The sequence below is a fragment of the Lacticaseibacillus parakribbianus genome (assembly GCF_025490915.1).
In the GTDB taxonomy this organism is placed as follows: domain Bacteria; phylum Bacillota; class Bacilli; order Lactobacillales; family Lactobacillaceae; genus Lacticaseibacillus; species Lacticaseibacillus parakribbianus.
The window spans coordinates 113,948-169,955 of record NZ_JANQBA010000005.1 but is presented as its reverse complement, the minus strand read 5'-3'; the positions used below and the strand labels follow the sequence as shown (position 1 = coordinate 169,955).

Annotated in this window: 54 protein-coding genes, 1 other RNA gene, 1 pseudogene and 1 other annotated feature (2 of these 57 cut by a window edge); of the genes and pseudogenes, 14 read left to right on the top strand and 42 right to left on the bottom strand. The window is 63.3% G+C overall.

The annotated features are described in order from the left end of the window. The 12 genes from NUH19_RS06390 to ffs form a co-directional block, all read right to left on the bottom strand. Positions 1 to 280: the beginning of a hypothetical protein gene (locus NUH19_RS06390; RefSeq protein ID WP_262315718.1), read on the bottom strand. 497 nt of this gene lie to the left of the window's left edge; the window shows 280 of its 777 coding nt (coding positions 1-280); it begins with the start codon at positions 278 to 280; the stop codon falls past the left edge of the window. Between the two features lie 225 nt (positions 281 to 505). Then, a complete protein-coding gene (locus NUH19_RS06385) occupies positions 506 to 1,228 on the bottom strand; it encodes an acyl-[acyl-carrier-protein] thioesterase (protein WP_262315717.1) in 723 nt (240 codons plus the stop codon). After that, positions 1,225 to 2,088, bottom strand: coding sequence for a 16S rRNA (cytidine(1402)-2'-O)-methyltransferase (rsmI, locus tag NUH19_RS06380; protein WP_262315743.1), 864 nt, complete (start codon positions 2,086 to 2,088; stop codon positions 1,225 to 1,227). The genes NUH19_RS06385 and rsmI overlap by 4 nt, the downstream gene beginning before the upstream one ends. Positions 2,089 to 2,093: 5 nt before the next feature. After that, complete coding sequence (locus NUH19_RS06375) at positions 2,094 to 2,432, bottom strand: DNA replication initiation control protein YabA (protein WP_262315716.1); 339 nt, start codon at positions 2,430 to 2,432, stop codon at positions 2,094 to 2,096. Between the two features lie 198 nt (positions 2,433 to 2,630). Then, positions 2,631 to 3,608, bottom strand: coding sequence for a DNA polymerase III subunit delta' (holB, locus tag NUH19_RS06370; RefSeq protein ID WP_262315715.1), 978 nt, complete (start codon positions 3,606 to 3,608; stop codon positions 2,631 to 2,633). Further along, positions 3,608 to 3,937 carry a cyclic-di-AMP receptor gene (locus NUH19_RS06365; RefSeq protein ID WP_262315714.1) on the bottom strand — a complete coding sequence of 110 codons (330 nt, stop codon included), beginning with the start codon at positions 3,935 to 3,937 and terminating at the stop codon, positions 3,608 to 3,610. The genes holB and NUH19_RS06365 overlap by 1 nt, the downstream gene beginning before the upstream one ends. Positions 3,938 to 3,960: 23 nt before the next feature. Beyond that, positions 3,961 to 4,608 (bottom strand): dTMP kinase, encoded by a 648-nt coding sequence (gene tmk, locus NUH19_RS06360; RefSeq protein ID WP_262315713.1) that lies wholly within the window; start codon positions 4,606 to 4,608, stop codon positions 3,961 to 3,963. A gap of 440 nt (positions 4,609 to 5,048) precedes the next feature. Beyond that, positions 5,049 to 5,330, bottom strand: coding sequence for a YaaL family protein (locus tag NUH19_RS06355; protein WP_262315712.1), 282 nt, complete (start codon positions 5,328 to 5,330; stop codon positions 5,049 to 5,051). 15 nt (positions 5,331 to 5,345) lie between these two features. Further along, the gene (recR, locus tag NUH19_RS06350) at positions 5,346 to 5,945 is read right to left on the bottom strand and encodes a recombination mediator RecR (protein ID WP_262315711.1); all 600 of its coding nucleotides are present in this window, start codon (positions 5,943 to 5,945) and stop codon (positions 5,346 to 5,348) included. A gap of 75 nt (positions 5,946 to 6,020) precedes the next feature. Then, positions 6,021 to 6,329 (bottom strand): YbaB/EbfC family nucleoid-associated protein, encoded by a 309-nt coding sequence (locus NUH19_RS06345; RefSeq protein ID WP_262315710.1) that lies wholly within the window; start codon positions 6,327 to 6,329, stop codon positions 6,021 to 6,023. A gap of 18 nt (positions 6,330 to 6,347) precedes the next feature. Then, positions 6,348 to 8,030 (bottom strand): DNA polymerase III subunit gamma/tau, encoded by a 1,683-nt coding sequence (dnaX, locus tag NUH19_RS06340; protein ID WP_262315742.1) that lies wholly within the window; start codon positions 8,028 to 8,030, stop codon positions 6,348 to 6,350. Positions 8,031 to 8,339: 309 nt separating this feature from the next. Next, positions 8,340 to 8,436: signal recognition particle sRNA small type (ffs, locus tag NUH19_RS06335), an RNA gene on the bottom strand. A gap of 82 nt (positions 8,437 to 8,518) precedes the next feature. On the opposite strand from ffs, the gene NUH19_RS06330 reads away from it, so the two are divergent. After that, positions 8,519 to 9,052: a GNAT family N-acetyltransferase gene (locus tag NUH19_RS06330; protein ID WP_262315709.1), complete on the top strand. Its 534-nt coding sequence runs from the start codon at positions 8,519 to 8,521 to the stop codon at positions 9,050 to 9,052. A gap of 134 nt (positions 9,053 to 9,186) precedes the next feature. Here the strand turns inward: NUH19_RS06330 and tadA are convergent, their stop codons facing one another. After that, on the bottom strand, positions 9,187 to 9,687 hold the full coding sequence (gene tadA, locus NUH19_RS06325; protein WP_262315708.1) for a tRNA adenosine(34) deaminase TadA: 501 nt from the start codon (positions 9,685 to 9,687) through the stop codon (positions 9,187 to 9,189). A 62-nt stretch (positions 9,688 to 9,749) separates the two neighbouring features. Here tadA and NUH19_RS06320 point away from each other — a divergent pair, with 62 nt between their 5' ends. Then, a complete protein-coding gene (locus tag NUH19_RS06320; RefSeq protein ID WP_262315707.1) occupies positions 9,750 to 10,577 on the top strand; it encodes a helix-turn-helix domain-containing protein in 828 nt (275 codons plus the stop codon). A gap of 100 nt (positions 10,578 to 10,677) precedes the next feature. Here the strand turns inward: NUH19_RS06320 and NUH19_RS06315 are convergent, their stop codons facing one another. From NUH19_RS06315 to NUH19_RS06305, 3 genes are all read right to left on the bottom strand, one after another. Next, a complete protein-coding gene (locus NUH19_RS06315) occupies positions 10,678 to 11,280 on the bottom strand; it encodes a class I SAM-dependent methyltransferase (protein WP_262315706.1) in 603 nt (200 codons plus the stop codon). Between the two features lie 7 nt (positions 11,281 to 11,287). Continuing rightward, entirely contained in the window at positions 11,288 to 13,900 is a 2,613-nt protein-coding gene (mprF, locus tag NUH19_RS06310; protein WP_262315705.1) for a bifunctional lysylphosphatidylglycerol flippase/synthetase MprF, read from the bottom strand. Positions 13,901 to 14,189: 289 nt separating this feature from the next. Further along, positions 14,190 to 15,128, bottom strand: coding sequence for a helix-turn-helix domain-containing protein (locus NUH19_RS06305; protein WP_262315704.1), 939 nt, complete (start codon positions 15,126 to 15,128; stop codon positions 14,190 to 14,192). A 204-nt stretch (positions 15,129 to 15,332) separates the two neighbouring features. On the opposite strand from NUH19_RS06305, the gene NUH19_RS06300 reads away from it, so the two are divergent. Continuing rightward, entirely contained in the window at positions 15,333 to 16,565 is a 1,233-nt protein-coding gene (locus tag NUH19_RS06300) for an ABC transporter permease subunit (RefSeq protein ID WP_262315703.1), read from the top strand. Positions 16,566 to 16,582: 17 nt separating this feature from the next. Continuing rightward, positions 16,583 to 17,854 (top strand): hypothetical protein, encoded by a 1,272-nt coding sequence (locus tag NUH19_RS06295; RefSeq protein ID WP_262315702.1) that lies wholly within the window; start codon positions 16,583 to 16,585, stop codon positions 17,852 to 17,854. Positions 17,855 to 18,072: 218 nt separating this feature from the next. Here NUH19_RS06295 and rplL read toward each other — a convergent pair whose 3' ends face one another. The 5 genes from rplL to NUH19_RS06270 form a co-directional block, all read right to left on the bottom strand. After that, a complete protein-coding gene (gene rplL / locus NUH19_RS06290; RefSeq protein ID WP_262315701.1) occupies positions 18,073 to 18,441 on the bottom strand; it encodes a 50S ribosomal protein L7/L12 in 369 nt (122 codons plus the stop codon). Between the two features lie 55 nt (positions 18,442 to 18,496). Then, complete coding sequence (gene rplJ / locus NUH19_RS06285) at positions 18,497 to 19,003, bottom strand: 50S ribosomal protein L10 (protein WP_262315700.1); 507 nt, start codon at positions 19,001 to 19,003, stop codon at positions 18,497 to 18,499. A 31-nt stretch (positions 19,004 to 19,034) separates the two neighbouring features. Continuing rightward, positions 19,035 to 19,155 (bottom strand) — a sequence feature (ribosomal protein L10 leader region). Between the two features lie 109 nt (positions 19,156 to 19,264). Continuing rightward, positions 19,265 to 20,752 (bottom strand): hypothetical protein, encoded by a 1,488-nt coding sequence (locus NUH19_RS06280; RefSeq protein ID WP_262315699.1) that lies wholly within the window; start codon positions 20,750 to 20,752, stop codon positions 19,265 to 19,267. Then, positions 20,749 to 22,194 (bottom strand): hypothetical protein, encoded by a 1,446-nt coding sequence (locus tag NUH19_RS06275; protein ID WP_262315698.1) that lies wholly within the window; start codon positions 22,192 to 22,194, stop codon positions 20,749 to 20,751. Before NUH19_RS06275 ends, NUH19_RS06280 begins: the two co-directional genes overlap by 4 nt. Before the next feature lie 193 nt (positions 22,195 to 22,387). Then, positions 22,388 to 22,639, bottom strand: coding sequence for a hypothetical protein (locus tag NUH19_RS06270; RefSeq protein WP_262315697.1), 252 nt, complete (start codon positions 22,637 to 22,639; stop codon positions 22,388 to 22,390). Positions 22,640 to 22,749: 110 nt separating this feature from the next. Between NUH19_RS06270 and NUH19_RS06265 the strand changes: the two genes are divergently transcribed. Further along, the gene (locus tag NUH19_RS06265) at positions 22,750 to 23,418 is read left to right on the top strand and encodes a GNAT family N-acetyltransferase (protein ID WP_262315696.1); all 669 of its coding nucleotides are present in this window, start codon (positions 22,750 to 22,752) and stop codon (positions 23,416 to 23,418) included. 84 nt (positions 23,419 to 23,502) lie between these two features. On the opposite strand, the gene NUH19_RS06260 is transcribed toward NUH19_RS06265, so the two are convergent. From NUH19_RS06260 to pplA, 11 genes are all read right to left on the bottom strand, one after another. Further along, a complete protein-coding gene (locus NUH19_RS06260; protein WP_262315695.1) occupies positions 23,503 to 24,345 on the bottom strand; it encodes a helix-turn-helix domain-containing protein in 843 nt (280 codons plus the stop codon). A 236-nt stretch (positions 24,346 to 24,581) separates the two neighbouring features. Further along, positions 24,582 to 26,534, bottom strand: a complete 1,953-nt coding sequence (locus NUH19_RS06255) for a helix-turn-helix domain-containing protein (RefSeq protein ID WP_262315694.1) — start codon at positions 26,532 to 26,534, stop codon at positions 24,582 to 24,584. Positions 26,535 to 27,211: 677 nt separating this feature from the next. Continuing rightward, positions 27,212 to 27,901, bottom strand: coding sequence for a 50S ribosomal protein L1 (gene rplA, locus NUH19_RS06250; RefSeq protein ID WP_262315693.1), 690 nt, complete (start codon positions 27,899 to 27,901; stop codon positions 27,212 to 27,214). A gap of 83 nt (positions 27,902 to 27,984) precedes the next feature. Beyond that, positions 27,985 to 28,413, bottom strand: a complete 429-nt coding sequence (gene rplK, locus NUH19_RS06245) for a 50S ribosomal protein L11 (RefSeq protein ID WP_225048110.1) — start codon at positions 28,411 to 28,413, stop codon at positions 27,985 to 27,987. Between the two features lie 650 nt (positions 28,414 to 29,063). Continuing rightward, a complete protein-coding gene (gene nusG / locus NUH19_RS06240) occupies positions 29,064 to 29,609 on the bottom strand; it encodes a transcription termination/antitermination protein NusG (protein WP_262315692.1) in 546 nt (181 codons plus the stop codon). Between the two features lie 100 nt (positions 29,610 to 29,709). Further along, a complete protein-coding gene (gene secE, locus NUH19_RS06235; protein ID WP_262315691.1) occupies positions 29,710 to 29,880 on the bottom strand; it encodes a preprotein translocase subunit SecE in 171 nt (56 codons plus the stop codon). Between the two features lie 15 nt (positions 29,881 to 29,895). Then, positions 29,896 to 30,045 carry a 50S ribosomal protein L33 gene (gene rpmG / locus NUH19_RS06230; RefSeq protein ID WP_125705175.1) on the bottom strand — a complete coding sequence of 50 codons (150 nt, stop codon included), beginning with the start codon at positions 30,043 to 30,045 and terminating at the stop codon, positions 29,896 to 29,898. Between the two features lie 27 nt (positions 30,046 to 30,072). Further along, positions 30,073 to 31,050 (bottom strand): UbiA family prenyltransferase, encoded by a 978-nt coding sequence (locus NUH19_RS06225; protein ID WP_262315690.1) that lies wholly within the window; start codon positions 31,048 to 31,050, stop codon positions 30,073 to 30,075. A 4-nt stretch (positions 31,051 to 31,054) separates the two neighbouring features. Next, positions 31,055 to 32,002: a 1,4-dihydroxy-2-naphthoate polyprenyltransferase gene (locus NUH19_RS06220; protein ID WP_262315689.1), complete on the bottom strand. Its 948-nt coding sequence runs from the start codon at positions 32,000 to 32,002 to the stop codon at positions 31,055 to 31,057. 360 nt (positions 32,003 to 32,362) lie between these two features. Continuing rightward, a complete protein-coding gene (locus NUH19_RS06215) occupies positions 32,363 to 33,454 on the bottom strand; it encodes an FAD:protein FMN transferase (RefSeq protein ID WP_262315688.1) in 1,092 nt (363 codons plus the stop codon). Positions 33,455 to 33,575: 121 nt separating this feature from the next. After that, the gene (pplA, locus tag NUH19_RS06210) at positions 33,576 to 34,514 is read right to left on the bottom strand and encodes an extracellular electron transfer flavoprotein PplA (protein ID WP_262315687.1); all 939 of its coding nucleotides are present in this window, start codon (positions 34,512 to 34,514) and stop codon (positions 33,576 to 33,578) included. 296 nt (positions 34,515 to 34,810) lie between these two features. Between pplA and NUH19_RS06205 the strand changes: the two genes are divergently transcribed. From NUH19_RS06205 to NUH19_RS06190, 4 genes and pseudogenes are all read left to right on the top strand, one after another. Next, positions 34,811 to 36,709, top strand: a complete 1,899-nt coding sequence (locus tag NUH19_RS06205; protein ID WP_262315686.1) for an NAD(P)/FAD-dependent oxidoreductase — start codon at positions 34,811 to 34,813, stop codon at positions 36,707 to 36,709. A gap of 581 nt (positions 36,710 to 37,290) precedes the next feature. Beyond that, positions 37,291 to 37,716, top strand: a complete 426-nt coding sequence (locus NUH19_RS06200) for a NusG domain II-containing protein (protein WP_262315685.1) — start codon at positions 37,291 to 37,293, stop codon at positions 37,714 to 37,716. After that, positions 37,713 to 38,322 (top strand): annotated as a pseudogene (locus NUH19_RS06195) (Gx transporter family protein). The gene NUH19_RS06200 and the pseudogene NUH19_RS06195 overlap by 4 nt, the downstream one beginning before the upstream one ends. Continuing rightward, positions 38,276 to 39,253: a polyprenyl synthetase family protein gene (locus NUH19_RS06190; RefSeq protein ID WP_262315683.1), complete on the top strand. Its 978-nt coding sequence runs from the start codon at positions 38,276 to 38,278 to the stop codon at positions 39,251 to 39,253. The pseudogene NUH19_RS06195 and the gene NUH19_RS06190 overlap by 47 nt, the downstream one beginning before the upstream one ends. Positions 39,254 to 39,434: 181 nt before the next feature. On the opposite strand, the gene NUH19_RS06185 is transcribed toward NUH19_RS06190, so the two are convergent. Further along, a complete protein-coding gene (locus NUH19_RS06185; RefSeq protein WP_262315682.1) occupies positions 39,435 to 39,998 on the bottom strand; it encodes a sigma-70 family RNA polymerase sigma factor in 564 nt (187 codons plus the stop codon). A 387-nt stretch (positions 39,999 to 40,385) separates the two neighbouring features. Here NUH19_RS06185 and NUH19_RS06180 point away from each other — a divergent pair, with 387 nt between their 5' ends. The 5 genes from NUH19_RS06180 (at position 40,386) to NUH19_RS06160 (ending at position 45,752) form a co-directional block, all read left to right on the top strand. Then, positions 40,386 to 41,195, top strand: coding sequence for an ABC transporter permease subunit (locus NUH19_RS06180; RefSeq protein WP_262315681.1), 810 nt, complete (start codon positions 40,386 to 40,388; stop codon positions 41,193 to 41,195). Next, complete coding sequence (locus NUH19_RS06175) at positions 41,192 to 41,905, top strand: ABC transporter ATP-binding protein (protein WP_262315680.1); 714 nt, start codon at positions 41,192 to 41,194, stop codon at positions 41,903 to 41,905. The genes NUH19_RS06180 and NUH19_RS06175 overlap by 4 nt, the downstream gene beginning before the upstream one ends. Positions 41,906 to 42,064: 159 nt before the next feature. Further along, entirely contained in the window at positions 42,065 to 43,276 is a 1,212-nt protein-coding gene (locus tag NUH19_RS06170) for an acyltransferase (RefSeq protein ID WP_262315679.1), read from the top strand. Then, positions 43,273 to 44,796 (top strand): AMP-binding protein, encoded by a 1,524-nt coding sequence (locus NUH19_RS06165; protein WP_262315678.1) that lies wholly within the window; start codon positions 43,273 to 43,275, stop codon positions 44,794 to 44,796. Before NUH19_RS06170 ends, NUH19_RS06165 begins: the two co-directional genes overlap by 4 nt. Next, entirely contained in the window at positions 44,793 to 45,752 is a 960-nt protein-coding gene (locus NUH19_RS06160) for an aliphatic sulfonate ABC transporter substrate-binding protein (protein WP_262315677.1), read from the top strand. The genes NUH19_RS06165 and NUH19_RS06160 overlap by 4 nt, the downstream gene beginning before the upstream one ends. 308 nt (positions 45,753 to 46,060) lie before the next feature. Here the strand turns inward: NUH19_RS06160 and NUH19_RS06155 are convergent, their stop codons facing one another. The 9 genes from NUH19_RS06155 to NUH19_RS06115 all read right to left on the bottom strand — a co-directional run. After that, positions 46,061 to 47,578 (bottom strand): AMP-binding protein, encoded by a 1,518-nt coding sequence (locus NUH19_RS06155; RefSeq protein ID WP_262315676.1) that lies wholly within the window; start codon positions 47,576 to 47,578, stop codon positions 46,061 to 46,063. Positions 47,579 to 47,791: 213 nt separating this feature from the next. Beyond that, positions 47,792 to 49,150 (bottom strand): aldehyde dehydrogenase family protein, encoded by a 1,359-nt coding sequence (locus NUH19_RS06150; RefSeq protein ID WP_262315675.1) that lies wholly within the window; start codon positions 49,148 to 49,150, stop codon positions 47,792 to 47,794. 81 nt (positions 49,151 to 49,231) lie between these two features. Further along, complete coding sequence (locus NUH19_RS06145) at positions 49,232 to 50,503, bottom strand: glucose-6-phosphate isomerase (protein WP_262315674.1); 1,272 nt, start codon at positions 50,501 to 50,503, stop codon at positions 49,232 to 49,234. 18 nt (positions 50,504 to 50,521) lie between these two features. Further along, complete coding sequence (locus tag NUH19_RS06140; RefSeq protein WP_262315673.1) at positions 50,522 to 51,310, bottom strand: ABC transporter ATP-binding protein; 789 nt, start codon at positions 51,308 to 51,310, stop codon at positions 50,522 to 50,524. Then, on the bottom strand, positions 51,295 to 52,287 hold the full coding sequence (locus tag NUH19_RS06135) for an ABC transporter permease (RefSeq protein ID WP_262315672.1): 993 nt from the start codon (positions 52,285 to 52,287) through the stop codon (positions 51,295 to 51,297). The genes NUH19_RS06140 and NUH19_RS06135 overlap by 16 nt, the downstream gene beginning before the upstream one ends. Before the next feature lie 27 nt (positions 52,288 to 52,314). Next, positions 52,315 to 53,247 carry a 1-phosphofructokinase family hexose kinase gene (locus NUH19_RS06130; RefSeq protein ID WP_262315671.1) on the bottom strand — a complete coding sequence of 311 codons (933 nt, stop codon included), beginning with the start codon at positions 53,245 to 53,247 and terminating at the stop codon, positions 52,315 to 52,317. 4 nt (positions 53,248 to 53,251) lie between these two features. After that, positions 53,252 to 54,397: an N-acetylglucosamine-6-phosphate deacetylase gene (gene nagA / locus NUH19_RS06125; RefSeq protein WP_262315670.1), complete on the bottom strand. Its 1,146-nt coding sequence runs from the start codon at positions 54,395 to 54,397 to the stop codon at positions 53,252 to 53,254. Beyond that, the gene (locus NUH19_RS06120; RefSeq protein ID WP_262315669.1) at positions 54,394 to 55,182 is read right to left on the bottom strand and encodes a sugar phosphate isomerase family; all 789 of its coding nucleotides are present in this window, start codon (positions 55,180 to 55,182) and stop codon (positions 54,394 to 54,396) included. The genes nagA and NUH19_RS06120 overlap by 4 nt, the downstream gene beginning before the upstream one ends. A gap of 9 nt (positions 55,183 to 55,191) precedes the next feature. Further along, positions 55,192 to 56,008, bottom strand: the 3' portion of a protein-coding gene (locus tag NUH19_RS06115; protein WP_262315668.1) for an ABC transporter substrate-binding protein. The gene runs 194 nt beyond the window's last position; 817 of the gene's 1,011 nt are visible here — the last part of the coding sequence; its start codon lies beyond the right edge, outside the window — the gene reads right to left on this strand; the stop codon is at positions 55,192 to 55,194.

Below are 56,008 nucleotides of genomic sequence, written 5' to 3'. Positions count from 1 at the left end.
TGGTGTGGACGGTCACGCCGTCGCCGAAGGGGTTGACGGTCGGCACCTTGACGCCCGGCAGCTGCGCCTCAAGCGTGGCCTTCAGGGCGGCCAAGTCGCTGGTCGCCTGCCGGGCCGCCACCCGGGTCGCCTGGCCGGCTCGCACCGTCTTACCAACGTGCCGGGCCACCACTACGGTGTGCTCGGCCTCGGCCTGCGGCGCCGCGCCGGCACGGCTGGCGACGTAACCCGCGCCGCTCAGCAAGAGGATCGCCGGAATCAACAATAGTCGCTTATTCATCTGCTCCCCACCCTTCTCTCATTTCATTCTACGCCAGATTGTGGCGGCTGGCCAGCGCTTTGTGAAGCCGATTTCAGATTTTTCAGGCCTTACCACGCCTATTTTTCGCCATCGCAAGCGCCATAATGAAAGCGACCATTGAAAATTTCATTACGTGAAAACCATGAGAAAATTCCAATCAATCGGTGAGAAAAAGGCGGCACCCAATGATGGGTGCCGCCTGCTTCAGATTGTCTCCCAGGTCATCGTCGCCGTCGCGTTATCCGCCCCGGCTACCGAAATCTGGTGGTGCGAGGCCGTGCCGTCGATGGTGTAGGCCGACTCGACCGTGCTGCCGTACGTGACCTCACGCGCGAACTTGATGTCGACGCCGGTCAGCCGGTGGTGCGTCAGAAAATCCGCCCCTAGCGCGTCTTCCATCCACTCCATGTAATGGGTGTTGTTCACGTGGCCGTTGCCGTCGATGTCGAAGTACCGCACGGTGTAAGGCTGGCGATGCGCGAAGTCCGTGAGCTTGGGCAGCCGCGGGTAGCGCCGCACCTTGGTCGTTTTGGGTGCCTCGACCTTGGCCGCGAAGCTCTCGATGATGGGAATTAGCTTGCGGGTCGTCAGGTCCATCATCACCCACGCGCCGCTCATCGTCGCCAGCGTGTTGCCGGCGGGGTCTTTGACCCAGTACTCGCGGTAGGTCATCAGCTTGTTGTAGCCGGACGCCTCCGTGCCGACCACCAGTGGCTCCTCGACCTTGGGCATCCGGGTGATTGCGATGTGGTACTGCGTGATCACCCAACCGGCGCCGTGCTTGGCCAGCGCCGCGATGCCGGCGTCCAGCCGGTCCAGCTGGTGCTCGGACGTCAGGAGCATGATGTTGGTCAGGGTGGCCAGGCTCAGGTTGCCGGTCTTGGTGCCGAGGAAAAAAGGCACGGTGACCGCTTCTTCGTAGATCATTGCGGCGCCTCCAATTCGTGATAGGCAGCATAGACCGCCTGCTTCTTCAGACCGTTTTGCTTGGCCACGGTCTTGATCGCGTCGTTGGGGCGGGCCCCGGCCGCCACCAGCGCCTCGACCTGCTCACGCAGCGGCACGGTGCTTGGCGTCGGGGCGACGACCGGCGCCGGGCCGACCATCACGACGAACTCGCCACGCGCGTTGTCGACCGCCCAGTCGGCCAGTTCAAGCAGGCTGCCTCGGGCGAACTCCTCGAATTTCTTGGTCAGCTCCCGGGCCAGCACCGCCGGCCGGTCGCCGAACACCGCGGCGATGCTCGTCAGCGTTTTGGCCAGGCGGTACGGCGACTCGTAGAAAATCACGGTCTGCGGCTGCGTCGCCAGCGCCTCAAGCGCCGCCTTCTGCTCGCTAGCCTTGCGCGGCAGGAAGCCGTAGAACATGAACGGCTGCGGCGGCAGTCCCGAGGCGATCAGTGCCGTGGTCGCGGCGTTGGCGCCGGGCAGCGGCACCACGGGAATCCCGGCCTCAATCGCCGCGGCGACCAGCTCCTTGCCGGGATCGGAGATCGACGGCATCCCCGCATCCGAGACCTGCGCGATGCTGTCGCCATTTTGCAGCCGGGCCAGCAGCTCGGGAATCCGGGCTTGGGTGTTGTGCTCGTGGAAGCTGATCTGCTTGGTCGCGATGTCGAAGTGGTTCAAGAGCTTCTGCGTGTTGCGCGTGTCCTCGGCGGCGATCACCGCGACCTGCTGCAGGACGTGAACGGCGCGAACCGTCATGTCCTCGAGGTTGCCAATCGGCGTCGGCACCAGGTACAAGGTGCCGACGTCGTGTTCGGCGAAGCTTTTTTGCTGTTTCACGCCCATCAGTGTTCACCGTAGATGATGTCGACGCAAAAGGCGCAGGGCTCATCGTTGACCCGGCGCTGGCCGTACATGTACGGGCAGACGTGGAAGCCTTCCTCGTACAGGTTCTCCAGGTTTAGCTTGGACTTGGACAGCTCCACGGCGCCGGTCGACTTGTGGTCGCTGCTTTTTTGCAGTTCCTCCAAGTGCTCGCGCAGGTGGCGGTTCTCGATTTCAAGCTCCGCGTTCTTCTCCAGCACCGTCGCCATGTCCGTTTTCAGGGCCGCCAGCTGCGCCAGGATGGCCGAAGTCTCGTGTTCTAACTGCAAAAAGCCGTCATAGAGATCTTTCTTCTCCACGGGCTCACCTCCACTACTCGTGACTCATGTGATTAATTCAGGTGCAATCGCTCGGGAACCAGACCAGCCGCGCCGACCGCACCAAACGCGGCGATTTCGCGCCGCCAATCGGACCCGCCAACTTCGCGCCAACTTCGCGCCACCAACCGAACCTGCCTGTTAGGCGGCCCCAATGGCAGCCGGGGGCCTCGGTGTCGCCTACCCCGCCGCCCCCAGCGCAATCACCAGCGCCTCGGTGGCCGATTGGAAGGTCACGTTCTGACGCAGGCGAATCTGGGCCTGCAGGATGGCGGCGAGACCGTCACTCAGGCGCCGGCCGCTGGTGCCGGCCAGCCGTGCCACGCGCGGCTCCTCGCCGAACGCCGCGACGCCGGCCACACCGTAGTGCTGGTTCAGCGCATCGGCGTAGGCCTGGGCCAAAAGCGCCAGCACCTGCTCTTGATCCGGCGGGGTTTTGGCCAGCGGCACCAGGTCGGTTTGCACCGCGACGAAGGCGGCGGGGTCGCCGGCGGCCAGCTGGTCGACCAAGGCCAGCACCCGCTCGATGCGCTGGGCGAACTGCGGATCGGCGGCCATCGCGGTGCCGGCCTCGATCGAGGCGCTCAGGTGAGCGGCGACCCGGGCCAGCGCCGGCGTCACGCCGGCGGCCTCCAGCTGCTCGATCACTTGGCTGCGAGCCGGCGCCGGGAAGTTGATCACCTGAGCCCGTGACAGAATGGTCGGCAGCAGCTGGTTTTTGGCCGTGGTGGTCAAAATGATCAGCATCCCCGGCACCGGCTCCTCGTAGAACTTCAGCAGGCTGTTGGCCGCGCCGGGCGTCAGCCGCTCGGCGCCTTCGATCACGAACACGCGCTGGTTGCCTTCCACCCCGCTTTTGCTCATTTCTTGCTTCAGGCCACGCACGTCGTCAACCTTGATGCTTTTGGCGTCGCTGCGCAGCCAGACCACGTCCGGGTGGTTCTCCGACAGAATCCGCGAACACTCCGGGCACTTGCCGCAGGGTTGGCCGTCTTGCAGATTCTGACAAAATAGGCGCATCGCCAACCACTGAGCGAACTGCGCCTTTCCCGTCCCTTTTTGGCCGTTGAAAATGTAGGCCTGGCTCAGCTGCCCCTCCGCGATGACCTGGCCGAACTGCCGCACCAAGGTCGGCTGCAGCGCCTCGATGTCTGGCATCAGAAGCGGTGGAACGCGTCGACCGGCAGCACGAAGACGGTGGCGCCGCCGACTTGGACCTCGATCGGGTAGGCCATGGTCGAATCGGAGGTCGCGTCCAGGTTGACCGGCGGCGTCATGAACTGTTCGCGCGTCTGGGCGGATTCCTTGATGATCTGAAGCACCTCTTGAACGCGTTCGTCGTCGATCCCGATGATGAACGTGGTGTTGCCGGACTTGAGGAAGCCGCCGGTGGTCGAAAGCTTCGTTGCCCGAATATTGGCATCGATGAATTCACTCGACAGCAGGTTGGCGTCCTTATCTTGAACGATGGCTAGAATCAACTTCATGGGCTTACTTCCTTTCTGCGCCGCTAAGCCAGCCAGCTCGCGGACAAAACCGTGTGCAACGTACCCAGACAATCCGAGACGACTTGAGCCAGTGGCTTGGTGGCATCGATGGTCACAATGCGCTCGGGCTCGCGTTCAGCCAGGCGCAGGTAGGCCCCACGCACCCGCTGGTGAAAGGCAATGGATTCGCGGTCCAGTCGGTCGTACTGGCGATCTTGCCGATGCGCCTCGATGCGAGCTAGGCCGACCTGGCTGGGCACGTCCAGGTACAACGTGCGAACCGGCGTCAGTCCTTCGGTGGCGAACTGGTTCATCGCCAAAACCGCGTCTTCGCCGATCTGCCGCCCGGCGCCTTGGTAGGCCACCGAGCTGTCGACGAAGCGATCGCAGATCACGACTTCTCCGGCCTCAAGCGCCGGGCGAATCACCTCGGCCAGGTGCTGGCGGCGCGACGCCGCGTAGAGCAAGGCCTCGGTTCGCGCATCCATCTCGGTGTTGGCCGGGTCCAAAATCAGCTCCCGGATGGCCTCGGAGAGCTTGGCGCCGCCGGGTTCGCGGGTGAGGCGAACCGGCTTAGCCAAATGCGCCTGAAGCTTGGGCATCAGCGCCGCCAAGACGCTGGTTTTACCCGCACCGTCGGGTCCCTCGAACGTGATGAATGTGCCTGCCAATACACTGCCTTCTTTCTCGTCAATATCTATAGTGTACTTGAATTCAGCGCCGATTGCACCAAATACCAGGGCGAAGGCCGGCGGGCTAGCGGGACGCATAGCCCAGCCGTGGCGCGTGAGGCCCGAACTTGGCCTCGGGTGACGCGGCGTAGCTATGCGCTCCCGCGTTGCCGGCCGCAGCCCGACGAACCAGGGCGGAGGTCGGCGGGTTAGCGGGACAGGTAGCGTAGGGCTGGCGCTTGGGACCCGGGCCTGGTTCCAAGTGACGGCGCCAGCTAGCCGCTCCCGCGTTGCCGGCCGCAGCCCGACGAACCAGGGCGAAGGCCGGCGGGCTTAGCGGGACGGGTAGCGTAGGGCTGGCGCTTGGGACCCGAACTTGGGCGCAATCCAAACAGCCCGGCGGTGGCCTTGGAGGCTCACGGCCGGGCTGCGGTTAACGGCTACTTCTTGCTGAGCTGCCAGCTTTGGTTGTCTTCTTGCAGCTGCTGGGCCGCCATCTCGGCGACCAAGGCGCCGGAGACCTCACGGACTCGGGCCTGACGGTGCAGGAAGTCGAACAGGCCCTCCTGCAGGTTGACCTGGGCCCGGGTCGCCTCGTCGACTTCGCGGAACGTGGCGACCAGCTTGCGCTGCGCCGCCATTTTGTCGCGAACACGGTAGACCGTGGTCATCAGCTCGCGGTCTGCCTCGGTTTTGATGTTAGGACGCTTCTTGAAAAACATGGCCTCGCCTGCTTTCTACAGTTCGGTTCGCCCTTCGACGGCCTTGAGCAGGGTCATCTCGTCGGCGTATTCGATGTCTGACCCGACCGCCAGCCCATGGGCCAGGCGGGTGACCTTGATGCGAGCCGGCTTGATCAGCCGCGCCAGGTACTGGGCGGTGGCCTCACCTTCCGGCGTCGCGTTGGTGGCCACGATCAGCTCCTTGACCGAGGGATTGGCTTGGAGCCGCTTGATCAGGCTCTCGATGTTCAGGTCCTCGGGGCCGCGTCCTTCGATCGGGCTGAGGACGCCGTGCAGGACGTGGTACAGGCCGTGGTACTCGTTGGTGCGGTCGATGCTCATCACGTCCTTGGGCTGCTCGACCACCAGAATCGTGGTTTGGTCGCGGCTTTGGTCGCGGCAGATTTCGCAGGGCTCGGTGTCCGTGATGTTGCCGCAAATGGTGCAGTAATGCAGGTCGTTTTTGGCGGCGGTCAGGCTCTTGGCGAAGGCCGCGACGTCGTCTTGGTTCATGTCGATGGTGTAAAAGGCCAGGCGCGTGGCGGTTTTGCTGCCGATGCCCGGCAGCTTCATGTAGCTGTCAATCAGCTTGGCGATGGGTTCTGGGTACTGCATAACTTCCTCCTTCGACAACCACCGCGACCGGCCGCGGTGCGGGAGCGGTCGCGGCCAGACGGCGAGCGGTCGGGGCTACATCCCCAGGCCGCGGGTGTACTTGCCCATCTTGGCCTGGGTGGCCGTGTCGACCTGCTTGAGCGTCGCGTTGACCGCCTCGATGATCAGGTCCTGGAGCATGTCCGGGTCGTCTGGGTCGATCGCTTCCGGCTTGATCTTGATGTCTTTGAGCTGCTTGTCGCCGGTGAAGGTGGTGGTGACCATGTCGCTGGCGGAGCTTGCGGTGAACTCGGTTTGGTTCAGCTCGTCTTGCGCCTCGGTCATTTCCTTTTGGAGCTTCTTCATCTGCTTCATCATGCCCTGCATATTGCCCATTCCACGCATATTCGTCATCCTCTTCTTTCAGTCATTCTTGATTGCAACATTGTCTGCGTCGCCGAACATGTCGGCGATGGTGGTCAAAACCGGGTCGGCCGCCTGCTTGGCCGGCTTGGCCTTCGGGGCCCCCATTTCCTGGAGGTAGGCCTTGCGAACGCGCGGCCACTCGTCTTTTTGGACCAAAACGACCTTGAGCGTCTCCCCCATCAGGCGGTTCAACGCGCCTTCCAGCTCGGTCATCAGCGCCGCGTCGTTCATCGCCCGTTCGACCAAAATGTCGTAGGCGAAGCTGACGATCACCCCGCTGGGGCTGGCGGCGACCGGATCGGAAATCCGCATCATCGCGCGTTTGGTGACCGACAGCATGTTCAACAGGTCCGGCCAGATGTCCTTGACCTTCAGCAGGTCGGCCTTGGTCGCCGCCCCGAGAATCGGGTAGAGCTGCGCCTTGTTGACCTGCGCATGTTTTTTGGCCGCCGGCTTGGCCTTCGGGGCCGGCGCCGCCGCGACGCCGGCTTGCTGGATGCCAGCGACCGTCGCCTGCAGCTTTTGAATCTGTTCCTCAAGGGCCGTGACCGACTCGCTCGGGGCGGCTTCGGCCGCGGCCGGCTGAGCCGTCACCGCTTGCGGGGCCTCGCCCAGCCGCACCGTGGCGACCTCTAGGTACAGCGTCGGGTGGTTGGTCAACCGCAGCTGCCCCTGCGTCTCGTTGAGCACGTTGATCATGTGGTACAAGGCGGCCGGCTGCAGCGCCTGGGCCAGGTCCTTGAAGTGGCTGTCCTGCAACGCGCTGGTCTCACCGACCAGGCTCGGGGCCTGCTGGAACACCAGCAGGTCGCGCAGGTAGCCGATCAGATCGTCGAGCAGCCGCCCGGCATCCTTGCCCGAGGCCAACAGCTGCTCGATGGTCTCAAGCGCCTGGGCCGGCTCGCGGTTGGCCACGGCGGTCAGGTAGGTGCCAAGCTGCGCCACCGCCACGCCGCCGGTCACGTCCAAGGCGTTTGCCACCGTCACGTGGTTTTGGCCAAAAGACAGCACCTGGTCCAGGATCGACAGCGCGTCTCGCATCCCGCCTTCCGCGGCCTTGGCGATGATGGCAAGCGCCGCTTGGTCGTAGGTGATGCCCTTGTCGTCCAGGATGTAGGCCATCCGCGAGACGATGTCGGCGGCGGTGATGCGGCGAAAATCAAACCGCTGGGTGCGGGAGATGATCGTCGCCGGAATCTTCTGCGGCTCCGTGGTGGCCAGGATGAACACCACATGCGCCGGCGGCTCCTCGAGCGTCTTGAGCAGCGCGTTGAACGCGCCGGTCGACAGCATGTGGACTTCGTCGATGATGTAGACCTTGACCCGGCCGACGGTTGGCGCGTACTTGGCCTTGTCGCGGATGTCTCGAATCTCGTCGACGCCGTTGTTGGATGCCGCATCGATTTCGATCACGTCCGTCAGGCTGCCGTTGTTGATCGCCTGGCACATGTCGCAGGTGTTGTCGGGCTCGCCGTCTTGCAGGTGCTCGCAGTTCAGCGCCTTGGCCAGAATCTTGGCCACCGAGGTTTTCCCGGTGCCGCGCGGGCCACAAAACAGGTAGGCGTGGCTGGTCTGCCCTGTCACCAAGGCGTTTTTGAGCGTGGTTGTGATCGCGGTTTGGCCGATCACATCCGCGAAGGTCTGGGGCCGCCAGACGCGGTATAAGGCTTGGTAACTCACCTGACTCATCCTTTCTGTACTCGTTCAAGTGTACCACACGGCCACCTTTTTCGGGGTGCCAAACGCGCCGAACTGCACCCGAGTTGCCGGTCGGCGGCGGCGCCGGGCTGGGCCGGGCCGGGAACCCGTGCCGCTTCACTCGGGGTCGGCGAGCTACGAGGCGCAACGCGAGAACGTCCAGCCAGGCCTGTCACCTGAGGCCAAGCCCGGGCCTCATGCGCCAGGCCTGCGCTTGCCGTCTCGCTAAACCCGCGCCTCTTCGCTCTGGGGTCAAAAAAACCGGCCATCCATTCGATGGCCGGGCTCATTGACTACAAAACTTAAGGCACATGACCGGCGATTCTTAGTGCTGCTTCCTTCCGGACCTGACACAATTCGAAAGGCGGTCATTGCCTCAAGGCCTTTCGGCAAGAATAAGTATACCCGTTTTGGTTGCTTTTGGCCAGCCCGGGTTCGATAATGGCCATAACTCAGAAGGGAATGATTCCATGTCTTACAGCGTTACCTTGCTCAAGCACCAGGTTCTTCGCACCGACCGGCTGGTGCTGCGGCCGTTCGCCGTCACCGATGCCAAGCGCCTGTTCGAAATCGGCAGTCAGGCGCCAGTCGCCGAGTTTTCCATCAAGTACAAGACACTCGACGCCGCTTACGCCGGCCTAGCCGACTACTGGATTGGCAGCCCCCTGGGCAAGTTCGCCGTCACCCTGGACGGCGAGCTGATCGGCGCCTGCGAGCTGCACGCCGATGAGAAAAACCGCAAGGCGGAGATCGGCTACCTGCTGGATCCGGCCTACTGGGGCCACGGCTACGCGACCGAGGCCGCCGCGGCGGTGATGGCCCTGTGCTTCGACCTGCTCGACGTCACCCGCGTCGAGGCGATGCACGACGCGCGAAACCCCCGCTCCGGCCGCGTGATGCTGCGGCTGGGCATGCACGAGGAGGGCCGGCTTGAGGCCGAGCACATCGAAGACGGCGTGGCCGTGACCACCGTCGTGATGGCCAAGCTCAAAGACCGCAAGTAGCCGCGGTTCCGCTTGGTGCGTGGCCAGCGGTCCGTTCTCGCCGGCGATGCACCGACCATTGGCCGCGCCACCACTCGCCCGAGGCACCGCGGCCGTGCCACCGGGTCATGCGGCCGCACCCAGCGCGGCCGCCGTCACTTCGCCTGGCCCCGCCGCGCCTTTTTGGCCGCCTTACGCTTGGCGCGGATGGCGCGAAAGAAGCCCTGCAAAAGCGCCGCTGCCTCGCCTTCGCGAACGCCTGGCACGACTTGAACCTGGTGGTTGAAGCGCGAATCCGTCAGCAGGTTCATCAGGGTACCGGCCACGCCGGCCTTGGGATCGGCGGCGCCGTAGTAGCAGCACCGCACCCGGCTGTTGATCATGGCGCCGGCACACATCGGGCAAGGCTCCAGGGTCACGAACAAGTCGCAGTCCTCAAGGCGCCACGACTTCAGGGTCGCGCAGGCCTCTTGAATCGCCAGCACCTCCGCGTGCAACGTGCTGTCTTGGCTGTGTTCGCGCAGGTTGTGGCCGCGGCCGACGACCACGCCGTCGTGGACGATCACGGCCCCGATCGGTACCTCGCCGACCAGGCCGGCCCAGCGTGCCTCTTCCAAGGCCAGGCCCATGTAGTGTTCAATGTCTGCTTTTTCCAATCGGACCTCCGTTTCGCCGAGGCGGGTTCTTTGTTACAATGGACGTGAAAGTTGGTGAGACAATGGCAGCAATGCTCCCATTACTCAAGCGGGTGGTGCCGGTGATCACGGCGCCGCCTTTTCCGGAAAACGCGCTGGTCGTGACCGTCGACAACCAGGTCGTCGCCATCGATGCCGAGGCGCTGACGCCGCGCGAGGTCGCGCTGGTCAAGGCGCTGCTCCCGCAGGCCCAAAGCCAGCATCCCTGGGCCCGATTCCTGCGCGGCGAGGGGCTGGCCCCGACCACCCATCCGGTTCGCATGCTCTATTTTAACGTGGATCTTCACAATAGCCAAGCGACGCCCGGGGCGTGGCTCGACGCGCTGTGCAGCCTGTTTGCTAGCGCGGTCACCGGCTTTTTCGACACCGCCTCAAGCGGCGTGGTGATCGAGCCGACCGAAAACTTCATCGCAAGCACCGCCGACCTGGCCGGCATTCTCGACACGCTGGACTCGGATTTTGACTCCAAAACCCGCCTGTTCATCGGCCACCCCTGGCCGGTCGACGACGAGCTGCCCGGCCTGGTCGCCGCGGAACGCCAGCTGGCCGCCGCCGCCCCGCAGCGCCTGGCCACCATTCAGCAGACGGCGCTGGCCACGCTGACCCGCAACGCTCGCCAAAACAACCCGCTGCTGCAGGCACTGACGGCCGTGATCGCCCAGGACGCGGGGATGCAAGACGTCATCACCACGCTGTACCACGAGCAGGGCAACCTGACCGCGGCCGCCAAGGCGCTGTTCTTGCACCGCAACACGCTTCAGTACCGGCTGGAAAAATTCGAGCACCAAACCGGCTTCAACCTCAGGCAGATGGACGACCTGGTGCTTTGCGCCTTGCTGATTCAGGCCTGACGCACTCAAAAACGCGCCGTCGCATACAATTGCGACGGCGCGTTTTTGGTGGCCGACGGTGGTTTGTGTCTGTCCCCTACCGTGAAATGGGTTCCCTCCGCTAGGCCTTCGTCGCCTTCAGGATGTAGTAGCCGTGTTCCTTCTTGACCACGGCGGCGTCGCCGAAGGTGGCCTTCATCAGCTTTAGGGCCGACGGGGCGCCTTGCTTTTTTTGCAACACCACGAAGAGCTGACCGCCCGGGGTCAGGTGGGCGAAGGCGCCGCTCAGAATCGCCGATACCACGTCCTTACCGGCCCGAACCGGCGGGTTGGTGACGATTACGCCGAATTGACCGGTGACCTGTTCGTACACCGAGGACTCAAGAATCGTGACGTTGTCGATGTGGTTGGCCGCGGCGTTGCGCTTGGCCAGCGCCAACGCGCGTTCGTTGACGTCGCTCATCGTGACGTGCCGGGCCTCAAAGTGCCGGGCCAGCGCCAGCCCGATCGGCCCGTAGCCGCAGCCAACATCGAGGATGTCACCGGTGGCAAGCGCCTGGTCCGCCGCCACCACGTCGATCAGGACGCGGGAGCCGAAGTCGATGGTGTGCTTGGAGAACACGCCGTTGTCGGCGGTGAAAAGCAGGTCGTGGCCGGCCAGCTCAAAGTGAAAGCTGTGTTCGTCATGCGAAAGCGTCGGGTCGTTCGTGTAATAGTGATTCATGGGTACCTCACTTCTTGGGAGTCAACACCGAGCCGATCTGGCTGACCAGGCCCAGGTACTTGTGCCACAGGCCGTGCGGTGCGGCCGTCACCGGGGTGTTGACGAGCATCAGGATTTGCAGCAGCGTGAACAACAGCGACTGCCGCTTGCGGTACGCGACGTACTTGGGGGTCCAGGTGGTCACGTACTTCTCTTTATAAGAGCGTAACCCCTGGAAGCCGTAAAAGCGATACCCATATTCATAAACCAGGTGAGCCATTTTCTCTTCCAGGAAGGCGAAGTCGGAGGTCCCGACGTTGCTCAAAGGCGCCATGCCCATGTTGAACTGGGTGTAACCCTCCGCCTTGGCACGTTCGAACAAGTTGACGAACAGCGCGTCCATGATGCCGCTTGGCGCCGCGTCGCTGGAGCGCATCAGGTCGATGGACATGACGCCCGGGCCCATCGGCATGACGCTCGCGAAGGACACGATGCGCCCCTTTGCGTCTTGAATCACGGCCACCGGCGCCTGGTTGAGGTAGCGCGGGTTGAAGTAGCCGAGGGAAAAACCGATCTCGGCCTTGCCATCCAGCCAGCTGTCGGAGACCTGGCGCAACTGCACCATGGTCGCCGCGTCGAACGGCGGCGTCAGCCAGGCGAACTGGTAGCCCTGGCGTTCGAACTTGTGCATCAAGGCGCGTTCGCCCTTGCGCTTGGTGCCGGCCAGCGTGAAGTCGGTCACGTCGACCGTGCCTTCCTCGCCGAACTTCATGAAGTCAAAGCCGTACTCGTGCAGCATCACGGTCAGCCGCTCGGACACCTCGTAGAACACCAAAGATAGGTCCTGCTTGTCCGCCTCCCGGATGAAGTCGGCGATGGCCGGCGCCCAGTTCTCGGGGGCGCCGATCGGCTCGCCGAGAATCACCAGCTTGTCGCTTTTCTTACGGAACAGGAACAGCACGGCGTCCTCGCCGTCGACTTGGTAAAAGCGCATCAGCTTATCGCCGGTGAACGCCAGGTGCGACACGGCGTTGCCGCCGACCCGCGCGATGAAGGCGCGAAGCCGGGCATCGTCGACCAGGCCACCCAGCGTTTTTTGCGGATTGCTCAGGTAACCGTAGATCAGGCTCAGCGTGATCGCCGCGACCAGCACCCCGGCCAGCGTGGTCACCCACATCCGCTCGGACGGGAAGAAGAACACCGTCGGCACCGGGTGGCGGTGGTGAATCTGCGGCACGTTGTAAAACAGCGCGACGGCGTAAAACAGCGCGGTGACGGCGAAGATGCCGCCGTCGACGATGCGGTTACCCCAGGGAAAATCCATCCGGTCGCGCGTCAGCTCGCGCTTGGCGAGCACCGCCGCCAGCAGGATCACCGCCAGGAAAACGATGAACTTCACGCTGACCTCGCGCCGCAGCGACGCGATCAGCGCCAGCCCCAGGATTACCAGCGTCGGCCAGTAGGCGCGACGCACCCGGTTGGCGATGCCTCGCGCCAGCCCGAAGATGATGAAGGCCATCATGATGTTGGTCACGCGGCTGAGAAACAGGAAGGTCCAAGGGTACAGCCTGAGGTACACGGCGTTGCGCAGCGCGACATCCGGCACCACGCCGCGCAGCAGCAGCATGACGGCCGAGAAGTACAAGAACACCACCAGCGTCACGTGGCCGAGGCGCGTGAACACCTGGACCGGCAGGCCTTCCAGCCGGGCGTTGAGCTGGCGGCCGGCGTCTTGGATGAACAGGCCGACCCCCAGGACGAAGGGTACGATGTAGTAGAACAGGCGGTAAAACAGCAGCCACACCACGCCGATGTTGCTGTTGACGCCGACTTGCGCCAGCCCCATCAGCATGAAGACGTCAAAGGAGCCCAGCCCCCCGGGCACCATCGAGATCACGCCCAGCACGTTGGCGACTAAAAATAGCGGCAGCACATGCGCCAGGTTGACCGGAGCCCCGATGAAGTGGCCGATCAACAGGAAGAAGCCGGCCGCGGCCCCCCACTCGCAAAACGACCCCAGCGTCAGCCGCAGCTGCCGGGCCAGCGGCATGTCGGCGAACACCCCGCGGCCGTTCAGGTGCGTGACCAACATCAGCACCGGGAAGTAGGCGCCGCCGCCGATCAGCCACACCCAGTAGTCGGTGTACATCCGCCCGATGCCGAGGCCAAAGATCAGCCCCAAGGCGATCAGCGACCACAGCGACAGCCCGGCCAATAGGAACAGCGCGATCTTAGCGATCGCGGCCAGCACCTCCTTGTTGGTCGCGTGCTTGTGGTAGAAGTTGGCGCGGAGGCTGGCGCCGAGAAAGCCGCCGAACCCCGCGATGTTGGTGAACGAGTTGACGATCCAGCCGGACTTGGCCACGTACCACGGCCGGTACGACCCGGGCAGCATCTCGGTGATCACGAAGTCGTAGTTCAGCATCGGCAAGACCGCCGCCATGCCGATGACGGCCATGGCCAACAGCGACCACGGGCTTTGCGTCGCCAGGCTGGCGCGGACCTCGTCGCCGTTCAGCTCGCGAAAGATCCGCCCCAGCATCACGACGGCAAAGACCAAGACGGACACGACGAACAGCACCTTCAACAACGTGAGGTGCTGCTTGACCCAGCCGACGATTTTTTTCCCTAAAGTTTTCAACAGACGTCCTCCATTCAGACCTCTATTATATGAAATTTGGGCGCCTCTGTGCGGCAGGTAACAAAACTCTTAGCTCGCCGGCCACCAGACGCACCAAACCCGCCGGTGGAAACGCCCCGGCGGATCTGGCGTTGCGGTCGCGTGAATGACTAAGCGGCGTTGGGTCACCGCGGTTGGTCCCACCGCGCCGGGACCAACCCAAAACAGCTGCCCCCTATCCTGCAATCAGTGTAGCAGGTGAGCGGTGCCCCGGCGAATTGGAAGCGCGGATTGCCTAACTTGTGCCGGCTCACTTGGCGAACAGCTTCAAAAGCGTCGCCTCGTCCAGGAAGGGCAGGAAGCGGCGAATTTGCGACTCCGCCGCACCCCCGGCGGCCCCCAGCCGCTTGATGTGAGCCGCCAGCACCGCCGCCTTGACGAACGGCGCCATGGCGACCAGCCGCTCATCGGTCACGTTGGCCGCCTCAATCGCCTCGAAACGCTCGGCGGCCAAGTCGTAGCCCAAGAAAGGCAGTGCGGCCTTGAACAGGTCGGTGTCGGCCGGCGCCTGGGCCAGCAGCTGGGCCAGCGCCTTTGCGGACACGAACGGCAGCAGGTGGCGAATGCGTTCGGCCGGTTGCGGCGCGTCGGCCAGCCGCAGCGCCACCGCGTCAACCTTGGTCTGAGTCAAAAACGGGGCGAGCTTGCCGATGTAGGCGATGTCGGCCGCCTGACCGCTGGCCAGCTTGGCGTCGACGATCGCGTCCAGCGCCGGTGCAGCCAAGAACGGCGCGAGCAAGACCACGGCCGCATCGTAATCCGCGGTTCCTTCAAGCGCCTGCAGCTGCTTGGCCAGCGTGTCGCTGCTGAGGTACGGCGCCAGCGACTCGAGGTTGGCCAAGTCCAGCTGCAGGCCGCTTGCGCTATGCTCGACTTGCGCCGGCTTCATCACCGGCGCCGCCTGGGCCAGGGTCTCGGGCTCAAGCGGCGCGTCGGCCTCCACGATGTGAACCGTCGCCTCCGCCTTGGCCGAGCCCAAAAGCTCGGTCAAGGGCAGCTGCAAAACCGCCGCCAGTTGCGCGTATTTGTCGATGTCCGGCAGCGACTGGCTGCGTTCCCAGTTGGACACCGCCTGGTAGGACACGTTGAGCTGGTCGGCCAAGGCGCTTTGGGTCAGGTTCAGGCGCTTGCGAGCCGCCGCAATCTGTTGGCCGATGCGTTGAGCGTCAAAAATGTAGGTTTCTGTCATGATCGTTCCTCCTGCCGCACTCGGCGGCGCTGTGATGTGATGCTGACCCCAGACTACCCGACTGCGGCCAGCTTGCCTATCAAGCCGTGCTTGAGTCGCCGCCACAAGCCGCTTGATAACGGTTCAGCGCTTTTCGGCTCGCCTAGTATTCATAAAAGTTAAGGGCTATAATTTTAATTAAACTCATGAGAGGACGGTGAGGACATGCGCCTGCCGCACAGCCTGGCCGGCTTGGCCACGCAGATTGGCTTTGACCTCAAGAAGAACTGGCGCTCGACCACCAACCTCGTGGTGTTCGTCGTGTTTGCCGCGCTGCTTTTGATCACCTTTTTCACCGCGCAAAGCGGCAGCGACCTGTCGGCTCGGCAGACCTACCAGGCCTACGCCAGCGCCGACAACATCATCCAAAACCAGGCCTTCGCGCTGCAAAAAACGGCCGACCGGCGCAAGCTGACCGCGGCCGAACGCCAGCGCCTGAGCCGCAAAATGGCGCAGCACGAGTACTTCAAGACCATCATCTTGGCCGACGCCGCCGTCTTCTCGCCGACTCTGACCAGCATGCGCGAGGCCAAGCTGACGTCGCAAAAGGCGGTGCTGGCCTACCAGCGCTACACGCTGCGCGAAACCCGGGCCGGCCGGCTGGACCTGGCGATCATCGCCGTGCCGGGCAAGCAGCCCGACGCCAGCCTCCTGGGCCGCAAGCTCGACGTCGCCTTTTACCAGTACTTGGTCGACCACAAGCTGGTGGAGATTCCGGTGACGCGCCAAACCGCGCCGGCCAACAACTACATGATCAACGTCTTGCTGTACCGGTTGTCGCCGCTTTTGCTGCTGGCGGTGTTTGCGGTTCAGGCCGGGCTGCTGTTCACCAACGAGAAGCGCCGCGGCACCATCAGCTTCATGAACAACCTGCCGACCGGCAAGCTCGCGATTTTGACCGCTCGCATGACCAGCTACGTGCTGCTGACGCTGCCGCTTTTGCTAATCGCCGGCGCCGTCACCTACGGGCTGGTCGCCCAACGGTTCGGCATCGGCAGCTGGCGGTACCCGATCGTGTTCTCGCCGGATGGTCAGCACGTCGCGACCATGTTTCCCGCCCAGTTTCTCCTATTGTACACCGGCTTGATTCTGGCCGGGGCGATTTGGCTAATGGCCGTCAGCGCGTTGACCAGCCTGTTCTCCGGGTCGCTTGGCGTCAACCTCGGGGTGCTGGCCGCGGTAATGCTGACCGCCCTTCCGCAGGTCACCGGGCTGTCGGTTCTGCGCGGCGTCGCGCCGTTTCTGCCGAGCAGCTACCTGCAGGTCTCTTCAGTCGTCTTGCACACCACCGCCGGCCCGATCCTGAGCGTCGGGGCTGGGGTGGTCGTGCTTTTGGCCTGGAGTGCCGCGCTGTACGTCGTCTGCGCCGTGGTCTTGCACCGGCGTGAGCGGCTCTAGCCGAAAGGAGGAACACCATGCTTGCACTAATTCGCCTGGAACTGCGCAAACAGCCGTGGGTGATCCACGCCATCGCGCTGGTCGGGATGCTGATGCTGTTCGCCGCACCGCTGGGCCATTACCTCGGCGTTTTGCCCAACCAGTACTACATCCTCAACGGGGTCAAGCACTACTTGAGTACCCGCCAAACCGCGGACGACCGCTACCATGCGGTCGTCACCACCGTCGACTCCGAGCTGAAGGCCAACCTCAAGCAGCAGGCCTACTACCCCGACCACAACCGCGCGGCGGCGGTCGCGATGCTCAAGGCGGTCCGAAAACCGCTGGCCGACCGCGATTTTGTCAAGGTCAACCGGCTCACGCTGGCCGCCATCACCAAGCACCCGACGATCGTCTACAACGACTACGCCAAGGGGTTCCTGCAGACCAGCGGCGCCAATCAGGTCAACAAGTGGGAACGCGTCGCCTACCCGCTGCGGTACCTGGTGAAGCACCGCGAAAACCGGCTGCTCGCCATCGACCAAACCACGTCGGCCGCGGCCATCGTCTACAATGTCTGGGCCAAGGCTGGCAGCCACGCGGCCCAAACCGCCAGCGCCGATGACCCCAGCCAGATGACAGACTCGACCGCCATCGACCAGGGGACGCCTCTGATGTGGGCCTTTTTGGCCTACGCAACCATCGTCTTGACCCTAGTGTTCAACTTCGACCAGCGCAACCACACCGAGGCCTTCATGCGCATGACCCCGGCCGCCGACTTCCGGCTGGCCGTCTCTCGCGCCTTGATTACGCTGGCCGTGATTTTCGCGGTGATGCTCGCCTTGATCGGCCTGGCGCTGGCCGTCAACGCTGCCGTCCCCGGCCAGACCTGGGGCAGCTTGCGCCTGCCGATTGCAGACACCTTCCAGTCCCACACCACCGCCGTGCCGATCTGGCTGTACCTCGGCCGGGCCTTGGCCCTGATGATGGCCTGGGCCGCCCTGATCGCCGGCATCGCCTTCACCGTCAGCCAGTTCTCCGCCAACGCCTTGGTCGGCATGATGGTAGCCGCGGCCCTGATCCTCCTGATGCCGCTGCACGTGCTGGATGCCTTCAGCCAGCCGGTTCGCCAGCTGTTCCCCGCCTATTACACCAACCAGGCGGCCTTGCTCAACCACCTGGACTTTTTTGCCGGCATCACACTGGGCCAGGTGCTGGCGCTGTTCGGCCGGTGGCTGGTCGCCACCTGGCTGATCGGCGGCGTCGTGCAGTGGCTGCGCAGCCACGTGCGAGGCCCGTGGCTGGCGTGAGGTGACGCGGGAGGCGCGGCGAAACCGCCGGCCGGGCTAAGCCCGTGCCTCCGCCAGCCCGATGCGAGCCGCCTCGCGGACCCGCGGCTCGCCGCTTGGAACCGTCGAGCTCCGAGCCGCAACGCGAGGGTGGCCTGCCGCTTTGGACACAAAAATGCCGCCGCACGGCTCCCGATTGGGAATTGTGCGGCGGCATTTTTAACGAACCGTGAGCTGAATTACTTCAGGGTTACGGTTGCGCCAACGGCTTCAAGCTGTTCCTTGATCTTGTTGGCTTCTTCTTCGTTAACGTCTTCCTTGACGTTAGCTGGGGCACCGTCAACCAGGCCCTTCGCATCCTTCAGGCCAAGGCCGGTGATCGTGCGAACTTCCTTGATAACCTTAACCTTTTCCTGGCCAACTTCGGTCAGTTCAACGTTGAAGGAGTCCTTAGCTTCTTCAGCTGCACCAGCAGCTGCACCGGCAGCGGCTACAGGAGCTGCTGCGGATACGCCAAATTCTTCTTCGATTGCCTTAACGAGGTCGTTCAGTTCAAGAATGGAAGCTTCTTTGAGCTGGTCGACGATTGCTTGTGTGTCTAAAGCCATGTTTGTTTCCTCCAATTTATATTGTATTTGAAAATTAGGTTGAACTCAGGCTGCTTTAGGCAGCTGGTTCCTCGCTCTTGCTGTCGGCAATAGCCTTGACAGCGTAAGCAACGTTGCGAACTGGTGCCTGCAGAACAGACAGCAGCATGGAAAGCATGCCGTCGCGATCTGGCAGCTTGGAAAGGGCAAGGACTTCTTCAAGGCTTGCAACCTTACCTTCGATGATGCCACCCTTGATTTCAAGGGCATCGATCTTGTCGGCGTACTTCGCCATGATGCGGGCAGGTGCGACAACATCGTCGTTAGAAAAGGCGATGGCGGTCGGGCCAGCGAACACATCATCCAGTGCCTCGTAACCGTTCAGGTCAGCGGCGCGGCGGAGGTACGTGTTCTTGATAACTTCCATCTTGACGCCGGCGTCACGGAGCTCCTTACGAAGTTCGGTCACTTGTGCGACGGTCAAGCCACGGTAGTTCACAACAACGGCACTCTTAGCAGCCTTGAACTGTTCAGAAATGCCTTTAACGATCTCAGCCTTCTGTGCGATAATAGCTTCACTCATTTGGTTCACCTCCTGTTAGTTTGTTGAAGTTTTTCGCATAAAAAAACTCCATGTCCACCAAGACATAGAGGTATCTAATCGTTCCGATACCACCTCGGCAGGATGATTAAGGCTTGCGCCCCCTGAGTCTTAGGTAGAGTGAAATAATCACGAGGCCCATCTTACCATTGAGCGCGTCGCGGCGTCAAGGGGGCGGGCAAAATAAAAGGCGCTGCCGCAGCAGCGCCTTGGTCGCGTCTGGAACCGCGACGGTCACACGTCCTAGTTGTTAGCCTGATACCGGTCGTACATGAAGGCCTGGGAATTGTAGAAAACCGTTGGCACTGGGCCATGCCCAACGTACTTGCCGGCGCTCAGGCCGAACTTCGCCGTCACGCCGGCGTAGGTCAGCTTGTAGGTCGTGATCGGGGTGGTGAACCCATCCCCGTCCGTGTCGGACAGCAGGATCTTGAAGGTCTCGGGCTCATCGTCTAGGGCCAGCTCGATCAGGAGGTTGCCGTTATCCTTCCACACCCCGACGACCTTGTCACCGCCGTCGGTTTGGCTGTCGTTGCTGAGCTCCCAGCTGTACGACGTCCCCTCGCCCTTGAACTTGGAGTACATCGCGTCCTTCTTGCGCAGCCGGTGGCTGGCGTTTTGCTCAACCACCGGGGAGATGCCGGTGAACAGGTTTTGCCACTCGCTCTTGGGCACCGCCTGCTTGTGCGGTGGCAGAGCCGCCGCCGAGGCGTCGACGGCCTGCTTGCGCAGCCCGGCCGTCCACTTGGCCACGGTCGGCAGCTTGACCGGCGCTTTGAGCTTGCGGCCGAAGTCCGTGGTGTCGGCCTTGTCCAGCTGTATCTGCTGCGTCACGAACTTGCCGTTGCGCTTCTCGCCTTCCGCCACCTGGTGTTTCCCACTGTAGGTCTGCTTCACCATGTTGTGGTAGGTCGGGGTGATGCGCGTCGGCGTCCACTTCAGCTTGCCCGTCAGCAGATTGAGGTGGTAGGTGCCTTCCGCCATGACTTGATCCGTGCCAGCGGCAACCGCGGGGCTGAGCTCGCCACCCGCCCGGGCCACCTTGCGCCAGGCCGCGGGTAGGACGGTGGTCGGCGTTTTGACGTACATGTAAAAACGCTTGTCGGTGAACGTGGTGACGCTTTTGCCCACCGAATTGCTCAGTTGATACGAGTTTCCGGCCACGGCCTGGTACTTACGCGCCAGCCTCAGGTACTGCGACTTGGCGCTGGGCATCGTGCTGACGGATGGGCCCTCAACTTTTTCCTTCTTGTTCTGCTTCTCGCCGTTGAACTTGACTAGCCGGTAGTGCTTATCGAAGGTCAGCTCGATCGTCGCGTCGTCTTCCTTGGTCGCGTACTTCCCGATCAGATAGATGGCACGCTTCTTGCCCTTCTTGGCCTTGAGCTGCCGCGCGTACTGACCCGACCAGGTTGCGGTAATCGTCAGGTGCCGGCCCTTACCCTTAATTTTGCCGCTCGTATACTTGACCGCGTCGTACTTGTTGGGCCCATCGCTATACCCCGGGTATTCGATGGTCGGCGTCTTGCCGACCATCAAAATATCGGCGGTGTGATCCGCGTTGAGCTGAACGGTCATGGTCTCCTTGGCCCCATGTGCGTCCTTGCCGGTAATCGTGTAGCTCATCTGATCCACCCCCGGCACCCGGTCGGCCACCGGCTTGCCGCAGGCGGTCAGAATCAGCCCCAGCGCCGCGGTGCCGAGCAGGAGCCATCGCTTCAAAGGTTTCATTCGTGGTTCCTCCCCAGCAGGTTGAGCAGGATGCCGACGCCGTAAACCACCATCACGGCCACCGGCAGGTACTGCACCATCGTCGCCAGGTTGCCGATATCGTCCAGGCTCGCGCCGCTTTCGTAGGCCGCCCGGGCCGCCTGGTAGGCGCTGGCGAAGGGATGCGCGTAGACGTAGCTGGCCGCAGCCGCGGCCGCCGCACCGGCCAAAACGGCCAGTGCCTTGAGAATCGCCCCGCCGTTGGCCTTGTGCATCAGCCCCTTGACCAGCCCCCCAACCACAGCCAAAACGCCGATCCGCACCGCCAGGTAACCCCAGATGAACACGTAACCGTCGCTTGACAGCGAGCCGGACTGAATCACCGCCTGCAGCTGGCCGATGCCATCGGTCACGCCCTGGCCGCCTTGCTGCTGGGCGAGGTAGCCGACCACGCCGACCACCAGGCCCAGCCACAGCTCCAGATTGTTGGTGAAAAGCGGCTGGTGCGGCAGGGCCACCGCAGCGGCCTGGATGGGTTGCCCAGCCGCGGCTGCCGACCCCGACTGACCGCCGACCGGTTGCGTTCCGGCGGCGCCGGTCGCCTGGGCGCTGGTCGCCTGGTCGCCTGTCGCCTGGGCGCTACTCGTGGCCGCGTCGGCGCTACCCGCGGCCACCGGGCCCCTGGCGTTTTTCACGCTGTCGGCCAAGGCGCCGGCCTGCTGGCTCAGCTCGTCTTTGACCTGGTTCAGCCGGGCCAGCTGCTGCTGGTTTTGCCGGCGCCTGACCTCCGGATCGGCCAGCCAGTCGTCCAGCCGCCGGTCCCAGCCAAAGCGCGTCTTGCGCGTCAAAAGCGGGTAGGCGTAGCACAGCACCATGTAGGCCAGCATCAGCCAAGTTGCCCACCAGGCCGGCAGGAACACGGCGACCCACGCGACGGCGAACAGCATCAGCGGATTGGCCTGAAAGAACCGCAATGCCTGAATCCAGTGCTTCTGGTTCGGTGCCAGCGCCGCGGTGAACGAGCCGGCCGGGGTCTGCGCCGCCAGCTGGCGCCGCAGTTCGTCGATCTGTGCCTGCAGGTCGGCGTCGCCGGTCGGCTGTGGGTTCTGGGTCACAGTGGCAATGCTCGAGCCGACCGGGGCGGTGTTCGAATCAGCACTGCCAGACGCCGAGGCGGCGGTGTTCGAATCACCGGCATCCGTGACGGAGGCGGCGGTGTTCGAACCGCCGGTACCCGCGACAGCCGCAACCGGGTTCGCCGCGCCAGCATCAGCGGTCTCCGCCGGCGGGGCAGCCTTCGCTGGCGCCGCAGCGCCTGGCGTCGGCGTGGTCGCACCAGGCGTCTCGTCGGCCGCGTTCCCCGCCAGTGGCGCCGCATCCCCCGGCGCCGAACTCAGCGCCTCCAGCTGCGCCGCCAAGTCCTTGACCGCGTCATCCGAAGGCGTGGTAAGCTTCTTTTCCATGCTTTCTCCTCCAAGCGACGGCGACACACAAAAAGCCGGCCGCGTCGCAATTATTCCCCATCCGTTGCATATCTGCAGGTCCGGAGTGGGTTGAGCAATAATGACTTAGTCGGCCGACTATTTTTGAAATTCGAATTATGCCTACATTGTAGGCGAAAACGGGCAAGCAGACAACCTTAATCTGCGGCGCCGCTCACTTGACCTCAAGGCGCAGCAGCTGGCGCATCCGGGTCTTCATGGCCAGCGTGCGGTTGAGCTCGTCAATTTGGTTGGCGCGAAGCTCAAGGCTCGCCAGCAGGTGGCGCAGCCCCAGTGTGTCGCCGGTCGGCGCGGCCGCCAGATACGCGGTCATCCCCGCCGCCACGTCGCGGTGTTGTGCGTCCAGCGCCGCGGTCAGCTGCGCCAGCTCCTCATCCAGTCGTGCCAGTTCCTGTTTCGCTGTCATGTCGCAGTCCTCCTGTCGCGCCCCCACGCGTATTTGCGCCCATTATCGCATGTCAACGCCGCCTTGGCTAGTGGTATACTGGGGGCCAGACAATCCCGAGGAGGTCCATCATGTCACTCACCATTCGCCCCTACCAGCCAAGCGACGCCGCGGCCTGGCTCGCCGTTCGCGCCGAATCCTACAGCCGCTCGCAGTTCAACGACCAGATCGAACCCGTTCGTGAGCAGTACCCCGAGGCCGACTTCGGCTACGCAAGCGTGGTCGAGCTGGTCGCGGAGCTTGACGGCCGGCTGGTGGGGCTAATCGACGCCGGCGTGTTCAACGCCGACCGCACCCAAGGCGACCTGTACGTCCAAAATCTTGGCACCGGCAGCTACATCGAGGTGGTCGCCGTCGCGCCGGCCACCCAAGGCCAAGGCGTCGGCCGCGCCTTGCTCACCGCTTGCCTGGCTGCGCTGCGCGAACGCGGGGCCGCCTTCGTGGAAATTTTCACCCGCAGCGACGAACCGGCCAACCGCCTCTACCAAGGCATTGGCGCGGTTGAAATCGCCCACAGCTGGCGGGTGCTGGGCACCCGCCGCGACGCACCGGCGCCGCACCACCACTGGCACTTCAACTCGGCCAGCCGGGAACTTGAGGTCACCGACGACGCCGGCCAGCGCCTCTTGTACCGCGCCGAGCAGCCGCAGTGGTTCACGGTTTTCACCGCGGCGGCGCTTGACGACTTCGATATCGAGGTGCAGTACCGCGAGCGTACCTACTTCCTGAAGCTGAACTGATCACCCAAAAGGCAGCCGGTGTGAGCCCGACCCGTCAATCGACGACGTCGGTACTCCCCTGGCTGCCTTTTGACATAATCGCGACTAGCTCGCCGGCTCGAAGAACGTCAGCAGGTCGCTACCCAAAAGCAGCTCGGAGCGATACTTGCGGGTCAACGCGATTTTGCGCTGCGCCGTCGCGTCGCCGCGGTCGGCTGCGGCCAAGGCGGTGTAATAGGTCAAAACGGCCTGCTGGGTGTAGGCCAGCTGGGACCACTCGCCCTGCAGCTCGCGCAAAAGGCGGTTGACGATGCCGGTGAGGCCGAGGCGCTGGGCCCGGCGCAGGATCATCAAGGCACACATACCACGCGCCTCGATCACCGCCGGGTCGACCACCGCGCTGAAGTCGATGTAGTCCTCGAACGTGCGAATCAGCCGCAGAAAATCGGCGTCGGCCAGCAGGTCACAGCCCAGCGTGAACAGTTGGATGACCGCGGTCGGCCAGATTTTTTGCGCCGCGAAGTACTTGCCGAGGGCCGCCTGCTTGCGTGGCGCCAGGCTACCCTGGCGCAGTCCGGCGATCACGACCTCAAGCTGGCGGTCAAAGGCGTCGTTGAACACGCTTTGGCTGTTGGCCACGATGGTCGCGGCGTTGGCCAGCCGCACCGCATCCAGCCGCAGCGTGATCCGGGCGGTGATCAGACCGTGCAGCAAGACGCCGCGGTCGGTTTCGCGAAAACAGGCCCGGGTGAACTCGGTCACGCTGAAGCCCAGGTGATTGAGAATCGCGACCAGCCGCGCGAACGAAATGTTGGCATTGTTGCGCTCAAAGTTCGACAGCGCCTGGGCGCTGAGCACCCCGTCCGCCGCCTCGCTCAGCGTTTTGCCTCGCGCCACGCGCAGGTGATGGAAGGTTCCCCCAAAGTCCAGCTGCGTCTCCTCGGCCATGTGCCGCGCCTCCTTTCTCTCAACGACTCCATGTTAGGCGGCGCGGCCCTAGGATGGGTGCGAGTGAATCAGAATGTGCAAAAACGCCTCAATTCGTGCATGACCGGTGGCACTCAAAAGGCACCAACCACGGCTAGCCAACTTTCTGACCGTGATTGGGGCCCTCAATTGTGTCTTTTTGCGGCCCGATGTGCCTTTCTGCGACTTCCTTCACCTCAATCGCACTTCACCGCACCTCACTGCGGCTGGGCCCTTTTTGCCGTACCCATGAACTCGCGGTCCTCTTCGGTCACCACCTGCGGCGGGTTGCCGGCCTCGCATGCGACCGGCCAAAGGTCCGAGGCCATCAGCAGGTCGTGGTTGCCGCCCAGAATCGCCAACAGCACCGGCTGCGGCTCCGTCATCAGTGTCTTAATCTGCTGGCACAGCCGCAGCCACGCCGGCGCAGCCTTGGTCGGCCCGGCGGTCACCACCGCCGCCACATAGGCCGCATAGCGCCGCAGGATACTCCACGCGAGCGTGTTGGGACCGCCTTGCTGCGGCGTGGCTAGTCCTTGAATCGCATCGGTCACCGTCAGCACCGCGGCAACCTCGTGGGTGCGGTAGGCCACTAGGAGCAGGTTCACCCACAGCGTCACGTTCGTCTGCATCGGCACCTGCGTGATTACGCAGTTGGGGGTCGCAATCGACTTGAGCAGCCGCTGCATCACCAGCCGCGCAGTCTGCATGTCGGCGTAACCCCCCAAGTCGCCGAACAGGATGTAGTCGTGGTAGTTCCAAGTGTCGTAGCTCATCAGCTGTGCCAGGGCCGCCTGCGCGATTGGCAGTGCCGCCGAATTATCGTCGCTACCTTCGACGTCAACGGTGCGAACCAGCCGCCACAGGTTCAGGAAGAACGGGCTGCCTGCATCCAATGCGAACTGGTGGAGTTGCTCCGTCTCGTCCTCATCGGCCGCGGTCAGCCCCTCCCGCAACCGAATCACAAGGTGCGACTGCATGACATCACGAATGCGCTGGTTGCCTGGCAGATCTTTGAAGGAGAAAAACTCTGGCAGCCCAATGTGACAGCAGTCCAAAAGCCGGCACAGCTGATCCAGCCGCAGCGTGTTGCTGCCGTCGCAAAAGCGGCGGTAGACCCCGCGTGAGATGCCAGACAGGCGGCACAGGTCCTTGACGCTGACGCCCTTGCCACGACGCAGCGCGGTGAAACGCAGTCCGAAGTTCACGTCACGCTGAACCGGCACCGGCTTAGCGGCCGGCCGGTGGCGCAGGCGGCCGTCGTGGTGGTAAGGCCCCCCGGCCAACAGCGCCTCCTGCAGCCGCGCCACGCGGTCGGTCACGCGGTGCGGCGCATCGTCCTGCCACGCGGTCAACACCGTCACCCGCGGCTCACACACCGCGGCGATGGCGGTTCGGGTCGCCTGCGGCTGGGCAAACAGCGTCACCAGGTCCTGCGTCAGCCCCTCGAACACCCGCCCGTCGTACACCATCTGGCTAGCGTCGCTGAAGGTCTGGCCGTACCACGAACACGCCTGAACCACGTTCTCGCAGATGTGGGTATTGGCCGCAGCACGCACATAGGCAATCAAAAGCAGCTCTTGGTAGCCCAGAGAGTGGCGCTGGGCCGCCTCACCGGCCGCCCCGAACGCCGTCCCAGTCGCGTACTGCGCCATGCAGTGCGATACGATGGACCAGCTGAGGTAAGGCGCCGCTACTAAAAAGCACCGGAGCTCGAAGTAGGCCCAGTGCTGCCGTTGCCGCAGCGCTGTGACCACCCGCCGGGCGATGGCCGGCCGCGCTGCCGGGGCGGCCTGACGCAGGTCGATCAGGGCCACCAGCAGGTCGTAGTCGCTTTGCCCCGTCTGCGCCGCCACCGCCGTGAGCGTCTCCCGCAGTCCGGCCGCGTCACGCAGTGGCGCAGCCGCGAGCAACTGCATCGACGTGCGGTCCTCCACCGTGGTCAACCGAAAGTAGTCCGCATTCAGCTTCTCTCCGATTTCCGACCCCGGTGTCATCATCATGAAGTCGACCCACCGGCAGAACTCGCGAACCTTGGGGCTGCTTTCCCCGCGCAAAATGCGGTGATAGGTCGCAGGCGAGAAGCCGACGTAGCGGCAAAGCGTCTTCACGCTGATGTGATGGTCAACGCGTGTCGCCTCAAGGTATGCGCTGTAACTCAACTGTGCCATTCCAACTAGGCCTCCAAAAAATTTGTCCCTCTCATTTTGCCGCCCGGCCGGCTCAGGCGCAAGCGCCTCACCGTCTCAACCAAAGTTTTGGCAGCCGTTCTCAAGTATACTTGACGGCGGCGCAATTTTTCGTGCTGTCAGTCAAGTTCACTTGGGCGACAGCATCACCCAAAAAACGCCCGGCGCAGACACTGCGCCGGACGCGCCGAAGCCACCGCAGGGTATCATCCCGCGGCAGCCTCGGTATTTTTTGCTGATGACTTGCGTTCTTGTGCTTTCGTCCCCCGATCATCGCACCGCTGCGCGGTATCGTGGGACAAGCCCCCTGTCAGTCGGCACCGCAGCTACCTCGCAAGCGAGTAGGCACCGGACTGTGCGGCAGGGGGATGGTGGTCCACACCCTGGTGGTCGGTCCCAATCGGAGGGGACCGTTGCACGAAAACGTCGACGTTGTTGCCTGGTTCGGCATGGCATGAGTGGGGTACTGGGAATGCTTATGTCCCGGACCGTTCCCCATAGACAGTAGAGTTGCAAGCGCCGCGGCCGCGGCGTTTTCCCTGCCCGTTGATAATCATCTGAGGCTAGTGTAAGCCCTGCCATTTCAACCGTCAAATTTTAAGCTCACGCTTTGGCCCAATAAAAAAGCAGTCCCTCGAAAGGGACTGCAATTGGTTCAATTAGAAGCCCAGGGCATCGGTCTTGACGCCAGGACCAAAGGTGGTCGTAACGGTCAAGCTCTTGATGTACTGGCCCTTGGCGGAAGCCGGGCGAGCCTTCAAGATCACGTCGTTCAGGGTCTTGAAGTTCTCAACCAGCTTAGCGTCGTCGAAGGACACCTTGCCGATTGGGGCGTGAACGATCCCCGCCTTGTCGGCACGGTAAGCCACTTGACCAGCCTTGATGTCGTTGATCGCCTTAGCGACGTCCATCGTCACGGTACCGGTCTTCGGGTTAGGCATCAAGCCTTTCGGGCCGAGGACACGGCCGAGACGACCAACCTTGGCCATCATCGGTGGCGTTGCGACCGCAACGTCGAAGTCCAGCCAGCCGTCCTGGATCTTTTGAACCAGGTCGTCGCCGCCGACAACGTCGGCACCGGCATCTTCAGCGGCCTTAGCCTGAGGACCTTCAGCGAAAACGATCACGCGGCTGGTTTTACCAGTCCCGTTAGGCAGCACAACGGCGCCACGGATCTGCTGGTCAGCCTGCTTAACGTCGATGTTCAAGTTGTAAGCAACTTCAACGGTCGCGTCGAACTTGGCGAAGTCGATCTTCTTGACCAGGGCAACCGCTTCAGCGGGTGCGTAGGTCTTGGTGGCATCAACCTGCTTTGCTGCTTCGATATACTTCTTTGCTTTCTTAGCCATTCTGGAATTTTCCTCCTTGCAAATGTGGTCAGCGGGCCGAAGCCCTTCCACTTGATTCATTCAGCTTTCGCTGATGATCCGGATTATAAGCCCTCGACGGTGAAGCCCATCGAACGAGCGGTCCCTTCAACCATGCGCATAGCAGCCTCTACGTCTGCAGCGTTAAGGTCTTGCATCTTCGTCTCAGCGATCTGACGAACTTGGTCCAACGTGACCGTTGCGACCTTCTTCGTGTTCGGTTCGCCCGAGCCGTGTTCAACACCAGCGGCCTTCTTCAAAAGGACAGCAGCCGGTGGGGTCTTGGTTACGAAGTCGAAGGAACGATCTTCGTACACGGTGATCACAACAGGGATGATCATGCCGGCCTGGTCTGCAGTCCGTGCATTGAAGTCCTTGGTGAAGCCCATGATGTTGATCCCGGCCTGCCCAAGAGCAGGACCTACCGGGGGAGCTGGAGTTGCCTTCCCCGCAGGGATCTGGAGTTTAACGATGTTTGCTACTTTTTTAGCCACGAAACATAACCTCCTTAAGTCCGTGATGTGGTGATGATGGCCAAGACAATTTTGGCCTCCCACGCGTATGCCTAAACATACCTGAATAAATTACCATGAATGCCCGCCAAAAGCAAGCACCGGCGGCCAGGTCGCACCCGGCGTGGGACCGAGCCGGCACCGGTCCGGCCGCTTGGCGCCGCTTTGGGGCGGCGAGCTCTAGGCCGCAACGCGGGAGCGATTTGCTACGCGCTGGGTCGTCGAGTCGCTAACCCCGCGCTTCTCCGCTCTGGTTCGTCGAGCTTCGAAGCGCAACGCGCCTGTGTCTAGCTACGCCGCGGCACTCGGGGCCAAGCCCGGGCCCCCAGCGCCACGGCTAGGCTAGCCGAGCCGCTAACCCCGCGCTTCTCCGCTCTGGTTCGTCGAGCGCCGAAGCGCAACGCGACTGCGTCTAGCTACGCCGCGGCACTCGGGGCCAAGCCCGGGCCCCCAGCGCCACGGCTAGGCTAGCCGAGCCGCTAACCCCGCGCTTCTCCGCTCTGGTTCGTCGAGCGCCGAAGCGCAACGCGACTGCGTCTAGCTACGCCGCGGCACTCGGGGCCAAGCCCGGGCCCCCAGCGCCACGGCTAGGCTAGCCGAGTCGCTAACCCCGCGCTTCTCCGCTCTGGTTTTTAGTGCTTGTCCACTTGGTCGAAGTCCAGTTCGGCCTCGACTTCGCGCTCGAACATCATCATGGCGACCTTCAGCTTGTTCTTCTCCTTGTCGACGGCGGTGACCTTGCCGTCGGTGCCGGCGAATGCGCCGTCGACGATGGTGACCGGCTCGCCGACCGTGAAGTCCAGGTTGGTCTGGCGGGTGCTCATGCCAAGGCTGTGCAGGATGGTCGCAACTTCTTCAGGCAGCAGCGGTGACGGCTTGGAGCCGGCCCCGTGGGAGCCGACGAAGCCAGTCACGCCTGGGGTGTTCCGCACAACGAACCAGGATTCGTCGGTCATGACCATTTCGACGAGGACGTAGCCCGGGAAGGTTTTCTCCATCTTGGTCTTCGCCTTGCCGTTTTTGACCTCTTCTTCTTCTTCTTCCGGCACGATCACCCGGAAGATGTAGTCGTCCATCCCCATCGACGTCGCGCGGGATTCGAGGTTTGCCTTGACCTTGTTTTCGTAGCCTGAGTAAGTGTGCAGCACGTACCAGAGCTTTTCTGCTGATTCGACCATCATGATTCTCCTTTTTTTGAGTAAAATAAAAAACCCGCCCCAAGACGGGACGCGGTTCGATGTCTGACACTAGTATAGCAGGAAAGCTGCCGAATACCAACTAGAAAATGAAGGCGTTCAAAAGCAGCAAGATGATCCAGTCGGCCAGCGCGAAGTACAGCGCGAACAGCAAGGAGGTGATGATCACCGTGGTCGTGTCGCGCCGCGTCTCCTTGGCGGTCGGCCAGGTGACAAGCGTCATTTCGTGAAACACACTCTTGATGAACTTCATGGTCTTACTCCTCCCTTACTTGGTTTCGCGGTGCTCGGTGACCCGCTTACAGTACTTACAAAATTTATTTAACGTCAAGCGCTCAGTCCGGCGCGGATTCTCCGGCACGAAGTAGTTCCGGCGACCACACACTGAGCAGGCAAGTGCCACTTTTTTAACAGACATTTCGGGCCTCCAGTCATTCAACCTAGCCTACCAAAATTTCACCCAGTGTGCAAGCCCGGCCAGGCCGATCAACACCGCGACCTCGGCGCCGAAGGTCACAAGCATCGTGTGAATTGCGGTGATGAAGGTCGCCTGCTTGCTGGGGTGCTGCAAGAAGCGGTGGGTGTTGTGATGCGCCAGCGGCCAAAGCCCCCACACCAGAATCACCGGCCAGGGCAACAGCCGAAGCAAGACACCGACGCCGATGCTCAGGTAGGCCAAGGCCGGCAGCCACGGGTAGACGCGCAGGGCCCGGTCGCGACCCAGGTAGTAAGGCAGCGTGAAGCGCTGGTTGCGGATGTCTTGCTCAAGGTCGCAGATGTTATCGGCAAACATGGTGGCCGCATCCAGCAGCACGATCGGCAGCGCGACCACGAACAGCCGCAGCACGGTCGAGACGTCGACGCTCAAGGCGAAGGCGCGACCGGCCAGGCTTAGGTCAACCGGCCGCGGCACCACGTTGACGAACACGGCGATGAAAATCGTCCCGAAGCCCTCGCACAGCCCGGCCAGCACCTCACCGCTGGGGATGCGCGACAGCGGCACGGGCCCGAACGTGTAAAACACCGCGACGAAGATGCCGGCGCCGCCGATCAAAAGCAGTGCGAGGTTGGTTCGCCACACCAAAATCACGCCGCTGACGCAGGCGATGGCCAAAAACCCGAGCATCAGCGCCAAAATGCGGTGCGGGTCCAGGTGTTCGCGGCCCAGAATGTTTTGGGTCGCGCGGTAGTGGGCGTCTTGGGCCTTGTAGAAGTCCTGCACGTTGTTGAAGCCGGTGACGAAAAGCGCGATGCTCATCTGACCGACGAAGTACACCAGGGTGTTGACCCAGTCGAGCTGGCCGAACATCACCGCGGCGTAACTGACGCCGAACAGGAACGGCAGCAGGCTTGCGGCCTTGGCCGGCAGCCGAATCAGCTCGAGAAACAGCGGCCAGGTCAGCGGCTTGTACGTTGTGGTCATCCCCTCACCCCACCTTCACCAAAAGACTCAGCGCCAGACCGGCGGCCAACCCACCGTTTTCAATCACTAGGTTGGCAATCGCCAGCGGAAAGGTCTTGCGCTTGTCCGGCTTAGCGGCAAAGCGCCTGGCGTTTCGCGCCGCCAGCGGCACCGTCAGTACCGCGGCCAAGGCCGGCCAAGACACCGCCCCGAAGAACACGGCGGCGACCAGCGCGAAGTACCCGGCGTAGGTCAACCCCTGCCACAGGCCCAGCGCCTTGGCCTCACCGAGGTACATCGGCAGCGTCGTGCGGTGGTTGGCCAAGTCCTCTTGCAGATCGGACAGGTTGTTGGCCAGCATAATGTTGGCGATGGTGGCCATCGGCGTCACGCAGATCAGCCCCAGCGCGATCAGCGAGATGAAGTCGCCTTGCAGCGTCAGCGTCGGCCACGCCAGCTCAAGCCCCAGCAGCTTGCCCGGACCGGCGTTGACGTATACGGCGATGAACGGGATGCCCAACCCCATGGTCACGCCGGAGAACACCTCACCCAAGGGCAGCTGCGCCAAAGGCAGCGGCCCGAAGGTGTAGAAAATGCCGACGCCAAAGCACAGCATGCCGATGACCAAAAGCAGCCAATCGGTTCGCCACACCAGAATCAGCCCCAGCACCGTGGCCGCCGCAAGCATCGCGGCGATCAGCGCCAGCACCCGCCGCGGGTCCAGGTGAGCCCGACCGATCACGTTGACCGTCGCGGCGTAGGTCGGGTCCTTGGCCTTTTTAAAATGCACCAGGTTGTCGATGGCGGTGGTGGTCATGTCAAACAGCAGCATCGCACAGAAGAACAGGCCGGTGTTGACCAAGTTGAGCTCACCGAAGTAGACATAGCCGAACAGGGTGCCGACCACGAATGGCAGCACCGACGCCAGCTTGGTTCGCAGCTCGACCAGCTCCAAAAATACCGAAAGTGTCATGTCTTCCCCGTCTTTCTTCTATATCAATGCCCCAACCATTGCACCGGCAAGGCGTCCAGCTCAGTCAGAACGCCGGGCCAAGCCCGGGCCCAACGTCCTGCCCGACGCTTGCCGGCCGGCTAAACGGGCGCGTTTCTGCCGGCTACAAAACGGGTTCCACCAAGCATCGCCGACGCGTCCAGCTCGCGCAGACCGCCGGGCCAAGCCCGGGCCCAACGTCCTACCCGACGCTTGCCGGCCGGCTAAACGGGCGCCAACGCGCATCGCCGCCGCGTCCAGCTCGCGCAGAACGCCGGGCCAAGCCCGGGCCCAACGTCCTGCCCGACGCTTGCCGGCCGGCTAAGCGCTCGGCGCCACCCTCTACTTCAGCGTCGCCATGGTGTAGCCCGAGTTCTTGAGCAGCTTGAACTTGTTTTTCAGGCCGCTTGAGATGTAGACCTTTTTGTCCTTGGTGATGAAGATGGCCTCCGCGTCCTTTTGCTTCTCGATGAAGGCCAGGCCGCCGCGTAGGCCCTTGTCGAAGGTGGCGGTGGATAAGGCATCGCCGTTCACGCTTTTTTTGGTGATGATCGACACGCCCATCAAGTTGTTATCGAAGGGGTAGCCCGTCTTGGGATTCATCAGGTGCATGTAGATCTTACCGTCGACCTTGAGGTACCGCTCGTAGATGCCGCTGGTGACGATGGTCTGGTTGCTGGCCGGCAGGGTGCCGATCGACGTCCCCCGGGTCTTCTTCGGGTCTTGGATGCCGATGGTCCAATCCTTGCCCGGCGCCTTGGGGCTGTGCCCCAGCACGTAGATGTTGCCGCCGAGGTCGAGAATCGCGGTGGTGACGCCGTTGGCCTTCATGGTGGCGGTCGCAAGGTCCGTGATGTAGCCCTTGGCGATGCCGCCGAGGTCGATCTTCATGCCTTTTTTCTTCAGGTAAACCGTTCGCTTAGCGGCGTTGAGCTCAACGTCTTGGTAATGCACCAGCGGCAACACCGCGTCGATTTCCGACTGGGCCGGCTTCCGCGCGTCGTTGAAGCCGATGTGCCACAGCGACGTGATCGGACCGATGGCCAGGTCGAAGGAGCCGTTAGACTTCTCCGACCAATTCTTCGCGTACTTGACCAGGTTGAACACATCGGGGTCGACCTTCACCGCCTTCTCACCGGCTGCCGCGTTGATTGCGTCGACCTGCGAGCCCTTCTGGTTGACGGTGATGGCGTCGGCCAGCGCCTCGATGCGGTCGAAGGCCTTGGTCATCACCTTGCTTTTGCCCTGGTCGTAGATGCGCAGCGTGACCACGGTCCCCATCAAAAAGCGGGTGTCCTCGTACGGCGTGTTCAAAAGCGCCGCTGCTTGCGATGAGCTTGCGCTGCTTTTGGGGGTCGCGTCTTTGGGTTTGCAGCCGGCCAGGGTCGCCACCAGCGCCAGCCCCAAGGCGCAGCCAATCAACCATTTCTTCATATTGAATCTCCTTTGAGTTGCGTGCATGCATTCAGTATAGCGGGTCGCAGGCTGGCCGCCAAGTTGAATAAAAAAGAGCCGAGAGCATCCTCTCGACTCCAGAACTTGCAGAAGCTGACGCTTATTCAGCGAAAACGATGTTGTCGACTTCAATCTTGGCGGTGTTGCCGGCCTGAGCCGCGTTGATCAGCTGTTCAGCGTAAAGCACGAAGCTGTTGGAGGAGCTCGTCGCACCGGACACAGCATCGACTTCGGCCGGGTTTTGGGCCTTAACCAGCTCGTCGTTCAACTTCTTGGTGTATTCGGCAGGGCCGACGCCGTTGACCTTCTTCATGCTCTTTTCGTAAGCGGCATCCTTGGTCTTAGACTTGCCGTCCTTGTCGACGTTGTCGTAGGCACTCTTGGTGATCTTGCCGCCGGCCACGGTGATGGAGAAGACCACGCGGTAGTTGTGCGAGTAGTTCTTCTCTTCGAGCGTGTAGGTGCCGTCCTTCATCTTATCGCCGTTGTGGATCTGAATGGTATCGGTATTGCCGGCCTGAGCCGCCTGAACCAGCTGAGCCGCGTAGTTCTTGAAGCTTTGGCTGGATTCCGTCGCCCCGGAAACCACGTCGATGGCGCCGACGTTGCTGCCGTTCTTCTTGAAGGAGTCGTTCAGCTCCGGAATGTATTCCTTCGGGCCGGTGCCGCTCTTGGCCTTCATGCTGGATTCGTAGTCCTTGTCGTCTTGCTTGGACTTGCCATCCTTGTCCACGTAGTCGTAGCTGGTGTCCGAGACCTTGCCATCGGCAACCGTCATGGACATCTCCACCTTGTAGCCGTGGCTGAAGGCGAGCTCTTCCAGCTTGTAGGTGCCGTCCTTCAAAGCACCGCCGGCCGTCTGCTTCGCTTCTGTAGTCTCTTCCTTCTTTTCGGAGGACGAGGACTTCTTGGCGACCTTGGAGCTGGAGGTCTTGCTGCTGCTAGAATCTTTCGAATCGTTGGCGTTACCACACGCCGCAAGCGTCAACGCCGCCACTGCGACCAGGGAGACACTCGTTAAAGCCTTTGCCAGTTTCATATCCAAAAACCCCTTTAGCTATCTATTTGGAAAACTTTGTGTTACATTTCACACAAAACAAGTGTAATCAGAACTTGTGCAAAATGCAACAAGAAGTCGGCCTTTATCAGCGCTTTCTCATTTTTTTGGCGGCGCTTACCAAGGCGGATCAAGGCCCGTCGCATCGGCATTGCGTCCGGATTCAACAAATCGCCCCGAGAATTCGTGAAGAGATGGACAAGACCTGTGTTCTAACTGTATAATCGGTGTTGCAATCAGCCAGTCAACTGGCATTATTCACATTAAGGAGTGTTACCATGGCGCAAAAAAATATCGTGATCGTCGGCGCCGGTTTCGCGGGCGTATACGCCACGAAGCGGTTAGCCAAACATTTCAAGCGCAATCAGGACGTCTCCATCACCCTGATCGACAAGCATTCATACTTTACCTATATGACCGAGCTTCACGAAGTCGCCGCCGACCGCGTCGACCCCGAGGCGATTCAGTACGACCTGCAGCGGCTGTTCTTCCGGCAGAAGAACGTGAAGCTGGTCACGGACACCGTCACCAACATCGACCGGGACAAGAAGCTCGTCAAGACCAAGCACGGCGCCTACCCTTACGACTACGTGATGCTGGGCATCGGCTCCGAGCCCAATGATTTTGGCACCCCGGGCGTCAAGGAACACGGCTTCACGCTGGGCTCCTGGGAGCACGCGGTTGACCTCAAGCAGCACATCGAAGAGGTCGTTCGCGCCGGTGCCGTCGAGCACGATCCCGAAAAGCGCCGCGCCCTGCTGTCTCTGGTGGTGGTCGGCTCCGGCTTCACCGGCACCGAAACCATCGGCGAGCTGCGCGACTGGCGCGATGCCTTGGCCAAAAAGAACAAGCTGAACCCCGAAGAGCTGACCTTCACCCTGATGGAAATGGCGCCGACGATCATGAACATGCTGGACCGCTCGGATGCCGACAAGGCCGAGCGCTACCTGGTCAAGCGCGGCGTCAAGATCATGAAGAACACCGGCGTCGTCGGCGTTCACGAGGACCACGTCGACCTCAAGGACGGCTCGACCTACCCGACGGCCACCCTGATCTGGACGGCCGGCGTCAAGGCGACGGATCAGGCTGCACAGTTCGGCCTGACCCAGGGCCGCGGTGGCCGCATCGTGGTCGATGAGACCATGGCGTCCAAGGACGACCCAGACATCTACGTGGTCGGCGACGTGTCCTTCTTCGACGGTCACTCCGACCGCGGCGAGCCTCAGATCGTGCAAGGCGCCGAGGCCAGCGCCGGGACCGCGCTGAAGAACATCGAGGCCAAAATCGAGGGCCAACCGGCGACGATTCCTTACAAGGCGTCGTACTCCGGCTTCATGGTCAGCCTGGGCTCGCAGTACGGCGTGGCCAACATCATGGGCTGGCTGCACCTTTCCGGCTTCTTCGCGATGCTGATGAAGCACCTGGTCAACATGCTGTACTTCCTGCAGAACTTCTCGGGCTACTACTTCTTCCAGTACCTGATGCACGAGTTCTTCCGCACCCGCACCGACCGCAACATCATGCACGGCCACATTTCCCGCCAAGGCAACGTGCTGTGGGCCGTTCCCGCCCGAATTTTCTTAGGCGCGATGTGGCTGGTCGACTGTGCCGGCAAGGTGTCCGGCAAGGAATCCTGGTTCATCGACAAGCTGCGCCTGCCGTTCGACTGGCTGCAGCCGGCCGCGACTAGCGGCGCCAGTGCCGCCGGCGCCGACGCCACCAGCGCGGCAAGCGGTGCCGCCGACACGGCAACCGCGGCGACCAAGGCCGTGTTCTCCCTGTCCTACCAGTACGGCAAGGACCCGATGATGGTCTTTGAAAAGATGCCGAAGTGGATGTACAACATCACCAAGGCCATGATTCCGAACCAAGACGTCGCCTTCTTCATGCAAAAGACCATGACCGTGGTCGAAATCCTGATCGGCCTGGCGCTGATCGCCGGCCTCTTCACCTGGGCCGCCGGTGGCATGTCGGCCATGTTCACCGTCATTTTCTGCCTGAGTGGCATGTTCTACTGGGTCAACATCTGGATGATCCCGATGTCCATCGCCGTGATGAACGGTTCCGGCCGGGCATTCGGCCTCGACAAGTGGGTGGTCCCTTACCTGCAAAAGACCTTCGGCAAGTGGTGGTACAAGACGCCAAAAGCGTTGTACGGCACCGACGTGGTCAAGTAGCGTCGTTGTCCGGCTTAGGGTTCTGGGGTAAACTGGCCCCAGGACCTTTTTGTTTGGTGGCCTTGGCCATGGTCGTGGATGAAATTGCGGACCGGGTCGATTCCAGCTTCCGACTATCGATCAAGACGGTGACCCACCCAATTTCTCGCCCCACAAAGTCTTTCCTCAAGCGCGACCGACAAGTGATGATTGTCGCTTCTGGTCACCTTCTGCGGTCGCGAACCGCTATCCGCACCGTGACCTAACTTCTGCCATGTAGCGGCCCGAAACCCGGAGGCCGCGGCAGTCCCAGCGACCGGCTAAACGCTCGGCTCCGCCCTCTGACTAAACGGGCTTCACACCGCAACGTCGAAACGGCTAGCTACGCACCGGCCATCGGGGCACAGTTCGCCCCAACGTCCGGCGCTAGGCTACCCGTTCGACTAAACCCGCGGCCCTCCGCACTCTCATAAACGGGCTTCACCGAGCATCGCCGGTGCGGCCAGCTAGGCCCGGGATTTGAAGCAAGGACCGCTTCAAGTCCCAGCCCTACGCTGGCCGCCCGACTAAGCCCTCGGCTCCGCCCTCTGAAAGGAGTTATCATGCGCAAGTACCTTCATATGATCAAGCCGCTCGATGTGATCATCGTCGTCGCGCTGATGCTTCTTTCCTTCCTGCCTTACGTGTTGTTCGCGCGGCACGAGGCGGCGAGCAACGCCCAGCGCGGCGGTCAGCCGCGGGTGCTGACCGCGGTGGTGTCGCACGACGGCAAGGAAGTCTACCGCATCCGCCTGACCGGTCACACCGGCACCAGCAAGTTTCGCTACAGCGACGGCCACGACTACAACGAAATCGTGACCACCGGCAGTCGCATTGCCATCACCGACGCCAACTGTTCGGATCAAGTCTGCGTTCGCAAAGGTCAGATCTCGCAGCCAGGCGAAACCATTGTGTGTCTGCCGCACAAGCTGCTGATTGAGATCAAGTCCAGCACCGGCGAGCAGACGGGAGGGATGGTGACCCAATGACCAAACCCTACCGTCCCGACCGCACCCGGCAGATGATTTTCATCGCGTTACTTTGCGCCCAGGGGGTGGTCATCGGCCTGCTGGAGCGCATGATTCCTTTCCCCTTCGCCTTCGCCCCCGGCGCCAAGCTGGGGCTGGCGAACCTGATCACCATTGTTTCGCTGTACACGATGTCCGTTTCCGACAGCTTCCTGCTGTTGATTTTGCGCCTGCTGTTGACCACGCTGCTCGGCGGGACGCTTTCGACGTTCATGTACAGCGGGGCCGGCGCCTTGCTCAGCTGGCTGGGCATGCTTGCACTGAGCCTGCTGGGGGAAAAGCGCATCTCGATGATCGGCATCAGCGCCGCCGGCGGCATCCTGCACAACGTCGGCCAGCTGGTGGTCGCCAGCTGGATTGCCCAAAGCTGGACCGTGATGCTGTACCTGCCAATTTTGTCGTTCATGGGCATCCTGGCCGGCATCGCGGTCGGCATCGCCGCCAACTTTTTATTCGAACACATCGACACGCTGCGCCGCCTGCGCTTTGATTCCGCGCGGCACAGACGAAGGAGAGCACAATGAAGATCCATCCCATGTGGGCAGCTTACCCCACCTTAGCGCCTGAGCTCACGGCCACCCTCGATCTGATCGAGAGCCAGATTCAACCGCAGAACCAGCCGGTGGCGACCGCCTTACTGAGCATGATCAACGCCGGCGGCAAGCTCCTAAGGCCGGCCTACTGCCTGCTTTTTTCCCAGTTCAAGCCGGTTGACCGCAAGAAAATGATTGCGCTGGCCGCGGCCGTCGAGTCGCTTCACACCGCCACGCTGGTTCACGACGACATCATCGACAAGTCGCCGACGCGGCGGGGGTTACCCACGATCGCCGCCCAGTTCGGGCCGGATGTCGCGGTTTACGCCGGCGACTACCTGTTCGTGGTCTGCTTCAAGTTGATCGCGCATTGGGCGTCCGACCTGCGTTCCGTGCAGCAGGACGGCGCCTCCATGGAGCGGCTGCTCAACGGCGAGCTGTCGCAGATGGCCCGGCGCTACAACCAGGCGATCACCATCGACGACTACCTCAACCAGGTCTCGGGCAAAACCGGCCAGCTCTTCGCCCTCGCCGCCTTCATCGGTGCCTACGAAAGCGACAACACGCTGCGCTTCGCCAAGACCTGCGAGAAAATCGGCATGGACATCGGCATCGCCTTCCAGCTACTCGACGACATCCTCGATTACACCTCAACGGCCGAGACCATGGGCAAGCCAGTGCATGAAGACATCCGCCAAGGCGTCTACTCGGCCCCGCTGATTCTGGCCATGCGCCAGGACCCGGCGGCCTTCGCCCCTTACCTGACCAAGGAGGGCGCCGCCACGGACGCCGATCTCGCTGCCGTCGTCGCCTTGGTCGCCACGCACAACGGCGTCGCCTCGGCCCAGGCGCTGGCCGCCGACTACACCCAACGCGCCTTGGCCGGCCTGGCCAAGCTGCCGGATCAGCCGGCCCGGACCACCCTGATTCGCCTGACCACCCAGCTGTTGAACCGCAAGAGCTGACGGGCCGGGCCAACTAGGCTGCGGGGGGGACCCGCGGCGCTTCGCCCCACGACGCGCCGGTCTTTCGGCGCCAATCGCGACGTGCCAGCACGTCGGTGTCGGCGGCGCCGCGTGGCCACCCAACAATCACACCAAGGCCCCATGCCACCGGCATGGGGCCTTTCATCTGCCTTCGCGTTGATCACTCGCGGTGCAGGTCCTGCAGGTGCTGCACCAGCTTCTTGTGAACCCGCTCCATGGCCCGGCGGTCGTGTCGCGCGGTCGCCTCAATCACCTCAAGCGACTCGGGTTCCGCGACGACGCTGGCCGCCAGCGCCGCAAGCTCCCGCGGCGACAGGCTGTTCCAAAAGCGGTAGGCCTCGAGGTACATCAGATAATCCGCCTCGACGGCCGCGGCGTCTTGGCGTTGGTCGACCCGCCGCTCGCCGACCTCCCAGACCGGAATGGCCTGCGCATCGCTTTGGCGCTTCAGGGCCAGCTGCCGCCGCAGCAGGGAGTTGAAGTGCGAGTGCAACACCAACTGGTAGTAAGGGCCAAACTGCGAACCGCGCCGCCCGTTGAAGTGCTGCACCGCCTTGTACATCGCGATGCGCGCCTCCTGCAGCCAATCGTCGCGGTCAAAATCACGCAGGTTGTAGCGCTTGAGCTGGCCATACACCAGCGGTCGGTACTGGTTGAACAGTGTCTCGAAGTCCTCGGAGTCGTCCTGAGCGCGATGAATCTGTGCCAGCTCGGCTTCGTTCATTGCGGTTCACCTCCAAGACGGCGTGACCGCCTCGCGGCCACGGCGTCCCATCGTCCTTCGTTCGGCCGCGCCTTCGCCCCTCCCCGCGGCCTCCTCACCTGTCCGACCGAATCCCGCGACCGGTCGCCGCGCCGCCGCACCGGATGCCGAACCCATTGGCGGCGTGGGGTCAGGATAACGCGGTGACCAGCGCTTTGGCTAGCGAACACCCGTTGCCCTTGAATCTGTGAAATCGCTATCATTCGCCGAATGAAAGCGCCCTCTTGAAAACGCGTTGTGGCGGCGCTTCTTTTTTTCTTGCAATCGGTCTTTAGACCGCATTTGTTCACATTTTAATCAAAATTTAAGGGTATAATGGGCCATTATACGTAATTGGAGATGAGCAATATGGACAACGCGACTGAACTTGCCGCCAACCAGCCGAGGCCACACGGTGCCAGCTGGCATCGTCTGCTACCTTGGCTGATTCCCGTGCTCTTGATCGGCACGTGGCAAGTCGCCGTTAACGCAGGCTGGCTCAACAGCAACCTGCTTCCCTCACCGTGGTCCGTCGTGCAAGACGGCATCGCCTTGACGCAGACCGGTGAGTTACCAAGAAACATCAGCATTTCCCTCTTCCGCGCCACCGCCGGCTTTGCCATCGGTGGCAGCCTGGGCTTCGTCCTCGGGCTGGCCAACGGGCTGTCCAAGGTGATGCGGGGGCTTTTTGACACCACCATTCAGATGCTGCGCAACATTCCGCACTTATCCTTAATCCCCTTGGTGATCATCTTGCTTGGCATCGGTGAGACCGCCAAGATCTCTTTGGTCTCCGTCGGCGTGATGTTCCCCATCTACATCAACACCTACCACGGCATCACCAGCGTCGATCCGGAGTTGCTCGAGATGGGCAAGGCTTACGGCCTGTCCAAACGGGCGCTTTTGACCAAAATCATTTTCCCCGGGGCCTTACCGACCATCCTAGTCGGCGTTCGCTACGCCCTCGGGGTGATGTGGACCACGCTGATTGTGGCCGAAACCATTTCCTCCAACTCGGGCATCGGCTACATGGCCACCAACGCCCAGGAATTCATGAACATGGACACCGTGCTCCTGTGCATCGTCATCTACGCGCTTTTGGGCAAGCTGTCCGACATCATTGCCAAGGCGCTCGAAAGTCTGTGCCTGGAGTGGCAGAAGAAAGGACGCACCCAATGAGCGAAGCATTAGTGACCCTCAATGGCATCGGCAAGCAGTACGGCGCCACCGCGGCGCTGCACGACGTGTCGTTTGCGCTTGAACGCGGCCAGTTCATCGCCTTGGTCGGCATGAGCGGCGGCGGCAAAAGCACGATTTTGCGCCTGATCGCGCAGCTCGAGCAGCCGACCGCCGGTTCCATCACCTACGCCGACCCGAACCTTGTGACCCGCGTGATGTTTCAAAACGACCGACTCCTGCCCTGGATGACCACGCTTGAAAACATCTCCTTTGCCAGCCACGACAAGGCCCAGCAGGCCAAGGCCCAGGCCGCGCTCGAGGCCGTGGATCTTGCGGCCTTCGCCGACGCCTACCCCAGCCAGCTCTCCGGCGGCCAAAAGCAGCGCCTGGCCCTGGCTCGGGCGATGATGGCCGATCCCCAGCTGCTTTTGCTGGACGAGCCGCTCGGCGCCTTGGACGCCTTGACCCGCCGCAACATGCAGCAGTTCATCACCGAGATCTGCGACCGGTCGCACCTGACCACCTTGCTGATCACCCACGACGTCGACGAGGCCGCCCGCATGGCCGACCGCGTGATCGTCGTCAAGTCCGGCACCAACGTCTACGAGGCCAAAGGCGCCAAGGGCAAGGACGCCGAAGCGGTCGCCAAGGTAGCCGATGAGGTGCTGAAGGTGATCCTAGCGCCAGAGGACGAAGCCGCGCGGGTCTAGCCGCCTCCGTATTGCGCCTCGTCGTCCGTGTAAGGGGCAAAGCCGCGCGGGTTTTGCCCTGGCTTTCCCCCGGGCCACGACTCGCCCCGGGGGCCGCAGCGCCAATAAGGCAACCAAGCACCACCCAACATCCCCGCGACATCTCGCGTCACACCAGTTTTGGAGGTCCTGATTATCGTTACTGCACCGACCACTACCCTGCCCAAGAAGAAGAAGCGCAAGTACCTGCACGAAGTCGACCTGATGCGGGTCTTCTTCATCTTTGGGGTGCTGCTCAACCACACCACCACCGCATTCGCCCAGACCATGGCCGACTCGCAGGGGACCCCGTTCGTCACCCTGCACTCGCTGCACTTATTCATCCACTTCACGCGGATGGGTTTCATGTTCATGACCGGCCTGGTGCTGACTTTGAACTACTACAACCGCAACGACTGGCCGACCTTTTTCAAAAAGCGCTTCGCGGGTTCCGGCTGGCCCTACCTGCTGTGGAACTTCGGCCTGCTGGTCCTGTCTTGCGCGTTGGCGCTGAAGGGCTTCGCGTGGTCGAGCTTCGGCAAGACCTTCTGGAGCTCGATCATTCACGGCGACCAGTTCTACCTGTACTACATCCTGGTCACCCTGCAGCTGTACCTGTGCTTCCCGTTCATGGTCCTGCTGTTCAAGAAGCTCAACAAGCACCACCTGGCGATTCTGGTCACCAGCTTCGCCGTGCAGATGCTTTTGATGTTTGGCATCAAGTACGGGCTGCCGCACGTCGATCGCACCAACTGGCTGTGGTGGTTCCGCGCTTACGGCGTCAACGTCTTCACCTACCAGTTCTACTTCATCTTCGGCACCTACGTCTCGCTGCACTACCAGGCCTTTTACCAGTTCGTGCAAAAGCACCTGCGCCTGATTGTCGGCACGACCTTGGTGCTGGGCGTCGGCACCGTGCCGTACTACTTCTGGAACATCAAGCACCTGGACTTCACCCACAGCGCCGCCGTGTCGCCGCACCAGCCTTACATGCTGGTGTATGACGCGCTGATGATCGTCACCGTGTTTGCCATCGGCAAGGCCTACGCCAAATGGCGCGACCACGGCATGCCGAAGTGGTTCGACGCGTTCATTCGCAACGGCGCCAAGGTCTCTTTTGGCATCTACCTGGATCAGACCATCGGCCTGCTGGTGCTTGAGAAACTCTTGACCTACGTTCACGTCTCGGACTGGACGCTGTTCGCCCTGATTCCGCTGGGCTATGCGCTGGTGCTTGGCATCTCCTTTGCCATCGCCTGGTTCTGTTACAAGGTGCCGCCGTTCGGCCTGCTGATTGGCCGGCCCCAGTGGCACGTTTTGAAGAAAAATCGAAAGGGAGCTAAACTCGCATGACTGCGCTTAATGATTACCTGCGCAAACAGCTGGCGACCCAGCCGGACCGCCAGCTCGTCAAGGACCTGACCCAGGATCGCTGGTTCACCGGCGCCACGCTGCAGCAAGACGCCGACGCCTTGGCCTCGGCCCTGACCAATCACCTGATTGGCCGCCACGACCGGCTTGTGGTCTGCCTGGAAAACAGCGCGACCTTCTGGCCAATCGACCAAGCCGCCTGGTCTTTGGGGATTGCGGTTCACCCGCTGTCGCCAAGCACCCCGGCCTCGGAACTGCTGGCCGATCACGCCGAGCACCACTACCACGCGATGATCCTGACCGCAGCCCTCGCCGCCGCGCTGCCGAGCGACTTTTCGCAAGCCACCGTGCAGCTGGCCGGCGGCACGTTGCACCTAGCCTTCGACCCAACGCTGACCGCCGGGCGTCAAGCGGCCGACCAAAGTACCCCGACCGAAGACGACATCGCGCTGATTATGCACACCTCCGGCACCACCGGCAAGCCCAAGCGCGTCGGGTTGTCGCACCGCATCATCTTCAACGCCGCCAAGCACAACGCCGCCAGCAACCGGATGAGCGAAACCACCGTCGCCATGATCTCCATGCCGCTTTTTCACATCAACGGTCAGGTGATGGCGATGCTGGCCAGCCGGGTCGCCAACTGCCAGCTGGTGATCGCGCAGAAGTTCTCGGCCAGCCGCTTTTGGACCCAAGTCGCCGACAACGGCGTCACCTGGACCACGGTGGTGCCGACCATGATCATGATCTTGCTGCTCAACGACAAGGCCAACGCCGCCTACGCCGAACGCGCCCAGGCCATTCACCTGGAATACGTGCGGTGCTCGAGCTTCTCGCTGCCGGAAGACAAGCTGCAAGGCTTCGAGCAACGCTACCACACCCGGGTGCTTGAGGGCTACGGCATGACCGAGTCGGCCAGCCAATGCACGATCAACCCCTACGACGCCCCGAAAATCGGCTCGGCCGGCAAGCCCGTCGGCACCACCATGGCGATTCGCCTGGCGGATGGCACGGTGACCACGGCGGCCAACCAGCTGGGCGAAATCGTGGCCAAGGGTGACCACGTGATCACCAGCTACCTAGATCCGCACCCCGATTCCTTCAAGGACGGCTGGTTTTTGACCGGCGACCTCGGCTACTTCGATGAGGACGGCTACCTGTTCGTGCGGGGCCGCACCAAGGACATCATCTCCCGCGGCGGCGAGAAGGTCGCCCCGGCGGCGGTCGAAAACGTCCTGGATGTGCTGCCGTTCATCGCCCAGCTGGCCGTGATCGGCGTTCCGGACGAGCTGTACGGCGAGGCCGTCTGTGCCGTCGTCGTCAGCCGCACCCCAGGGGTCGACGAGGACCAGCAACGCGAAACGCTGCTGGCTTTTGGCCGCAGCCACCTCGCCAAGTTCGAGGCCCCGACCCAAGTTGTTTTCGTCCAAGACTTCCCACGTAACGCGACCGGGAAAGTCCTTCGGCCGCAACTGCGCGACCAGATTCTAGGAGTTCACGCATGAAGCATAAAACCAAAGTAATCGGCCTGCTGATCGCGCTAGCCGCGTGGCTGGCCGTCGCCGCTTACGGCTACACCCAAACCGACGCCGCCAAAACCAACCTGACCCGCGTCGTGATCGGTTACCAAAAGGCCGACCCCGTCGACATCGCCCGGCAGCACGGTGAGCTGGCCAAGAAGATGAAGGACAAGGGCTACAAGGTCGTTTTCAAGGAGTTCCAAGACGGCGCGGCCCTGATGACGGCGCTGAAGTCCGGCAACATCGACTACGCCCGGCTCGGCGACACCCCGCCGGTGGTCAACCAGGCCGCCGGACTGGATCTGGTTTACATCGCGGCCGGCGGCTCCAAGGTCAAGGGCACCGCGGTGCTGGTCAAGAAGAACTCGAAAATCAAGTCGATGGCCGACCTCAAGGGCAAGCGCATCGCCTACGCCAAGGGCACCACGGCCCAGTTCATGATGGTCCAGGCGCTGGGCTCGGCCAACCTGACCGTCAACGACGCGACCTTGGTCAACATGGACCAAAGCGCCGCCTCAGTCGCTTTCGCCAAGGGTAACGTCGACGCCTGGGTGACCTGGCCGCCATACACCGAAACCGCCGAGGTCGAGCAAGGCGCCAAGATCCTGATCGACGCGAGCGGCCTGGCCAAGGACCGCGACTTCTTCGTCTCCACCCGCAAGTACGCCAAGAAACACACCGAGGTCTCCAGCCTTCTGGTCTCGTACCTGGCCTCCGACATGAAGTGGGCCAACGCCAACCACGACAAGCTGATCACGATGCTGGCCAAGACCCTGCACCTGTCCAAGACCATCGTCAAGCGCATGATCGACCGGCGCCACTTCTCGATGGGCAAGATGACCACGAGCATCGTGGCCGAGCAGCAAAAAATTGCCGACGTGTTCTACGAGCAAGGGCTGATCGAAAAGAAAATCAAGGTGTCAGACGCGCTGCTGAAGTGACGCGCCACGCCAACAGGCCGGCCCCGTTCTCCATTGTGGAGGCGGGGCCGGCCTGTTTTGGTGTGGTCTGGCGCAGCCGCGACAGTTGCGGGTTGCGGGTTGCGGGTTGCGGGTTGCGGGTTGCGGGTTGCGGGTTGCGGGTTGCGGGTTGCGGGTTGCGGGTCGCGGGTTGCGGGTCGCGGGTTGCGACCGCCACCGTGTCCTGCGCCGGTGGCAGGCCACCGGCAGTCGCGGTGCGGGGGCCCAAGCACGGCAAAAAGCCACCGCAGACGCGCGGTGGCCCGATTGTGATTAGCGGGGGCGCCGGCTTAGACCGTCGCGGCCAGCAGCTGCGCCTGAAGCGCCGGCCGCAGCACCTTGCCGGTGATGTTGCGCGGGAATTCGCGAACGAAGCGAACCTCGGTCGGCGACTCGAACTTGGCCAGGTGGGTCTTGGCGTAGGCGAAAATGGCGGCGCGTTGCGCGTCTTCGTTGACCCCGGGGGTGGTGCTGACGACCACGGCGCAGACGGCCTCGCCGTAGAGGTCGTCCGGCATCCCGATCACGGCCAGCTGCTCGATGAAGTCCAGCTCGTTGAGCACGTTTTCGACCGCCGCCGGGGCGACCTTTTCGCCGCCGCGGGAGATGATCTCCTTTTTGCGGCCCTTCACGAACAGGTAGCCGTCTTCGTCGAAGTAGCCGAGGTCACCGGTCAAAAACCAGCCGTCCTGAAACGAGTCGGGGTTGGGATCCATGTAGCGGGTGATCACGTGGTCGCCGCGAATGGTGATCTCCCCCATCACCCCGGCCGCCGTCGTGCGTTGCCCGTCCGTGCCGACAATGCGAACTTCGGTGCCGTAAGGCTTGCCGGCCGAGCCGATTTTCGGGGCGGTGAAGGGGTTGATGGTGCATTGGCTGGCGGCCTCGGTCATGCCGTAGCCCTCCAGAATCAGCGTGTCGAAGCGGTCCTGGAACTCACGCAGCCGCTCCTCCGGCAAGGCGAAGGAACTGGAGCGAACGTAGCGCAGGTGGATACGGTCCTGCAGCCTTTGGTAGGCGGCATTGGCCTGCTCGTTGAGCAGCAGGAAGGACACGATGGTCGGCACCACCGAGACCCAGGTCACGCCGTTGTCGGCGACCTGGTCCCAAAAGCGCGAGGCGGAAAACCGCGGCGTCACCACAATCCGCGCGTTGGCGATGCGGCTAGACAGCGTCGACATCACCTGGGCGTTGATGTGAAACATCGGCATGGTAATCATCGCGACGTCCTGGTCGGTCATCTCGTTGCTTGCGGCATCGTACCGCGCCGCGTTCAAAAGCATCGCGTGGGTCAGCCCGACGCGCTTGGGCTTGCCGGTGGTGCCGGAGGTGTTCAAAATCAACGCGAGGTCGTCATCCGCCACCGGCGTCACCGCCGCGGCCGGTCGGGCGGCTTGGGCCAGCACCGCGATCCGAGCGAAGGTGTTCAGGCTCAGCTCGCTTTGGGTGAAGCCCCCAAGCGACCAGGCCGCGGCCAACGTCGGCGTCACCAGCATCACCGGGTAGCCGTGCTGCCGCCAGTCGGCCTCCAGCTCGGCGACCGGGGTGCTGGGCGAGATCGGGTGAACGATGATGCCGCGGTGCCAGGCCGCCTGGTTGATTACCGGGAAAACGGCGGCGTTGGGCAGACACACCAGCACCTGCGAACCGTGGCCGAGGCCCAGGGCGGCAAAGGCCTGCTGCAGCGTCGCGACGTCTTCGGCCAGGTCGGCGCCGGAAAACCAGGTTCCCAGCCCCTCGTCCTTGATAATCCGGCGCGTCGGGTTTGCGGCCAGCTGTTGATCCAGTATCGTTGTGAGTTCCGTCATGTTACGTCAATCCTTTCGTGTGTTGAAGCGAAACCGGCGGGACAAGCCGCCGGTGCTGAGGGGCGACTGGACCGCTAACCGGTGTCGCGGTGAGGCAGCGGCCCAGGCCGCCCGAGTACCGCGAGGTCGGGTCACTAACCGGTGTCGCGGTGAGGCTGCGGCCCAGGCCGCCCGGGTACCGCGAGGTCGGGCCACTCGCCGCTTCGGTGGGCGTCAGCCCAGCGCGATCACCTTGGTGGCAGCGAATTCGTGCAGCGCCTGCTCGCTCATTTCGCGGCCGAAGCCCGAGTTTTTCACCCCGCCGAAGGGCAGCTCCGGTTGGGCGACGGCCTGCTGGTTCACGAACACCTGCGCCGTGTCCAACCGGGCCGCCACCGCGGCGGCGTGGGTCGGCTCGCCGAACACTGTGCCGGCCAGCCCGTACTGCGAGTCGTTGGCCAAAGCGATGGCCTCCGCATCCGAGGCGACGACGTGCAGCTGTCCCACCGGCCCGAACAGCTCGGCGTCAAACACCGGATTGTCCGGCGCGATGTCGGTCAAAAGCACCGGCTTGAAAAAGTTGCCGGGGCCGGCCACGGTGCCGCCTTGTACCAGGGCCCGGGCCCCGTGGCTCAGCGCCGCATCCACCTGGGTCTGCAGCCTTTGGGAAGCGGTGCGGGAGGCCAACGGCGCCAGCGTCGTCGCCGGGTCATTGGGGTCGCCCAGCACCTGGTTTTCAAAGCGCTCGCTGATCGCCTGGGTGAAGGCCGCGGCCACCCCCTGGGTGACGATGAAGCGCTTGGCCGACACGCAGACCTGCCCGGCGTTGCGCAGCCGCGACCCGACCGCGGCGTCTGCGGCCGCGGCAACGTCGGCGTCGTCCAGCACCACGAACGCGTCGTTGCCGCCAAGCTCCAGCGTCACCTTGGTCAAGGCGGCGCCGGCCTCTGCGGCCACCTGCCGCCCGGCTCGTACCGAGCCGGTCAGCGCGACGCCTTGCACCCGGGGGTCTGCGATTACCGCCGCGGCCTGGTCGTTGGTGAGAAACAGGTTTTGAAAGGCCCCGGGGGCGATGCCGGCCTCTTGCACCAGCCGCACCAGCAGCTCGGCGCATTGGGCCACCCCGGGGGCGTGCTTTAAAATCACGGGGTTGCCGACCATGTAGTTCGGCGCGAACACCCGCATCACCTGGGTGTAAGGGAAGTTCCAAGGCTCGATAGCCATCACCACCCCGCTGGGCCCGTAGCTGATGCTCGCCAGGCGCTGACCCTGGTACTGGCGCAGCTGCGGCTGCAGGTACTCGATGCCATGCGCGGCGTAGTAGTTGATCACGCCGATGCTGCCTTGGACCTCGCCCAGGGCCTCGCGGTGCAGCTTGCCCATGTTGGCCGTGGCGACCTGCGCCAGCTCCGTGCGGTGGGCCTCAAAAACCGCGGCCAAGGCCGCCAGCTTTTGGGCGCGTTGGGGCCGGGCGGCGGGATCACCGTTCCAGGCCGCGGCGCGTTGCAGCGTCGCTTCAATCTGCTCGTCGGTGGCGACCGGGTAAGTCGCCAGCTGCTGTTGGGTGTATGGATCAATGACGGTGTATGCCATCGGACAAACTTCTTTCTGTGTGAGGAGTAGTAGCGCGTAAATCAGTCTTGTAGGACCGTGACGTGGCCCAGCCGTGGTCGCTCAGGGGCGGTGCAGCCCGGCGAACATCAGCGCCTTGTAGGCCTCGACGCCGGGCTGGTCGAAGGGATTGACCCCTTGCAGCGTGGCGGAGATGAACACCGCGAATTCGAAAAAGTAAAACAACGCGCCGAAGCTCGCCGCATCGATTCCCGGCAGCGTCAGCACCGTCACCGGCACCCCGCAGTCCTGATGGGCTTGAATGGTCGCCGCTTCGGCCACGCGGTTGACCGCCGCGAGGTCCAGCCCGTCCAGGTAGTCGAAGCCATCGGCCACGCCGCTTGGCTGAAGCGTCAGGTCCCCCACGGGGGTGGCCACCTTCAGGAAGGTCTCGGCCAAAAACCGCTGGCCCTGCTGGACGTACTGCCCCAGCGAGTGCAGGTCCTCCGAATAGCTCAGCGCCACCGGATAGAGGCCCGAGTTGTTTTTGCCCTCGCTTTCGGCGAACAACTGGGTCCACCAGCGCCCGAAGTAATCGAGCTGCGGCTCAAAATGCGCTAGCACCTCGACGCCCCCGCCGGCCAGTCGCCAAAACTGGCGCAGACTCGCGTAGGCGTAGGCGGGGTTTTGGACCGAGTCGTCGGCCACCAGCGCCGCGCGTTCGGCCTTGGCGCCTTCGACCAGCGCCGCGATGTCGATCCCGGCCACCGCCATCGGGAACAACCCGACAGCCGACAACGCCGAGAAGCGGCCGCCGATGTCCTCAGGGAAGGTCAGGAAGGGGTAGCCCGCCGCCGTGGCCAGCTGTTCAAAGGCCGACCCGGGCGTCCCGGTGACGATCAGGTGCGACGCGTAGTCCTCGCCGTACTTGGCGACCAGGAAGGGCTTGAACACGCGAAAGCCGATGCCGGGCTCCAGGGTCTGGAAGTTCTTGGCAATCACGTCGATGGTGACGTCGCGGTCGGCCAGGCTGGCCAAGAGCCGCTGGTAGTAGGCCGCCGACAGGTTAACGCCGGCGTAGACGATTTCACACGGCGCCGGGTCCGGCTGCAGGGCCGCGATCGCCGCTCGGGCCGCCTGGTTGGAGCCGCCGACGCCGACCACCACCAGCACCTGCGACTGCCGCTGGACTTGCTTGGCCAGCTTGGTCAGGGCCGAAAGCCTAGCCGGGGGCGCCCACTTGTCGGCGGTCAGCCAGCCGAGGTCGGCCTCGTGGCTGTCGCCGGCCGGCTTGGTCGCCAACAACCGCTGCAGCACCGCCACGTGGTCGCGGCGATACGCCGCCAGCGCCTCTGGTGCAAGTGTGGCAGTGGTCTGAGTCTCAATTTCAATCATGCTTGTTGCCTCCTTGGGTCAGCCCTGTGCGACGGCGCCGCTTTCTTGGTATACCTTGCCCCAGACGTCCTGCTTAATCTTGAGGAATTCCGGCGACAGCCGCACGGCCTGGGACCGCTCCGCCGGCAGCGGCACGTCGATGATTTCCTTGACCGTGCCGGGGTTGGCCCCCATGATCACGATGCGCTGGCCGAGGAAGATCGCCTCGTCGACGTCGTGGGTGATGAAAAAGCAGGTCTTCTTCTCGGTCGCCCAAAACGCGCGGAGGCTGTCTTGCAGCTGAGCTCGCGTCTGGGCGTCCAAGGCACCGAATGGCTCGTCCATCAACAACACGGCGGGATTGGCGGCGTAGGCCCGGGCGATCGCAACGCGCTGGCGCATCCCGCCGGACAGCGCCTTGGGGTAGCTGTCGGCGAACTTGGTCAGCCCGACCATCTGCAGGTAGTGATCGACAATCGGCCGGCTGGCCGCGGCGCTTTTGCCCTGCATTTTCAGCCCGAAGGCGATGTTGGCGCGAACGGTCAGCCAGGGAAACAGCGCGTATTGCTGGAACACCACGCCGCGGTCGGTGCCGGTGCCCTCGACTTGGCGGCCGTCGCAGGTGACCTCGCCGGCGGTTGGCTGGTCGAGCCCGGCGATGATGTTCAACAGCGTCGACTTACCGCAACCGCTGGGCCCGATGACGGTGACGAACTCGTTGGCCTGAATGGTCAAGTTGATGTCGTCGAGTACCAGCAGGTCGCCTTCGGGATGCGGAAAACTTTTGCTCAGGTGCGAAACCTGCAGCTTGGCTACTTCTCCTGCCATGTCGTCACCCTCCTTTCGATGGCGCGACTGCCCTGATCCAGGCTCACGCCGATGATGCCGACGATGATGATGTAAAGCACCATCGGCGCGGTGTCAAAGTTTTGGCTCAAAGACTGTATGCGCATCCCCAGCCCCGCGACGGCGCCGGTGGATTCGGCGGCGATCAGCGTGGTCAAGGCCGTGGTCGCCCCCAGCCGCACCGCCGTGACGATGTAGGGAATGACCGCCGGCACGATGATGTGAACGAAGAGGTCGCGGTCGCGAGCCCCCAGTACCTTGGCCGCCTTGATCAGCAGCGGATCGACGTTGACGACGCCTTGGTAGATGGTCACGGTCATCACCAGGAAGGTGGCGAGCATGATCACAATGATCTGCGCCTTGGTGCCGATGCCGGCCGACATCACCACCAACGGCACGTAGGCCAGCGGCGGAATGCTTCTGATGAACTGAATCCACGGGCCGATCAGGTTCTCAACCGGCTTGTACCAGGCCATCAGAATCGACGTCGGCAAGGCCAGCGCGAAGCCGAGCACGAAGCCCCCCAGGACCGACAGCAGGCTTGAGCCGATGTCTTTGAGCAAAACACCCTTGCCGTACATGTCGCCGATCGCCTGGGCGACCTTGATCAGGCTGGGAAAACTGTCGGCCGTCGCGGCGTTCAGCGACATCAGGCTCCAAGCGCCGATGGCCAACAGCAGCGAGGCGGCCAGCCACACAGCGCGTGGCAGCGGTCGGCGTTTGGCCTTGGCCGCACCGGCGGCCGGCGTCGTGGCCGGGATTGCCGAAGCGGTGGTCCGGGTGGCCGAAGCGGCGGCCGGCGTCACCGGCGCCGTCGCCTGGCTCGCCGCTTTGATTGGCCGGGCCGGTCGCCCGGCCCCGCGGCTGGCGTCTGCTTCGAGCGGCCGGGCCGCCTTGCGCGAGCCGCCCCAGTGCCTTGCGGAAGATGATTCAATAATTGCGGAATGATTCGTTGCCATGCGTTGCGCTTCCTTTCTCGTGCTGGGTCAGATGGCGGTGACGGTGATGTCTTCGGCCAAGGCGGCGACGGCCGCCGAGTCGACGCTGCCGGTGGCGACCTGGCCGGCGTTGACGGTGCCGCAGGCCGTGGCCCAGGCCAGGGCGGCCGCGTCGCTCATCCCCTGGGTGATGGCCCAGGTGATGCCGGCGGTGGTCGCGTCGCCGGACCCCACCGCGTTCACCGCGGCGATGGTCGGTACCGTCACCCGGTAGCGCTTCGCGCCGTGCCGGGCGATGGCCCCGTTGCGCCCCAGCGACACCAGCACCCATGGCACGGCGGCCAGCGCCGGCGCCGCGAGCTGCGCCGAAAGCGCGGCCGCCGTCGTAGCCACCGGCTGCTTCAGCAGGTCGGCCAGCTCTTGCTGGTTGGGCTTGACCAAAAACGGCCTTGCCGGTCCGGCCAGCACCGCGTCCAGCTCGGGCCCCGGCACGTCCAAAAAGACGGGGACGGCGGCCTGCTGAGCCAAGGCGATCAGGTCGCTTAGCACGGTCGGCGCCACATCCGGCGGTAGGTTGCCGGCCAGGATCACGGCCGTGGCCGTGGCCAGGCGAGCGGTGAAGGTCGTGGTGAACGCACGCAGCTCGGCGGCGGTCACCCGTGGCCCGGCCGGCAGAATCTCGGTTTGGGCCGTGCCGTGCAGCAGCGCGACGCACTCGCGGGTCTCCCCCGCGATCGGAGTGAAGGCGTTGGGGATGCCGTCTCGTTGCATCAGGCGACCCAGCTGACGACCCCGAACGCCGCCGGCCAGGCCCAGCGCCAGCGTCGGGGCCGCCAGCTGGGTCAGCACCCGCGCGGCGTTAATGCCGTTGCCGCCGGCCGATACGGTGCCGTTGCCGACGCGGTTCACGTTGTCCAGGTGCAGCGTCGCCATGCGGTACTGCACGTCGACGGCGGGGTTCAGGGTCACTGTGAGAATCATGGGGTTAGTCCTTTCTGTCAAGCAGGCGGCCGCGGCTGTACGTGGCCACCAAGTCCATGTCTTGGGTCAGGCGGTTCAAGTCGGCATCGCGGCCGGCCACCAGCAGTCCTTTGTGCGTCAGGCCGAACTCTTGGGCCTGATTGACGCTGGCCATCTGGACGGCCGCCGCCAAGTCGGCGGCGGTGTAGCGCTGGATGTTGGCGAAGGCGCGGTCGAAGGGCAGCACCGAGCCGGCGATGGTGCCGTCGGCCAGCCGCGCCTCGACGCCGCGAACCGTGACGGTTTGGCCGCCCAGCTCGCTTTGACCGTCGCCCAAGCCCTTGGCTCGCATCGCGTCGGTCACCAGCTCCAAGCGACCCGGCCCCTTCAGGCGGTAGGCCAACTCGAGCATGTCCGGCGCGTTGTGAAAGCCATCGGCGATCAGCTCACAGGTGATCGCCGGCTCCAACAGCCCGTGACCCATCACCCCAGCCTCGCGGTGAACCGCCAGGCGCTGGGCGTTGTACAGGTGGGTGACGTGTCGGGCCGGGCAGTGCAACAACGTCGCCCGGGTCGCGTCGCTGTGGCCGATTGACAGCGCGATGCCGTGATGCTGGCAGTAGGCCTCAAAGTCGCGGGGCTCGCCGACCTCCGGCGCGTAGGTCACCAGGCGAATCAGCCCCCGGGCCAGGCGCTGCCACCGCGCGATGGTCTCGGCCGACGCCGGCTGGATGTAGGCCGCCGGCTGGGCCCCTTTGTATACCGGCGAGATGAACGGCCCCTCCAGGTGGATGCCCTGAATCAAGGGCGTCAGCGTCGCCGCCTGGGCGATGCCGGCCACCGCCCGGTCGATGGCGCCGGGAGATTGGGTCATCGTGGTGGGAAAAAGCGTGGTGACCCCTTCTGCCGCGGCGATGCGCTCGGCCATGCCGGCGATGGCGGCGGCGTCGCCGTCCATCGCATCCACGCCGTAGCCGCCGTGAACATGCACATCGATGAAGCCCGGCACAATCAGGTCACCGTGGACATCCGTCACCGCTTCGCCCGGCCGCGGCGCAAAGGCGGTCATCGGCCCCACGTTTTGCACCGTCTCGGCGAAGCGGATGAAGCCGTCTGGCCACTCGGCGGTGCCGGTCACCAGATGCGCGTGGGTCAAAACCCGCGGCTTCATTCGACCGCCTCGAACGCGGCCACGGCCTCCGGCACAATCAGTTCGGCGTTCGGGTGGGTCTGCACCAGTGTGACCGGAAAGGCCGCAGTCGGCGCCGCGCCCACCGCCTGTCGCACCACGCCGCGGTGCCAGTCGCGAAAGCACCCCAACACGATGCGGTCGGCCGCCAAAAGCTCACGCATCCCGAGGGTGACGGCCTGTGTCGGCACCAGGGCCAACGCCCCGTGGGTATCGCCGATGGCGCTGGCGATTCTGGTCGCCGGCGTCAGGTCGACCACGCGGGTCGGCAACGCGGCGAAGGCGGCCACGGACAGGCCTGGCTGCGGCTCATTGAAGGCGATGTGGCCGCTCAGGCCGATGCCGCCGATCACCAGGTCGGCGTGGCCCAGCTTCGCCAGCAGCCGGTCGCTGGCGGCTGGGTCCTGCGGGTCGGGAAACACGCGCTGGGTCACCGGCGGCGCCAGCGCCGGGTCCAACCGGTCGTACAAGTTAGCCTGCATGAAGCGGTGGAAGCTCCAGCTGGAGTCGCCGGCGATCCAGCGGCCGGCCACCACGTACTCGTCCATGTTCACGAACCAGGTGTGGCGCAGGTCGAGGCGTTCGGCGTTGGCCCGGGCGACGAAGATTGGGTACTGCCCCAGCGGCCCCACCGGCGTGATGATCACCGACGGCCGGTTTTTCGCGTTGTTGGCGGCGTAGACATCTGCGGCCGCGGGGACGACGGTCAGCGGCAGCCGGGCCCGGCGCTTGAGTTCCTCAACTGAGTAGCGGTAGTAGTCTTTCATCGGTGCCTCCTAATCCGCGGCCTTTTGAATCACGTCCACCAGCAGGTAGTCGCTGGCCGTGGCCAGGCTGCCGGTGTCCTTGAGGGTGCCGACCTTGATGAAGTTCTGCTGCTGGGCGTCGTACAGCTTGGCTAGCTTGCCGCTTGTGGCCATCTGCTTGATCTGCTTGCTGGTGTAGAGCGTCTCCATCCCGACCATCTGGGCCTTGGCCTGCTTAGTGGTGATTGCCAGTTGCTTGGCGATGTACGGCGCGACCTTGCTGATGGAGGCGGCACGGGCGTCGTTGGCCGCCATCAGCGCCTTGGTGATTTTGACCACCCGGGCCGCGTTGGCCTTCTCGTACTTGGCCGTCACCACCCAGGAGCTGATGAACGGCATGCTGCTGGCAAAATCCTTGTCGGAGGCCAGGGTCACCGCGTTGTCACCCAGCTTGTCCTTGATGGTGGTGGTGCTTGGCGACCAAGTGGCGGCCGCGTCGACCTTGCCTGAGGCCATCGCGCTGGCGATGTTGTTGGCCGACATGTTGACGACGGTGACGTCTTCGGTCTTCATCCCGGCCTTCTTCAGCGCCGCTTCAAAAATCATCTCGGAAGTGGTGCCGGCGACCACCGCGACCTTCTTACCCTTCAGGTCAGAGATTTTGGTGATGCCCTTGGCCGAGTTGCCGATCAGCTCGTCGGCGGTGCTGACGCCGTCGATCATGATCACCTTCGCGGCGCCTTGGGCCAGCGCCGTGTGAGCCCCGGAGCCGATGTTGCCGACGTCGATGCTGCCGGACTTCATCGCGGCGAGGATCGACGGGCCGTCGGCGAAGGCGACCAGCTTG

Bases quoted from the DNA above. Each gene is read 5' to 3' on its own strand.
- NUH19_RS06385 (WP_262315717.1), bottom strand. From the start codon at position 1,228: ATGATCTACGAAGAAGCGGTCACCGTGCCTTTTTTCCTCGGCACCAAG.
- holB (WP_262315715.1), bottom strand. From the start codon at position 3,608: ATGCCAGACATCGAGGCGCTGCAGCCGACCTTGGTGCGGCAGTTCGGC.
- NUH19_RS06365 (WP_262315714.1), bottom strand. From the start codon at position 3,937: ATGAAGTTGATTCTAGCCATCGTTCAAGATAAGGACGCCAACCTGCTG.
- NUH19_RS06355 (WP_262315712.1), bottom strand. From the start codon at position 5,330: ATGTTTTTCAAGAAGCGTCCTAACATCAAAACCGAGGCAGACCGCGAG.
- recR (WP_262315711.1), bottom strand. From the start codon at position 5,945: ATGCAGTACCCAGAACCCATCGCCAAGCTGATTGACAGCTACATGAAG.
- NUH19_RS06345 (WP_262315710.1), bottom strand. From the start codon at position 6,329: ATGCGTGGAATGGGCAATATGCAGGGCATGATGAAGCAGATGAAGAAG.
- NUH19_RS06330 (WP_262315709.1), top strand. From the start codon at position 8,519: ATGTCTTACAGCGTTACCTTGCTCAAGCACCAGGTTCTTCGCACCGAC.
- NUH19_RS06320 (WP_262315707.1), top strand. From the start codon at position 9,750: ATGGCAGCAATGCTCCCATTACTCAAGCGGGTGGTGCCGGTGATCACG.
- NUH19_RS06315 (WP_262315706.1), bottom strand. From the start codon at position 11,280: ATGAATCACTATTACACGAACGACCCGACGCTTTCGCATGACGAACAC.
- NUH19_RS06305 (WP_262315704.1), bottom strand. From the start codon at position 15,128: ATGACAGAAACCTACATTTTTGACGCTCAACGCATCGGCCAACAGATT.
- NUH19_RS06300 (WP_262315703.1), top strand. From the start codon at position 15,333: ATGCGCCTGCCGCACAGCCTGGCCGGCTTGGCCACGCAGATTGGCTTT.
- NUH19_RS06295 (WP_262315702.1), top strand. From the start codon at position 16,583: ATGCTTGCACTAATTCGCCTGGAACTGCGCAAACAGCCGTGGGTGATC.
- rplL (WP_262315701.1), bottom strand. From the start codon at position 18,441: ATGGCTTTAGACACACAAGCAATCGTCGACCAGCTCAAAGAAGCTTCC.
- rplJ (WP_262315700.1), bottom strand. From the start codon at position 19,003: ATGAGTGAAGCTATTATCGCACAGAAGGCTGAGATCGTTAAAGGCATT.
- NUH19_RS06280 (WP_262315699.1), bottom strand. From the start codon at position 20,752: ATGAAACCTTTGAAGCGATGGCTCCTGCTCGGCACCGCGGCGCTGGGG.
- NUH19_RS06275 (WP_262315698.1), bottom strand. From the start codon at position 22,194: ATGGAAAAGAAGCTTACCACGCCTTCGGATGACGCGGTCAAGGACTTG.
- NUH19_RS06270 (WP_262315697.1), bottom strand. From the start codon at position 22,639: ATGACAGCGAAACAGGAACTGGCACGACTGGATGAGGAGCTGGCGCAG.
- NUH19_RS06265 (WP_262315696.1), top strand. From the start codon at position 22,750: ATGTCACTCACCATTCGCCCCTACCAGCCAAGCGACGCCGCGGCCTGG.
- NUH19_RS06260 (WP_262315695.1), bottom strand. From the start codon at position 24,345: ATGGCCGAGGAGACGCAGCTGGACTTTGGGGGAACCTTCCATCACCTG.
- NUH19_RS06255 (WP_262315694.1), bottom strand. From the start codon at position 26,534: ATGGCACAGTTGAGTTACAGCGCATACCTTGAGGCGACACGCGTTGAC.
- rplA (WP_262315693.1), bottom strand. From the start codon at position 27,901: ATGGCTAAGAAAGCAAAGAAGTATATCGAAGCAGCAAAGCAGGTTGAT.
- nusG (WP_262315692.1), bottom strand. From the start codon at position 29,609: ATGGTCGAATCAGCAGAAAAGCTCTGGTACGTGCTGCACACTTACTCA.
- secE (WP_262315691.1), bottom strand. From the start codon at position 29,880: ATGAAGTTCATCAAGAGTGTGTTTCACGAAATGACGCTTGTCACCTGG.
- rpmG (WP_125705175.1), bottom strand. From the start codon at position 30,045: ATGTCTGTTAAAAAAGTGGCACTTGCCTGCTCAGTGTGTGGTCGCCGG.
- NUH19_RS06225 (WP_262315690.1), bottom strand. From the start codon at position 31,050: ATGACCACAACGTACAAGCCGCTGACCTGGCCGCTGTTTCTCGAGCTG.
- NUH19_RS06220 (WP_262315689.1), bottom strand. From the start codon at position 32,002: ATGACACTTTCGGTATTTTTGGAGCTGGTCGAGCTGCGAACCAAGCTG.
- NUH19_RS06215 (WP_262315688.1), bottom strand. From the start codon at position 33,454: ATGAAGAAATGGTTGATTGGCTGCGCCTTGGGGCTGGCGCTGGTGGCG.
- pplA (WP_262315687.1), bottom strand. From the start codon at position 34,514: ATGAAACTGGCAAAGGCTTTAACGAGTGTCTCCCTGGTCGCAGTGGCG.
- NUH19_RS06205 (WP_262315686.1), top strand. From the start codon at position 34,811: ATGGCGCAAAAAAATATCGTGATCGTCGGCGCCGGTTTCGCGGGCGTA.
- NUH19_RS06200 (WP_262315685.1), top strand. From the start codon at position 37,291: ATGCGCAAGTACCTTCATATGATCAAGCCGCTCGATGTGATCATCGTC.
- NUH19_RS06190 (WP_262315683.1), top strand. From the start codon at position 38,276: ATGAAGATCCATCCCATGTGGGCAGCTTACCCCACCTTAGCGCCTGAG.
- NUH19_RS06185 (WP_262315682.1), bottom strand. From the start codon at position 39,998: ATGAACGAAGCCGAGCTGGCACAGATTCATCGCGCTCAGGACGACTCC.
- NUH19_RS06180 (WP_262315681.1), top strand. From the start codon at position 40,386: ATGGACAACGCGACTGAACTTGCCGCCAACCAGCCGAGGCCACACGGT.
- NUH19_RS06175 (WP_262315680.1), top strand. From the start codon at position 41,192: ATGAGCGAAGCATTAGTGACCCTCAATGGCATCGGCAAGCAGTACGGC.
- NUH19_RS06165 (WP_262315678.1), top strand. From the start codon at position 43,273: ATGACTGCGCTTAATGATTACCTGCGCAAACAGCTGGCGACCCAGCCG.
- NUH19_RS06160 (WP_262315677.1), top strand. From the start codon at position 44,793: ATGAAGCATAAAACCAAAGTAATCGGCCTGCTGATCGCGCTAGCCGCG.
- NUH19_RS06155 (WP_262315676.1), bottom strand. From the start codon at position 47,578: ATGACGGAACTCACAACGATACTGGATCAACAGCTGGCCGCAAACCCG.
- NUH19_RS06150 (WP_262315675.1), bottom strand. From the start codon at position 49,150: ATGGCATACACCGTCATTGATCCATACACCCAACAGCAGCTGGCGACT.
- NUH19_RS06145 (WP_262315674.1), bottom strand. From the start codon at position 50,503: ATGATTGAAATTGAGACTCAGACCACTGCCACACTTGCACCAGAGGCG.
- NUH19_RS06140 (WP_262315673.1), bottom strand. From the start codon at position 51,310: ATGGCAGGAGAAGTAGCCAAGCTGCAGGTTTCGCACCTGAGCAAAAGT.
- NUH19_RS06135 (WP_262315672.1), bottom strand. From the start codon at position 52,287: ATGGCAACGAATCATTCCGCAATTATTGAATCATCTTCCGCAAGGCAC.
- NUH19_RS06130 (WP_262315671.1), bottom strand. From the start codon at position 53,247: ATGATTCTCACAGTGACCCTGAACCCCGCCGTCGACGTGCAGTACCGC.
- nagA (WP_262315670.1), bottom strand. From the start codon at position 54,397: ATGAAGCCGCGGGTTTTGACCCACGCGCATCTGGTGACCGGCACCGCC.
- NUH19_RS06120 (WP_262315669.1), bottom strand. From the start codon at position 55,182: ATGAAAGACTACTACCGCTACTCAGTTGAGGAACTCAAGCGCCGGGCC.